The sequence below is a fragment of the Clostridium sp. L2-50 genome (assembly GCF_000154245.1).
In the GTDB taxonomy this organism is placed as follows: Bacteria; Bacillota; Clostridia; order Lachnospirales; family Lachnospiraceae; genus Coprococcus.
In genome coordinates, this window is record NZ_DS480318.1 from 57,672 (window position 1) to 115,342 (window position 57,671).

The following is a 57,671-nucleotide window of genomic DNA, read 5'->3' on the forward strand; positions in this document are numbered from 1 at the left end:
ACGTGGTGATTATAACCTGTTCAAGCAGTACACCGCATGTCTGGAAGATGAGACAAAACCATTCCATCTGAGAGGCCTGATGGAATTCAAATATGCGGAGAATCCGATTCCAATGGAAGAAGTAGAGCCGGTTGAATCAATCGTAAAACGATTCAAGACAGGAGCTATGAGTTATGGTTCTATCTCACAGGAAGCACATGAGTGCATGGCGATCGCAATGAATACGATCGGAGGCAAATCCAATTCCGGTGAGGGTGGAGAGTCCATTGAACGATTAACGATAGGAAAAGATGGCAAGAATCGTTGTTCAGCTATCAAACAGGTAGCTTCGGGACGATTCGGTGTTACATCCAGATATTTGGTCAGCGCAAAAGAGATCCAGATTAAGATGGCGCAGGGAGCAAAACCCGGTGAAGGTGGACATCTTCCGGGAGGCAAGGTATATCCTTGGATCGCAAAGACCAGATTGTCAACTCCGGGTGTCAGCCTGATCTCACCACCACCTCATCATGATATCTATTCGATCGAGGATCTGGCACAGTTGATCTATGATTGTAAGAATGCAAACCGAGATGCAAGAATTTCTGTAAAGCTGGTATCAGAAGCCGGTGTTGGTACAGTTGCAGCCGGTGTAGCAAAGGCAGGAGCACAGGTTATCCTGATCTCCGGTTATGATGGAGGTACCGGTGCGGCACCAAATAACTCTATTCATTATGCAGGACTTCCTTGGGAGCTTGGTTTGGCAGAGACACACCAGACATTGATCAAGAATGATCTTCGTAATAAAGTTATTCTGGAGACAGATGGTAAGCTGATGACCGGACGTGATGTTGCTATCGCGGCGATGCTTGGTGCAGAAGAATTCGGATTTGCGACAGCTCCACTGGTAACAATGGGCTGTGTAATGATGAGAGTGTGTAATCTGGATACCTGTCCGGTTGGTATTGCTACACAGAATCCGGAGCTTCGTAAGAGATTTAAGGGCAAACCGGAATATGTTATTAACTTTATGAAATTTATCGCAGAGGAGCTTCGTGAATATATGTCGAAGCTTGGTGTCAGAACTGTGGATGAGCTGGTAGGACGTTCCGATCTGTTATATGCAGGTAAGGGCGCAGAGGACAGAAATGTTGATCTGTCACTTATCATCAATAATCCATATATTGATGCACCTCAGAATAAGATAAAATATAACGAGAAGCATCCATATGACTTCCAGCTGGAGAAGACGATCGATATGCGTGTTCTGTTAAAGAAGCTTGGACCTGCCCTTGAAAAAGGACAGAAGAAGAGCATCGAGATCGATGTTACAAACACGGATCGTTCCGTTGGTACGATATTTGGATCAGAGATTACAAAACGTTATGGAGAGACTTTGGAGGATGATTCCTACCTTGTAAAATGCAATGGCGCGGGTGGACAGAGCTTTGGTGCATTTGTACCGAAGGGACTGACGCTGGAGCTTGTTGGTGACAGCAATGATTATTTCGGAAAAGGACTTTCCGGTGGTAAGCTGATCGTATATCCACCACGATCTGCCAGATTTGTCCATGAAGATAATATCATCATCGGTAACGTAGCACTTTATGGAGCAACCAGCGGTAAAGCATATATCAATGGTGTAGCCGGTGAAAGATTTGCTGTTCGTAACTCCGGTGCAACTGCAGTTGTAGAGGGCGTCGGTGACCATGGATGCGAGTATATGACAGGCGGTAAGGTAGTAGTTCTTGGACGCACCGGAAAGAATTTTGCCGCAGGTATGAGCGGTGGTATCGCATATGTATTGGATATAGAGAATGATCTGTATAAGCGTCTGAATAAGGGAATGATTCATGTCGAGGCCGTAACCGATAAATACGAGATCGGTGAATTAAAGCAGATGATCATGGATCATGTAAATTATACAAATTCAGAGGTAGGAAAACGGATTTTGGATAAGTTCGATGAATATCTTCCAAAATTCAAGAAGATCATTCCAAAGGATTACGAAAAGATGATGAACACGATTGTCGCACTGGAAGAAAAAGGTCTGAACAGTGAGCAGGCAACGATAGAAGCATTTTACAGGATTAAAAATGGAGGTAAATAGATATGGGAAAGCCAACGGGATTTTTAGAGTATGAAAGAGAAACCAGTATAGAGATCGCTCCGGAAGAAAGAATTAAGAATTTCAATGAGTTCCATATACCTTTAAGTCTTGAAGAGCAGAAGATCCAGGCTGCCAGATGTATGGACTGTGGTGTCCCGTTCTGTCAGGCAGGAATGATGATCGGCGGTATGGCATCCGGTTGTCCGTTGAATAATCTGATACCGGAATGGAACGATATGATCTATAACGATAACTGGGAGCATGCTTATGCGAGACTGAGTAAGACCAATAATTTCCCTGAATTTACCAGCCGTGTATGTCCAGCTCTCTGCGAGAAAGCCTGTACCTGTAACATTAACGGAGATCCGGTATCGGTAAGAGAGAATGAACGTGCGATTATTGAATATGCTTATGCAAATGGTCTGGTAAATGATCAGCCTCCAAAAGGAAAAACAGATAAAAAGGTTGCGGTGATAGGCTCCGGTCCGTCCGGACTTGCTGTGGCAGATATGTTGATCAGCCGCGGGCATGAGGTTACTGTATATGAGAGAAGTGACAGACCTGGTGGACTGTTAATGTACGGTATTCCGAATATGAAGCTTGAAAAAGAAGTGATCGACCGCAAGATTGCATATATGGAGAAACGAGGTATCCGTTTCGTATTAAATACGGAAGTAGCAACCGGAAAATCTTCGGCGAAGGCACCTTATCCAAAGGATGATCAGATAACAGGATACCTGAAGAATCCAAATCAGAAGTATGTAAAGGCGGAAGATCTGTTAAAGGAATATGACGCTATCGTACTTGCCTGTGGTGCTTCTAATCCGAGAGATATCAAGGCAGCAGGCAGAGATGCGAAGGGAATCTATTTTGCGGTAGATTTCTTGAAGACAACCACAATGAGCCTTCGAAATTCGAAGTTTGCAGATAAACAGTTCGTGAACTGCAAGGGAAAAAATGTTCTGGTCATTGGTGGTGGTGATACCGGTAATGATTGTGTAGGAACGGCTGTTAGAGAAGGGGCAAAGAGTGCCACACAGCTCGAGATGATGCCGAAGCTTCCGGATCAGAGGGCGGAAAATAATCCATGGCCGGAATGGCCTAGAGTCTGCAAGACAGATTATGGTCAGCAGGAAGCAATCACAGTATACGGACATGATCCTCGTATCTATGAGACAACAGTTAAAGAGTTTATAAAGGATAAGGATGGAAATGTCAAAGGAGCAAAATGCGTAAAGCTTGACTGGCAGAAAGATCCAAAAACCGGTCGTATGAATATGACAGAAGTACCTGACAGCGAATATGTGATTGACTGTGAAGTGGTTTTGATCGCGGCAGGATTCCTTGGAAGCCAGAAGTACGTAGCAGACAGCTTTGGTGTAGAATTAAATGAGCGTACTAATGTAAAGACTGCATGTCCGAAGTCTTATGCAACAAATGTTCCTAAGGTATTTGTTGCCGGTGACATGCACAGAGGACAGTCTCTGGTCGTATGGGCGATCCATGAGGGCAGAGAGGCAGCGGTTGCGGTTGATTCCATGCTGGTTGGATATACGAATCTTATGTAACATAAAATAAAGGGAAAAGCTCTCTTTTGAGAAGCAGGCTTGTTATAGTCTGTTATCCGAAGGAGAGCTTTTTGTTGTGTGCCCGGAGCAGGAGCCGGACTGACTGTTATTATAAATTTAAATAAGCCCTTCTCGAAAAGAAAAGGGCTTATCTAATATCTTCAACAACAAAGAAAAAAATTATGAATTAAGAACTGTCTATATAGTATCGGATAATTATGAACAAATTATGACCATAAAAACAACTATTTGAAAATATAAAGTAATTTTTTTTTGACATAAAGTGTGCATATGTGCGATATGAACAAAAAAGCTTTATTCGCTTTGTGTATATTGATATTTTACTGTTTCTTTGTTATTCATATATAAATTTAATGTAATAAATGGTCGACCGGGAGATAAACTGGAAGTCCGTCTTTATACTGGAGGGATATTTCACCGATGATCAAAGGACGGAGATAGTCGATCATCTCGTCTGTGACATCATTTCCATCCGGATGGATCCACTCTGATGGTACGGACTTTGCTTCATTTGCGATCTTTGATACATCAGCCGACTGGATCATCCATTGATATGGATCATTGGAGATACGATTGATCGTAACCATGATACCGGTCTTACCTTCAGCGGCATATTTGACTGCGGCCTGTCCGAGAGCAAAGGATTCTGTGATATCTGTTCTGGAAGCAATGTGACCTGCACAGCGCTGCAATACATTTAATTCGATTGAACGAACTTTTACACCGATTTCATCACGTACAAGATATTCTAGGGCTTTTCCGGCACCACTTAGCTGTGCATGACCGAATTTGTCAGCAACTGCAGAATCAGAACTGATATAATTACCATCAGCATCGTGGATTCCTTCTGAGACAGCTACGATAACCGTTTTTTGTTTGGTAAGCTTGTTTTTTACATCTTTTAAGAACTGCTCTTTTGAGAATGCAACTTCCGGCAGATAGATGAGATCCGGTGCCTGACTGTAAGTTGTTCTGGCAAGTGCAGAGGATGCTGTGAGCCATCCTGCATCGCGCCCCATTATTTCTACGATGATAACAGCCGGAATCTTATAGATATAAGCGTCGTGTGCAATCTCAAGCATGGTGGAAGCTACATATTTGGCAGCAGAGCCAAAGCCCGGGGTATGGTCGGTTGCATATAGATCGTTGTCAATCGTCTTTGGTATACCGACGATCCTGACATCAGAATGAATACTTTCTGCATATGCACTGAGTTTCATAACCGTATCCATAGAATCATTTCCACCAATATAGAAAAATGCTGCAATTCCGTATTCTTCAAAACGTTCAAAGATCTGTTCATAAGGAACAGGATCTTTATCGTAGTCCGGAAGCTTATATCGGCAAGAACCGAGATACATGGCAGGTGTCAGTTCGAGGGTATTTAACATCGGGAAATGAGAAAGAGCCATCAGAGACATATCCATCAGATTATTTTCAAGTACTCCGGTTATGCCGTGGAGAGAACCGTAGATACGGGTGAAGCTGCCGGATTTTTTTACTCCATCGATCACTCCGGCAAGAGAAGCGTTGATGGCAGCGGTTGGACCGCCGGATTGAGCTACGATGCAATTTTCTTTTTTCATTTTGATTCTCCATTCTTTTGTGTAATAAAATTAAAAACCGTTTTCTAATCATAGAGACCGGTTAGGGTAATGATTCCTTTTTTGTATAAAATGTCAGGAACATAAGACATTTTGGATTTGCGAAGCCCGGGAAGTCCCAGATCCTCTTCTCTGTTTACATATGTGTAATTTTGAAGTTCGTTTGCAACAAATGTTTTGTTGATCATAGGATAGATGCCGTCAATGCTGTCGTCCGCTTTCTCAAAATGTACATCAAAAGTATCATTGGTCAAGGGCTCGCCCAGTGTGAATGCAGAAGGAATGTGATTGACGTATATGATTCCGCCTGTCATCTGCATTTTTCTCCTGTTTGACAGGGCTTTTCGGATAATATTATATTCATAAGCATGTTCTTCGGCAAGCTCAGGCTGTAGGACATCGTGTTTTTCCACCCAATATCTGGCGATCGCAAGACATGCATCTATGTGTTCGTCCGTGATCGTGTAATATTCATAGTCCGGGTAATTACGCATGAAATTATTGATATGATTACGTTTGCCGTGCAGCTTTTTGCCACGGAGATATGTGAGCTTTTCTACCGTATAGATATAGTCAAAATCACCGGGATCCAGTGTGTAAGGGAATTCCTTTCCATACCAGCCTGTGATAATTTCATAGATTTCCGGTGTAGCACAGTGTACACATGGTGTAACACCCTGAGCATGAAAATAGGTACAGACTTCATCAAATACAGAACGCGCATTCAGCAGATAATCCGGGTTCTGTATATCTTTTATAAAATCTGTACCAATGCCGATCGGAAAGGTAAAAGAAGAAGGTTTGCCATCTTCTTCAGCTATAAAAACAAGCATTTCTGAAAGAATTACATAAGAGACATGGTATTCTTCTGCCCATAGAATTGCATTGCCGGTACAGAAGCCGCAATCTTTAATGCTGCTTCCTTTCAAATAGCGGTTTAAAATATCAAGTTGCGATAAATTTGGTTTAATAAGTTCCATTTTTATATATCTTTCTAATGATTTATAATTCTGATTAATTTTATTCCGGACTGTAAAGCAGTGTGCGGAGATTCTTTCTTCCGTAGGTCATCAGTCCGTCAATGATTGCTTTTTTGTTGTCATCGGAGGTCTCTATATCTACCGTTTCCAGAAGTTCATTTACATATCCGCTCCATTTTTCATATATTTTACGCTGAGCTTCATCAGAAACCGGTGGGAGAGAGAGGGATGCATGGACGTTGGCTTCGTCTTCGCCGGAATCATCCGAGATCCGGTAAACAACGGAATCGGGAGTCAGAGCATCCTGACCATAGGCGATGGAATATAGTTCCTCTGTTCGCACAAGACCGCAGTCGTACATCTCGATAACCAGATCACGAATACATTCATCTAATTTGTTGAAATAGTGTTGATACCGGATTTTCATGATCTCATCGGCATCGGCCATATCTTCTTTGTTGTACCAGTATCCCATGCTTTCGTCAATATCATCAATTTCGTCAAAAAGATCATTTTCAAGATTCCGTTTGGCGGCGGCAGATCGTTTGCTGCGTGTCGTTGATACCTTTTTCCCGGAAGAGCTGATTGTCCAGATAATCAGAAAAATAAAAACCAGAAGCAATAGGATGCCAAATATAATTGTCAATATTGTTTTACTCATATCGGTTTACCTGCCATATTTTATTAATCCCTGCCTTGTAAAAAACAGTAGAAATTTTCATACTTAGATGCATTATACTACAGGGATAAAGGTTTTTTCAATTCTTCTGACTGAAAAAAAGAAACCATTATTCAAATTTTAGGTATTGCATGTAAAAAAGGCCTATAGTATAATTACGTTAAAGCTGAGATGTACTAAGCTTCTTGCGATTTTGAACCTACATTTGAATAAAAGGGATTCCTATATTGCTGCTTGTGATGTCATGCCTCTTTAATACGTGGAAGACAGAGATTCAGTTGCGGTTGCCCACCTAGCATTGGCTAGGACTCAAAATGCAGGAACGCATTTCAGTTTTATACGAAAGATAAAGAGCAGCATCTAAGATGCTGCTTTTTCTGTGTTAAAGTATACCCGAAAAATGGAGAATATATGAAAAAATTAATCAAATTTATTACATTATGCATAACATGTCTGTTGGTTGTGGGTACCCTGTATGCGGCAAAGATGGCAGTAAGCGAGAAAACGGATGTGGATGATATTTTTTCACGGGCGGATATCAGTATATTTTCGAATATAAGAGAACGTACGCAGACGGCGGCAGAGCATGCGGATAAAAAAAGCAAAGAGACAGATACAAAAAAGAAGAACGGACAGGATGAGAAAAAAGAAGCAGAAATAAAACCTGTGGTGCCGGAACAGGTGAAGGTACTGTTGTCGAATCATGGAGTCTATCTACAGGATACGGTGAGCATCAGTTGTGCCGGAACATATAATGTAAATGTGGACGGAAAGAAGACCATCTCGTATAAGAGAAATGATGTATTTGATGTAGCGGCATTTGCTGAGGAGAATACATTTGATTATATCACGGTGGAGCCTGAGACCGCTTCTGACCGGATCGTACTTAAAAATTTTGAAAAATCAGACGGAACGCCATCCTATCACGGAACTATACACATACAGAAAAAGGAAGGGTATATCGTTACAAATGAGATTGATCTGGAAGAATACCTGTATGCGGTTGTATCCAGTGAGATGCCATCTTCCTATGAGAAGGAGGCATTAAAGGCACAGGCAATCTGTGCCAGAAGTTATGCGGTAAACAGAATCCGAGATCATGCATATGAAAAGTATGGTGCCGATCTTGATGATACGACAGCCTGTCAGGTATACAACAATATATTTGAAACACCGGAAACGATAGAGGCGGTACAGGAGACTGCAGGTGAAGTGCTCACTTGCGATGGAGATATGGTACAGGCATATTTTTTTTCTACTTCATGCGGAACCACATGCAGAAATGATGATGTATGGGGAGGAGATAAATTGTCATATCTGAACGATCAGTTGGAGACTTATGCAGAGACCGAAGCAAAGCTAAATAGTACACCTGTTATGCTTGATCATGGATATTTTCAGATCGGGGATGGAAGACTGTCTACAGAGGAGGTTTTTCGTGATTTTATAGATAAGAAGATATATGTGAATAGTATTGAAAAAGAAGAACCGATGTATCGCTGGTCGATAGACTATAGTAAAGAGCAGATGCAGTCGGCTGTGTCACAGGGGCTTTCGCAGGTGGCTGCCGGTTGTCTTACTTTTTATGATAAAGAGGGGAATGAATCGGATGCAATAACCGAATTTGCGGGGCAGGAAGCAGAAGAGATTCTTGGGACGATAAAAAATATCATAATAACAGAAAGAGGAAATAGCGGAATCGCACAAAGTATGGTAATATACGGAAAACAGGGTGCTGTAAAGGTTGATGGCCAGATGGCGATCCGGCAGGTATTATATCCGTTTGAAGTCGAAATTGTAAAACAGGATGAGAGCAGAGTGAGCGGATGGTCGTTGTTGCCAAGTGCATACTTTTATATCGAAAAGGACAAAGAAGGGGCGTATCATCTATATGGCGGCGGTTTTGGCCATGGTGTCGGAATGAGCCAGAACGGAGCAAACGATCTTGCGAAAAAGGGCTATAAATATGAGAAGATTCTGCTGCATTATTTTTATGGAGCAGAAATAAAAAAAATAAATGAGACAGGATTTGTAACAGATGAAAAAATACAGGAATAAGGTCACAGGGGTGATAGACAGAGTTCAGAATATTGCTATTGTCCGGATGGTTCAGGGAGTGATGGGAATTAACAAAGACAATCAGTTGTCTGCGTTTGCGGCACAGGCAGCTTTCTTTTTACTGCTTTCATTTTTCCCATTTGCCATGATGCTCCTGATCGGTATACGATTTTTGCCGGTGACTCAGGCAGAATTTGTGGCATTGATAGAAGAAATCATTCCCGGTGATATGGCGAATATGCTCAGCTATATGGTGGATGAGATCTATAGTGCTCAGGTTGGGATGACAATGATCATATCAGCGATTGTAGCAATCTGGTCGGCAGCAAAGGGAACGATGGCGATCGAACGGGGACTCAATTTTATGGATCGGACAAAGGATACTAAGAATTATATATTAAGAAGACTGACAAATGCATTATATACGTTAATTTTCTGCGTTATGCTGATCGCACTGGCAGGTGTATATGTTCTGGGAAATACGATCATGGAAGATATACTGGCAAAGACGAACTGGGTGGATTATTCAGAAAAGGTATTTTTCTATTCGAGACTGTTAACCGCACCGGTATTGGTATTTGCCGTTATTCTGCTGATATACTGTCGTTTGCCGGATAATCACCTGCGCCTTAAGACAGCAATACCGGGGGCGGTATTTACAACCGTATGCTGGGTTCTGTTATCAGCAGCGTTTTCTTCCTATCTTACTTATTTTGGAATCAATACTTATATGTATGGGAACCTTGGAAGTATGGTAATCGCTATGCTCTGGTTATATATATGTATGTATATCCTGCTGCTGGGTGCTGAATTAAATCTGTTCTTCAGGGATAGTATACGGGATATTTTTATTAAGCTCAGGGATCAGATTCAGAAAAAATTCTCGGGAAAAGAAAAAAAATAGCAGAAAAATATTGAAAAATATGGATGAGAGAAATATACTAAGCGTATAAATGAATGGGGAATTTGAATTCGATGAGAGGAGAAAAAATGAAAAAAAGATTCTTACAAAATGAAGGCTTTTCACTGGTTGAACTGATCATTGTAATTGCGATCATGGCTATTCTTGCAGGAGCACTTGCTCCGGCGCTTATTAAATATATCAAGAAATCCAGATTACAGGTATATCTGGATACGGCATCCGAGCTGCAAAAGGCAGTTGTAAATATGGCGATCGAAGCAAATGAAGCAGGGTATGCCGTTCGTGCTGTCACATATTCCGGTTCGACGGATGACGGCTCCGGTACAGGGACGATCATCTGTAAGGATAATGCCGGCAACTTCGTAGATATGCCTGCGGCAGATAAGGCGAAGTATTTTAAACAGATGTTTACATCGCTTGGAATGGGAAGTATTACACTCTATAATCAGGGAGTTCCGCTTCAGATCGCGCTTTCAGAAAACGGCGGTGCCGTTGCATCCGACCCGGATACAGGTGTACAGTCGGTTATCATGTTATCAGACGACAAAGGAAATCTGAGAGCGAAGCTTACATTTTCTGTAACAGATAATGAATGGGTCGTTGAAGAAAGTTATTGACACATATTAAAAATGTGCTATATTTAAGTATAGTTTTAACCATCCTGACTATAAGCGGATGGAAGAGAAGACGTTGAAGATGCAAAAGATGGGATATGTCTGACAGAGAGACCGGGTCATCGGCTGGAAGCCTGGTCGAGCACCATATTTCATTTAATTTCACATCCGAGTTTTATCTCTGAGGATTCCTTAAAAGGAAGCGTAGGAGATAACGGGTTATGACCGTTATAACATAGAATGAGTGCTGGCAGTTCCGGGAAGACCGGGTGTCAGAATCAGGGTGGTATCGCGGTTGCTCCGTCCCTTTGTGGACTGGGGCTTTTTTTATTTTTAATTTATTTTAATTTAAGGAGAATGAAAGATGAAAGACAGATTAGAGGCAATCAAAGCAGCAGCACTTGCCAAGATCAATGAAGCAGATGTACTGACATCCTTAAATGATGTAAAAGTATCTGTACTCGGAAAGAAAGGTGAACTGACCCAGGTATTAAAGGGTATGAAAGATGTAGCACCTGAAGATCGACCAAAGGTTGGACAGATGGTAAATGAAGCAAGACAGGCGATTGAGACAGCCTTAGAGGAAAAGTCAAAGAAGATCAATCAGTCACTTCGTGCAGAGAAGATGAAGCGCGAAACGATCGACGTTACCCTTCCGGGAATCAAGAAGATCGATGGACACAGACATCCGAATCAGATCGCTCTTGAAGATCTGGAACGTGTATTCATCGGTATGGGCTATGAGATCGTAGAAGGCCCTGAAGTTGAATATGATAGATATAATTTCGAATTATTAAATATCCCTGCAAATCATCCTGCAAAGGATGAACAGGATACCTTCTATATCACAAAGGATATCCTGCTCCGTACACAGACATCTCCGGTACAGGCAAGAATCATGGAGAAGGGCAACCTTCCGATCCGTATTCTTTCACCGGGACGAGTATTCAGAGCTGATGAAGTAGATGCAACACATTCACCATCCTTCCATCAGGTAGAAGGTCTGGTTATCGATAAGAACATTACGATGGCTGACTTAAAGGGAACCTTACAGCAGTGGGCAAAGGAATTCTTCGGTGAAAACACAAAGGTTAAGTTCCGTCCACATCATTTCCCATTCACAGAGCCATCAGCAGAGATGGATGTAACCTGTTTCAAATGTGGCGGAAAGGGCTGTCGTGTATGTAAGGGAAGCGGCTGGATCGAGATCCTTGGCTGTGGTATGGTTCATCCAAAGGTACTTCATGACTGTGGCATTGATCCGGAGGAATATTCAGGATTTGCATTTGGTATCGGTCTGGAGCGTGTAGCACTGTTAAAATACGAAATCGACGATATGCGTCTTCTTTACGAAAACGATGTACGTTTCTTACAGCAGTTCTAAAAAACAGGAAAAGGAGATAGAAAAATGAATACACCACTTTCATGGATAAAAGTATATGTGCCTGATCTTGATGTAGAGGCACAGGAATTTGTCGATGCAATGACACTTTCCGGTTCACATGTAGAAGGTTTTGAGAAAAAAGACAAGAATCTTGAAAAGATCGTAGTTGGTAAGATCGTTAAGATAGAAAAGCATCCGGATGCTGACAAGCTGGTTGTATGTCAGGTCGATATCGGAGCAGATGAGCTGCTTCAGATCGTAACCGGAGCACCAAATGTAAAAGAAGGAGATCTGGTTCCTACCGTACTTGACGGTGGTAAAGTAGCAGGCGGACACGATGGCGGGGAGCTTCCTGCTGATGGAATCAAGATCAAGAAGGGCAAGCTTCGTGGTGTGCCATCTTATGGTATGATGTGTGCGATCGAGGAGCTGGGATCATCCAGAGAGCTGTATCCGGAAGCACCGGAAAACGGTGTCTATGTATTTCCTGCGGAAGCAGATGTAAAGCCGGGTGACGATGCAGTAAAGGCACTGGGTCTGGATGATGTCGTTGTAGAATATGAGATCACATCAAACCGTGTAGACTGCTTCTCCATGATCGGTATGGCAAGAGAGGCTGCTGTTACATTTGACAAGCCGTTCTACCCACCGGTGATCAAGGAAACAGGAAATGACGAAGATGTAAATAACTATGTATCTGTAGAAGTACAGGACACAGATCTGTGTAAGCGTTACTGCGCAAGAGTTGTAAAGAACTTAAAGATTGGCCCATCACCAAAATGGATGAGAGAGAGACTTGCTTCACAGGGAATCCGTTCGATCAACAATCTGGTTGATATCACAAACTATGTAATGGAAGAATACGGACAGCCAATGCATGCGTATGATCTGTCTACGATCGCAGGAAATAAGATCATTGTCAGACGTGCAAAGGATGGCGATACATTTGTGACACTCGATGGTCAGGAGAGAAAGCTGGATAAGGATGTCCTGATGATCTGTGACGGAGAAAAAGAAGTTGGTATCGCAGGTATCATGGGTGGTGAGAACTCCATGGTAACAGATGATATCCGGACCTTATTATTTGAAGCAGCATGCTTCGACGGAACCAATATCCGTCTGTCATCCAGAAGACTCGGACTTGCAACGGATGCTGCATTCAAGTTCACAAAGGGACTGGATCCAAACCTTGCAGAAGAAGCAATCAACCGTGCATGCCAGTTGATCGAAGAAATGGGTGCAGGTGAAGTTGTTGGCGGTATGGTTGATGTATATCCGGATCCTGTACAGCCTAAAGTGCTTCCATTTGAGCCTGAAAAGATCAACAAGCTTCTTGGTACCGATATTGATGAAAAGACTATGCTTGATATATTCGGCAAGCTGGAATTAACATATGATGAAGCAGCAAAGACACTTACTGTTCCAACCTTCCGTCAGGATTTAAACTGCATGGCAGATCTGGCAGAAGAAGTTGCCCGTTTCTATGGATATGATAAGATTCCGATGTCACTTCCAAAGGGTGAAGCTACCGTAGGTAAGAAGCCATACAGCCACAGAATCTATGACATTGCAAGAAACATTCTGGAAGGGAACGGATTCTCCGGCGGTATGTGCTATTCATTTGAAAGCCCGAAGGTATTTGACAAATTACTGCTTCCTGCTGATTCTGTCTACAGAAAGGCGATCACGATCGCAAATCCGCTGGGAGAGGATTTCAGTATCATGAGAACGGTATCCTTAAATGGTATGCTGACTTCTCTTGCAACGAACTTCAATCGTAAGAATAAGGTTGCACGTCTGTACGAGTTCGGAAATGTATATCTTCCAAAGCAGCTTCCACTGACAGAGCTTCCGGAAGAACGTATGAAGCTCACGATCGGTATGTACGGCGAGGGTGATTTCTTCAACTTAAAGGGTGTGATCGAGGAGTTATTCGATAACCTTGGTATGAAGAATATCTGTACCTATGTTCCTACAACAGAGCATCCGTTCTTGCATCCGGGTCGTCAGGCAAATATCGTAAAGGACGATACCGTTGTTGGTTATCTCGGTCAGCTTCATCCGGAAACCTGTGATAACTATAACTTAAAGGGTGAGGTATATGTAGCAGTTCTCGATATGCCAAATGTCGTAGCACTGTCGTCCTTTGATATCAAGTATGAAGGTATTGCAAAGTTCCCTGGAAGTACCAGAGACTTGAGTATGGTTATGGATAAGAGCATCTTTGTCGGTCAGGTAGAAGAACTGATCAAGAAGTGTGGCGGCAAGCTGCTTGAAAGCTATAAGCTCTTTGATGTATATGAAGGCGAGCAGATCGCAGCCGGTAAGAAGTCTGTTGCTTACACGATGACTTTCCGTGCAAAAGACAGAACCTTAGAGGCCGGAGAAGTCGATAAGATCATTGAGAAGCTTGTAAAAGAATTAGGAAAGCTTGGTATTGAACTCAGAGCTTAATTTACAGGTTTAGATAATTCTGGTATTATGAACCGGAGGATATTTGTAATGCAGGTATTCTCCGGTTTGGTATATCAGATTGTTCAGACCCTTTTGGTTATAGGGATAAGAAGGAGAGAAGATAGGAAAAAGAAAGTTACAAATGATGGCAGTAGCTATGGTGCTTGTCATGGCAGCAGGGATGATCGGGGAATTATTTGAAAATCAGGGAACGATATCTACGGTATCTGAAGTGCATGCAGAAGAGACTGATACGATTTATACAACGGAGAATCGATATTATCAGTATCGCATACTGGATAAAGAAAAGAAGACCATAGAGATTGTAAAGGGTGTTGAAGGCGGTCTTATGTTGAAGATTGTGGAAGGAAAGGCAGTCTTGAATATTCCGTCAGAACTGGAAGGTTATACCGTAGTATCCCTTGGTGGAGAGGCATTTGCCAATATGATAAAGATAGCTTTAAAGAAACAGATGAAAAAGAAATCCATTGGATATGTAAAGACATGGAAGATAAAATAATTAGAAAATAAATTTATAAAACCCTTGCCTGTTATGGATATGAGAAATATATGAATCTATAGCAGACAGGGGTTTTGTTATATTTTATTTGATATGAGATGCTGTATCCGGATTTTTTATGGTTAAACTTGTTTTCCCCTTTGATATCCGTTACAATCAAATTTGGAGAGATGGCGGCAATATACTAAGCAAAAAAATACGCATGTTATTCTGTTCTGTCAGGAAAGAAGATGGAACATGGATAATGAATTAGTATATTCCGCTGATGCGACATATCAGAAAGCACAGTATGATGCCAGTGCCAAGCGCTTGCTTGGACAGAAGATCATATTGGCGCATATACTGATCAGGTTAGTAGAAGAATTTAAAGGTATGGATGCAGATATGGTTGCTTCGCTGATCGAGGGCGAACCGTATATCAGTCAGGTTCCGGTAGAACCCGGACTAACGAACAAAGAAATGGTAGATGCCGGAACCGGTGAACGGATTGTCGGGCTGAACACAGAAAGTTCCGAGATCGATGAGGGCAAGGTGTGTTTTGACATCATTTTCTATGTGCGGATGAGGGATGGACTGGCAAAAATGATCATCAATCTGGAAGCGTCGCAGACAATGACGGCAGAACAAAAATTGAAGCTTATGAAACAGGAGTATGATATACCGGTAGAGAGACGCGGTATAAGAGATGGGGTGAAGATCATGTGCAATCTGAGTGAAGGCGTAGAGGAAATGGGATATGCAAAGGGCGAAGCCGCTGGAATAGCGATAGGCGAAGCACGAGGCAAGGCTGTTGGAAGGTCGGAAGAAAGAGCTGGTATTATCCTGAAAATGCATAAGAAAGGCTATTCCTTGGAGCAGATCATGGATGTAACCGAAATGAGTGAAGCTGAAATCAAGGCAATCATAGGATAAAGACATAAGCAGAACAGATAACATGTATATTTTAGTAGAAGTCCGGATATGGCAGAATTGCTGTATCCGGATTTTTGCTATATAGGAAAGTTCGTTCTATAAAGTAAAAAGCACTCTCACTAAGGCTGGCTGCTTCATTTTCTTCCTTGCATTTAGACATAAAACGTGGCATTATCATAGTTGAGTTTTAAGGAGGATAAGAAAATGCAGTTATCAGATTTTTACTATGATCTGCCTCAGGAGTTGATCGCACAGGACCCACTCTTAAAGCGTGATAATTCGAGATTAATGGTTTTAGATAGAGAAGAAGGAACCATCGAACATAAACATTTTTATGATGTAATATCATATCTGAAAGAAGGCGACTGTCTGGTTATTAATGATACAAAGGTGATTCCTGCCAGACTGATCGGTGAAAAAGAAGGAACAGGAGCGGCTATTGAGGTGCTGTTATTGAAGCGTTTGGATGATTGTACATGGGAGACGCTTGTAAAGCCGGGAAAGAAAGCCAGAGTCGGTGCAAGGATCATCTTTGGTGGCGGCAAACTGGTTGGTGAAGTCATCGATATCGTGGAAGAGGGAAATCGTATTGTTCGTTTTGAATACGAGGGAATCTTTGAGGAGATCTTAGATGAACTCGGACAAATGCCACTCCCACCATATATCACACATAAATTGGAAGACAAGAACCGTTATCAGACTGTCTATGCAGAGCATGAAGGTTCTGCTGCAGCGCCAACAGCCGGACTTCATTTTACAAAGGAGCTTTTAGAGGAGATCAAGGCAAAAGGCATCAAGATCGCACATGTAACGCTTCATGTCGGACTTGGAACATTCCGTCCGGTAAAAGAGGACAACATTCTGGATCATCATATGCATTCGGAATTCTATGTGATCGATGAGAAAGCAGCAGAGACGATCAATGAGACAAAGAAAAATGGCGGTCGAATCATTGCAGTCGGAACGACCAGTACGAGAACGCTGGAAACAGTAGCCGATGAGAATGGTATGCTTCGTGCCTGTAGTGGCTGGACAGATATCTTCATCTATCCGGGCTATAAGTTCAAAGCCATCGATGGACTGATCACGAACTTCCATCTGCCGGAATCCACGTTGTTGATGCTGGTATCAGCACTTTACAGCCGTGAGAAGATTCTTGAAGCCTACAAGGTAGCAGTGGAAGAACGCTATCGTTTCTTCTCCTTCGGCGATGCCATGTTGATTCTGTAAAATACCTTGCGCTCATCTGGATGATATTAAGTTATGACCTGAGCTGCACATAAATACTACTGCCGGGATTGTTATATACAAAGACAAGTATATTTTCTATTCGGTTCGCACGCTGATTTGTCAGCAGTCGCCCAAACTCACCCTTACGGGTTCAGACATGGGCTTGATGTTGACAGCTAGTGCAAACCTCATAACGAAAATACAACTAATGTCTTGTGTATATAACAACCCGGCAATATTTTTATGCACAGCTTTAGGTCAAAATTAATTCGCCAATCAGATGAGCCACAATGTATTTTACAGAACTTCTGTATTGCAGCGATTTGAAACTGTCGGACGCTGGGATGAGTTATATCGAGATATTATATAAGGAAATTACAATAAAAATCCTGCTGCCCGGCTATGTACGAAAGACGTAAGCGAAGTTTTCGTTATGAGGTTTGCACGAATTGTCAGCACCAAGCCCATGTTTGAACCCGTAAGGGTGAGTTTGGGCGACTGCTGACTAATAAATGTGCGAACCGAATAGAAAACTTGCTTGTCTTTTGACATAGCAGGGCAGCAGGATTTTTTTGTAATTCCCTATCAGAAATGTTGATACATTCATCCCAGCGTCCGAGGATTATTTATCTCAGCCCGGCGAGATCCTGATAGAAGGTCGGGTAGGAGATATTTACGCAGTCGCTGCCAAGGATCTCTGTGTCGCCGTCGGCGTTAAGTCCGGCAATGGCAAAGCTCATGGCGATCCGGTGATCGAGATGGCTGTCGATGACAGCGCCGTGAAGCGGCTTGCCGCCATGGATGATCATGCCATCATCGGTAGCAGTAATATCTGCGCCCATAGCGGAAAGATTTCTCACCATAACATCGATCCGGTTTGATTCCTTCACCTTCAGTTCCTGTGCATCTTTGATAACGGTCTGGCCTTTTGCGAAGCATGCCATGATGGCAATGATCGGAATCTCGTCGATCAACTTCGGAATCAGAGAGCCTTGGATCACACAACCTTTTAAATCTGATGTTTGTACAGTGATATCGGCAGAAGGTTCACCAGGCTGATCCAGCCGGTCGTAGGTGATCGTACCTCCCATCATTTTTACAACCTCTAATATTCCGTCGCGGGTATTGTTGATACCCACATTCTTGATCGTGATACAGGAATCCGGTGTGATAAGTCCGGCTGCGATAAAGTAAGCCGCCGAGGAGATGTCTCCCGGGATCATGATCTTCTGACCGTATAATTTATCCGCAGGTTTTACAATTGCGGTTGTGCCGGAGGTCTTGATATCGACACCGAAAGCATCAAACATCAGCTCCGTATGATTTCTGGATACATATGGTTCGGTTACACTGGTTTCGCCGTCGGCATACAGACCGGCAAGAAGAATACAAGATTTGACTTGTGCCGAAGCAACCGGTGAATCGTAGTGGATGCCGTGTAATGGCTTTCCGGTGATCAGAAGCGGCGCACAGTCGTTTCCGTTTTCGCTCACGATATCAGCGCCCATCAGAGAGAGCGGGGTCATGATCCGTTTCATTGGGCGGCGGCAGATCGATGCATCACCGATCACGCGGCTCTTGAAATTCTGTGCCGCAAGAATTCCGGACATCAGTCTGGTAGTTGTTCCGCTGTTACCGACATCGAGTGTTTCTTTCGGAGCCTGCAAACCATGAAGCCCTTTACCGTGAATGATAACGGTATCCCCATTGTGGTCGATCGTTACACCCATTTCGCGGAAACAGTTCATAGAAGAAATGCAGTCTGCACCGTTTAAGAATCCATGTACTTCGGTTATACCATCTGCCAGTGATCCAAGCATGATCGAACGGTGGGAGATGGATTTATCTCCGGGGATCGTAAGGGTTCCTTTTAATCCTGTTCTTCTGGAAAATATCATAATGTATTACCTGTCTGGACGCTATATCGTCCATTTCCTTTTTATGTAGTCTCATCTGTTATATAAACGGTATCCGGCATCAGCAAGAAGGTCAAATGCTTTCCGGCATGCATCCGTATCGTAGAAGGATAAACGTAGAACGCCTTCCTCGTCTTCACGATTATGGGAGATACCGAAGTTCTTCAGATTGATGCCTGCATCAGCGAGCAGTACCGTAACCTTTGCCAGAGCGCCCGGTTCATCCGGGATATCGACAAAGAGTTCATACTGCATACGGATAACACCGCTTGTATTGTTCGGGATTGAATCCCGATATTCTCTGGATGACTCAAAGAAAGCATTGATGTCTTTTGCGTCATTTCTTTCAATATCATAAATCATTTTATTTAGAAGCTCAATATATTCCTTCAATCCATTCACGATGTTCTTCGGATTGCTGAGTAGAATGTGCTCCCAGACTACCGGGTTTGAGGATGCGATTCGTGTGATATCTTTAAAACCTCCGGCTGCCAGAGATTTAAAGATTCCGTCCGGGGAATCGGCATGCCGTACCAGATTGACCAGAGATGCGGCGATCACATGCGGTACATGACTGATATAGGAAGTGATCTTATCGTGTTCATCCGGGGAATATCGGATCGGGATAGCACCCAGGTCACCGATAAATGTCATGAATTCCTCCACGCGGTCTGCCGGAGCGTCCGGAGATGGGGTGATGAAATAATAAGCATTCTCGATCAGACGGTCGGTTGCTGCATCGTAGCCGGAGCGCTCGGATCCGACCATTGGATGACCGCCGATAAAATGAGAACCAAGTCCCAGTTCCTTTACAGCATCGTAGATGTCGGATTTGACACTGCCGACATCAGACAGGATACAGGAATCAGAGATCAGTGGTTTTAAAGTTTTCAGATATTCTATATTATAATGAACCGGCGCACACAGAAAGACATAATCACAGTCTGCGATGTCGCTGATATTTGTTGTATAATGATCTAAGGTGCCATCCGCCTGCGCTTCTTTTAAGGTTACAGTGTTGACATCATAGCCGATGATCGTATAGTTTGGGAAAATACGGTGAATAGATTTTGCCACCGATCCACCGATCAGCCCAAGACCGATAAAACCAATTTTAAATGCATTCATAGCTGTTTCTCCTTTTTGGGGTTTAACGCGTTAAAGCGTGTAACAACATTATATACACATAAAATCAAAATAGCAAGAAAAACTAAAAAGGTGTACAATAGAAAACAAAGTAAAAAGACAGGAGAATAGAGCATATGGAAGAAAGAAAAACAGAAGTTGATCTCATATCAGAAAAGCCGGAACAGACAGGCTTGTTAAAATATATGTTAGAAAAAGGAATTACCCAATTCCATGTTGTAAAGCACGTAGAGGAATATTTGAAAGAATACGGATTTTCCGAGCTTAAGTTAAAGGACAAATGGCAGCTTCAGGCAGGAGCAGATTATTATGTCAGACCATACAGTTCTGTTATGATCGCATTTCATCTGCCGAAGCAGCTGCAGCATATCCGGATAGCAACCAGTCATACGGATTTTCCAATGCTGAAGTTAAAGCCGTCAGCCGATATGGAAAAAGGCGGTTATCATATGTTAAATATAGAGACGTATGGCGGACTGTTAATGAAGACATGGTTTGACCGCCCGCTGGGACTTGCCGGCAAGGTAGTGGTAAAAGGCAGCGATGCATTTCATCCAGAGGTACGATTATATGATTCCGAGAAGCCGGTTGCGATCATACCGAGTCTTGCGCCGCATCTGAAACGTGGAGACGCAGAGACAAAATTAGACCCGCAGAAAGAATTGATCCCGGTATTTGGGCTTTGGAAGAAGGATGAGCCGCATAGCTTTTTAGATGAGGTTGCAGAAAAGCTTCAGATCGATAAGGCGGACATATTAGACTATGATCTGTATTTATATAATTGCGATTCCTGCCAAATGATCGGAGACAGTGGCGTATTTACATCACCGAGAATTGATAATGTATCTTCCGTTAGTGCGATTTTGGAATCTTTGGTGCGAACCGGAAACAAGTGGAAAGAAGAAAAAGGTAAGGGAACAGAAGCTGCATTGGCAGATGAAAAAATATCGGAAGCAAATGGATCTGATATGAATCTCGACATCGGAGTATTCTTCGATAACGAGGAGATCGGAAGTTTGTCCAAACAGGGAGCAGATTCCGGACTGCTTCGGATGATAACGGAACGTATCTTAAAAGACAGCGGAGAGAGCCGTACCATACAGGAGCTGCTTCCGGAGATATTTTTGATCTCTCTTGATGTGGCACATGGAACACATCCGAATTATCAGGAGAAATCCGATCCGGTCAACCGGGTACTGCTTGGAAATGGGGTTGTCTTAAAGAGCAGCGCGTCTCAGCGATATGTGACAGACAGCGAGGCTGCTGCAGTGATTCAGGTGCTCTGTGAGGATGAAGGGATTCCGTTTCAGCGTACGGTCAATAAGACAGGAATGCCGGGTGGAACCACGCTGGGTCCGATCGTTTCATCCTATCTTCCGGTAAAGGCAGTCGATATGGGAATGCCGGTACTCGCTATGCATTCAGCATGTGAAATGGCACATTTGTCAGATTATGAGTCGATGAAACGGCTGCTTATCGCTTTTTGGTTGAAATAGAGCCATATTTATGCGATAATAGACGTTAGGTATATAGAAATATAGACGGAGGTTACTTATGAAGAAGGTTTACAGAACAATACTTATATGTATGATGATCATTCTTTCAGCATTTGTACTTGTAGCCTGTGGGAAAAAGGATGCAGGGAAAAAGACGACCACCGAGAGTTCAACAGAAGCTTCTGAAGATGTAGCATCCACAGAGGATACAACAGAAGCGACGACGGAAGCACAGGTGGATGAAGAAGGATTCACGATCGTAAATGACAAGGTGACGACGACTGATTATGTAAATGTCAGAACAGCACCATCGACAGACGGAGATCCTGCGATGCAGCTTGCAGATGGTGTAGAGCTTGACCGGATCGGTTATAACGATGAGTGGAGCAAGGTATCGATCAAGGGTGAGACCTATTATGTTTATTCGGAATTTGTAAAGGCAGAAGGAGCAGCATCCAGTGGTGATGACAGCAGCACAGAAGAATCAACACAGGAGACAAGCAATGTTGGCGAAGGCAAGCTGATCTGTATTGATGCAGGTCATCAGGCAACGCCGAATACGGATACAGAGCCGGTAGGTCCCGGTGCGGAAGATGAGAAAGCAAAAGTCTCAGCCGGTAATACAGGAGTTACAACCGGTACAGAGGAATATGAACTGAATCTTGAGGTAGCGTTAAAGCTTCAGAGTGCATTAGAGGCAAGAGGCTATACTGTGAAGATGATCCGTACATCCAATGATGTCGATATCAGTAACGCTGCAAGAGCAGAACTTGCAAACAGTGATAAGGCAGATGCATTTATAAGAATCCATGCAAATGGTTCTACAGATACAAATGCGAGCGGTGTTATGACAGTATGCCAGACTAAGGATAATCCGTATAATGCAGATATCTATGATTCCTGTAAACGGTTGTCTGCCGATGTATTAAGCGGAATGGCAGCAGCAACAGGGGCAAACAGCGAAGGTGTCTGGGAGACAGATTCCATGAGTGGAATTAACTGGTGTAAGGTTCCGGTTACGATCGTTGAGATCGGTTATATGACAAATTCAGAAGAAGACCAGAAGCTTGTAACATCAGATTATCAGAATCTGCTTGCAAAAGGAATTGCAGATGGTATAGATGCATATTTTGCAGGTGAGTGATCTGTAACAGATAATGAGATGATTTTTCGAAGACATTGAGTGAGTTATACTTGCGATATATGTAAGAAGATACAAAAGATATTTATAAAAATACAGGAGGACAAGACATGGAAGCATTAGAATGTATTAAGACAAGAAGATCGGTAAGAAAATTCAAAGAGGATATCATTCCGGATGAAGTGATCCGTGAGTTAGTAGAACTCGCATCCTATTCACCATCCTGGAAGAATACACAGACAATTCGTTACATCAGTGTTTCTGATCCGGAGAAGATCAAGAAGATCGCAGAAGAGGGTGTAATGGGATTCGCATTAAATGAGAAGACAGTTTCCAGAGCACATCAGTTGATGGTTGTAACACAGAAGAACGGTATCTGTGGATATGAGAGAGATGGAAGCTTCAGTACAAGCAAGGGTGCCGGGTGGGAGATGTTCGATGCCGGTATCGCAGCCCAGACATTCTGTCTTGCAGCACATGAGAAGGGAATCGGAACGGTTATCCTTGGAGTATTTGATGATAAGAAAGTTGGAGAGATCGTAGGTGTGCCGGAAGGACAGACAGTTGCCACTGTTATCGCAATGGGATATCCGGTATTTGCACCGGAGATGCCGCCAAGAAAATCAGTTGACGATCTATTAACGATCCAATAAGAACAGTTTTATCCATTGTGTAATGAATATTGACAGAGGATGGATTTTGAAGAATTGAAGGTCTGACAGAACAGCCCACAAAATGAATAATGTCTCGAAAGAGAAAAATATACTGCACTTTAGTATAGATGATATGGTCTGCTAAGGTGCAGTTTTGTTGTAGAAGGTGATTTTTCATGGTTTTGACAAAAGCAGATACATTAGATTATTTGAAAAACAGAATAACAAAATCGAGAATAGAAGACCTTATGATCGTAACCGGGGAAATGTATGGTGAGAACCGGAAACAGATCCTTGCAGATATTCAGTCGCAATTTAAAGGACAGACAATCGTTGTTCGAAGCTCCTGTTCCAATGAAGATTCCTCCGAGACATCAAATGCGGGTCATTATGACAGTATATTGGATGTCGACGCTGATGATCGCGATGCTGTATGTCATGCGGTTGAGACAGTATTTGATTCTTATAAAAAAGATCTGCCAGATATCAGGAATGAACAGGTGTTGATCCAGACGCAGACGAAATCTATCATCAGCAGCGGAGTTATCTTCTCCAGAGAGATCAAATCAGGAAGATTGTATTATGCAATCTCATATGATGAAGATTCGACCGATGCGGTAACCAGTGGAAGCGGAGGAAAGACGATCTATATTGCAAGGACAGCAGAGAGTTCATCTCTCCCGGAGCGCTGGGGTGTTCTGATCACAGCTATGAGGGAATTAGAAGACATCTTTCCGGAGTATCCACTCGATGTGGAATTTGCAGTTGGAGCAGATCTGACAGTTACGATCTTTCAGGTGCGTCCGCTTGCGGCCTGTATTAAGAAACTGGAGAAGCCGTCTGACTACAAAGAAGGCAGAGCAAAGAATGATCGTATATTTGGAGAATTGATAAACAAGACAAAACAGCAGTATCAAAAACTCAGTGATCTGTTGTATGAGAAACAGGCAATTTTATCCGATATGGCATTCTGGAATCCGGCTGAGATCATAGGAGTGAATCCGCATCCGCTTGATTTCTCCCTTTACAGAGAGATCATAACGAAGGCTGCCTGGAATCAGGGACTTACCACGATCGGATATCGTGTGGTAGACGGAGATCTGATGTACAAGGTCGGAAATAAACCATATATATCATTGCGGAAGTCATTTCTGTGTCTGATGCCTGCGGATTTAGATGAGGACATGGTGAAAAAACTTTTGGCATTTTATGACCGGAAGATATTATCGGATATAACGGCACATGATAAAATAGAATTTGAAATCGTATTTTCCAATTATGATTTTTCAACGGAGGATCGGTTGCAGGAATTATTAGAATATGAATTCACGAAAGGCGAGATTCAGGATTTGTCAAATAGCCTGTTCCGTCTGACGGATCGTGCAATCTGTAATTTCAGGCAGAACCGGATGCAGGATATCCGTTCCTTAAACGGACTGAAGGTGCATCGGGAAAATATCAGGAATAACTGGCTGATGGCAGCAAAGGATGTGAATACTTCCATCCGTTATTTTATAGAATTGATCGAGAGTATCAAACAGTACGGAACACCGAAATTTGCAAGACAGGCAAGACTTGCATTTATCTCAAAGGCTCTTTGCAGGTCGCTTAGTGCAAAGGGATATTTTACGAGCCGTGAGATTGATGACTTTATGATGTCAATCTACACAGTAGCATCGGAGTACGATTCGGATTTTCAGGATTTTGCAGAAGAACGGATTACCAGAGCTGCATTTGATGAGAAATACGGGCATCTTCGTTCCGGCACTTACGATATCACTTGTGAGACATATGAGGAACGGGATTTTGACAGCTCCAAGGCAAGCGAGACAGCAAAGAAGCAGAGACAGAGAATTGAGCGGTTAAAGCATACGCCATTAGATCCGGAGAAAGTAGAACAGGCACTTTCCGATATCGGCTTTGGTGTTGATGCAAAGAAATTTGTGGAATTCTTAAAGGATTCCATGGAAGAACGGGAATATTTTAAATTTGAATTTACGAAATCCTTAAGTCTGGCGATCGATATTCTGATCAATATTGGAGAAATGTTGAATTTTTCAAAAGAAGATATGGCATATCTCACAGTAGATGATATAATTGCAGTGTATCATAAACCAGAAACGGAGATCCGAAGGATATGGGAACAGGTGATCGCAGAGAACCGAAAGGCATATACAGATGCTTCCGATATGATTCTGCCGGATGTGATCTGCAATAAGCAGCAGTTAGAATATATCGAGATGGTAGAGGCTAGACCGAATTTCATCACTTCGGAGATTGTTGCCGGAGCAGTTGTCGTATTGGAGGATGAGGAATCAAAGCGCGAGGATGCCGGAGCGGTTGATGTTGTAGATAAGATTGTAGTGATCCCGAAAGCAGATCCCGGATATGACTGGATATTTGCAAAAGGAATCCGGGGCTTTATTACGAAGTATGGTGGTGTCGCATCGCATATGGCAATCCGATGTGCGGAATTCAATATTCCGGCGGCTATTGGATGTGGCGACGTTATTTATAATTATGTAACAGGACTTGACAAACTGACACTTGATTGTAAAAATGGAAAGATACTGAAGGAGGAATAGGCGTATGCTTCACGCACTGATAACACAACGCGAAGGTCAGAATATGTATGGAAAATCCACGGATGTTCTGGAAGCTGCCTATACGGAATTTTATGAAAGCATGGGAATAAGACTTCATCCGGTGTCAAATTTCACCAGAGATTTTGAAGCCTTATTTGAAGATCCGATTGACGTACTGATCGTAACGGGTGGCGGTACGCTTCACCCGAAATATTATGTAGAACCGCATAAGGCAGAGCTGCAACCACATCGGGATGCGATGGAGGAACGGCTCATTATGTACTGTGTGGAGAATGAGATACCGATCATTGGAGTATGCAGAGGCATGCAGCATCTGAATGCATTATTTGGAGGAAAGATATCTTATTCTGCACCGTTTGTAGTGCCAAGACCGCGAGGTGTTGACCATATGGCAAAAATCTGTAATTCGGATCGATATATAAAGATAAATAATTTTCACAGTGATTGTGTATATCTGGAAAACCTTTCAACAATGTTTTATCCGTTGGTTGTAGATGAAGAAAATGGATCGGTTGAGGCATTTGTGTCACCAACCATGAGTATTCTTGCGTTTCAGTGGCACCCGGAGCGGTATTTTGAAAGTGAAGAAGGAAGGCTTTTCAGCAGACATCTGATCCAGGATTTCTTAGGTATTCCAAGAGATGATAAGAAACCGGATCTATAAATAAAATCCTATAAAGCCATAGTTGGAGGAAGTAATAGACATGGAAAAAGGAAAAGCAAAACAACTGCTTGATAAGATGCAGGTATTGATCGAGGACGGACAGAATGTTCCATTTGCAGCAGGGAAGGTTCTTGTAAATAAAGAAGAAATGCTGGAAATGATAGAAGATCTGAAAAAGACGATAGATATAGAATTAAAAGCGTATCATGAGATTACGGATAAGCGTGGCAAGATCATAAAGGATGCGAATAAAGAAGCCGAGGACATCATCGTAGAGGCAGAAGAATCCGCAAGCCGGATTCGTATGAGCAAGCCGAATCCACTCTATGTCCAGAGACAGGTAAAGGATCTGAATAAGAAAGATAAGATGGCACTTCGGACAGCAAATGAGATCTATGCGGCATCAATCATTTATACGAATGAGATGCTTATGGAGATCAATGAATCGGTACGACAGGCATATAATATGATCAGTGAGGAAACCGATCGTGTATTGGATTCTCTCAGACAGAAATCTGATGTCATCGAGCAGAATAAGCGTGAGCTGATGGATGGACTGCTGGATATGAAGAAGCAGGAACGTTATGCCGATATCTTAGAGATCAGCCAGCTTCTTGCAAATGAATTGTATTACGAGAAGAACCGGTTTGAGGAAGAAGAACAGAAGAAGCAGGCAGAAGAAAATGAGATGGTTCAGTGGGAATTTGACTTTGAAGATAAGAAGGAAGATCCGATCAAGGTAAAACCATCCAGACAGCCGGTGAAGCTTCATGATGATATTCTACACGATGAGGTTGTGGATTCAGCATTTGAGATTGCAGATGAATTAAAGGAAGAAAAGAAAAAGTCATTATTTGAGGATCGGACACCTGTGCCGTTAGAGGAATCAATTACGGATGCAGGGGTTGCGGGAAAGGCAGCAGAAGGGGCTCCTAAGAAGATTCCGGAGTTCAGGATCGGTGGAAACATCCATAAGAACCTTGACAATGAACTTTAAAACCGCTTAAGAACAGAAGCGTGATACTTTACATTTAATTCATGATTCAGGCGTTGCGAAGCGTACGCCTGTTATGATATTATGGGTTTGTGAGCACGAAAAACAAGAAACCATAAAGTGTAGATATATATAGGAGGTAATTATTTATGGGGATTTTAAAAAGATTCAAAGACATTATGTCAGCAAACATCAACGCTATGCTTGATAAGGCAGAGGATCCGGAGAAGATGATCGACCAGTATCTCAGAGACTTACAGGAAGATCTTAGAAACGTAAAATCAGAGACAGCAACCGTTATGGCAGATGAGACCAGATGCAAACGTGCATTGGATGACTGTGATGCAGATATTGCCAAGATGCAGAGCTATGCAGAGAAGGCACTTCTTGCAGGAAACGAAGCAGATGCCATGAAGTTCTTAGAGAAGAAGAATCAGTTATCGACCAAGAGAACTTCTTTACAGCAGTCTTATGATATGGCAGCAGGAAATGCAGCTAAGATGAAAGAGATGCATGATAAGCTGACAAAGGATATCATGGATCTGAATGCAAGAAAAGATGCGATCAAGGCTAAGGTTCAGGTTGCAAAGACTCAGGAGAAGATGAATAAGATGATGGGAAGCGTAACGGATACAGCCGGAACGATCTCAGCATTTGACAGAATGGAAGCAAAGGCTGATGCAATGCTTGACAAGGCAAATGCAATGGCAGAATTAAATGCCAGCGGCAAGGATGAGACAGATGATCTGATGAGTAAATACGATGCAGAACCATCATCGGCAGTTTCAGATGAACTTGCAGCATTAAAGGCAAAGATGGGACTTTCATAGGAGGAAACAGATGGGATTATTTTCAAATCAGTTTGCCAATGTAGTTGAGTGGGAAGAATACAGAGATGACCTGCTCTTCTGGAAATGGACAAATCGAGAGATAAAGAAAGATTCCAGACTTATCATTAAACCGGGACAGGATGCGATCTTCCTGTATAACGGTGCGGTAGAAGGTATCTTCACAGAATCAGGAAGTTATACGATTGATTCGGATATCATTCCATTCCTTTCTACATTAAAGGGATTTAAGTTTGGTTTCAACTCAGGACTTCGGGCAGAGGTTCTGTTCATCAATACGAAAGAGTTTACCTGTAACTGGGGAACCAGTTCCCCGATCCGTTTACAGGCACCGGGACTTCCGGGCGGACTTCCTGTACGGTCAAATGGTAAATTCTCATTCAAGATCGATGATTACAATGTATTGATCGAGAGAATCGCCGGAGTAAAGGCAATCTTTACAGTGGATGATGTCAGGGATCGTATTAAGGGAATCTTAGATGGACTGTTGATCAAATGGATTACAAAGACCGGCGGTGATGTATTCAATCTGATGGCAAATGCCACCGATATTGCAAAGGGTATTTTAGAAGATCTGGATATGGAACTGATCAAGATCGGTCTGACCATGACAGATTTCAGAATCAGCGAATTTACATATCCTGAGAATATATCAAAACGTGCAGATCAGGCTGCTGAGTATACGATGCTTGGTGATATGGGCCGGTTCCAGCAGGTGAAGATGGTAGATGCACTTGCAAATTCCAATGGAAAAGGCGGAACCAATATGGCAGATGTTGCCAGTGGTATGATGGGAATGCAGATGGGTATGATGATGGCAAATCAGATGACCGGTAATCTGCAGAACAACATGAACGGACAGATGAATCAGCAGGCAGCTCCAACCGGAAACGGTACGGCTCCTAAGTTCTGCCCGAACTGCGGAACCCCTACAAATGGAGCAAAGTTCTGTGGTAACTGTGGAACAAAGCTGATATAAAGGAGTACAAAAGCGATGGCTGGATTAAATGACATGCAGGATCTGGCATGCAGACATGTCGATGGACCGCTTCTGATACTGGCAGGTGCCGGATCAGGAAAGACCAGAGTGATCACCCACCGGGTAGCGTATCTGATGGATGAGATCGGAGTGAATCCATATAATATCCTTGCGATAACATTTACAAATAAAGCCGCAGCCGAAATGAGAGACAGAGTAAATAACATTGTTGGAGAGGGTGCTGAACGAGTATGGGTCAGCACCTTTCATTCGTTATGTGTACGGATTCTGCGACGATTTTCAGACAGGCTCGGTTATGCAACAAATTTTAATATCTATGATTCGGATGACCAGAAATCTGCGGTTAAGAACATTCTGAAGGAACTGAAGATCGATCCAAAGAAGTATCCGGAGAAGATGTTCATGGCAGAGATATCAAATGCAAAGGAACGGTATATTTCACCGGATCAGTATGCGAAGATGAATGCGACAGATTTTGTGAAGACACAGACGGCAACCGTATATTCCGAGTATATGAAGCGACTCCGTAAATTCAATGCATTTGACTTTGATGATTTGATCTATAAGGTGGTTGAGTTGTTTGAACATAACCCGGATGTACTGGAATTATACCAGGACAGATTCCGTTATATCATGGTGGACGAGTATCAGGATACGAACCACATACAGTTTCTGATGGTAAAGCAGCTTGCATCCAAATATAGAAACCTTTGCGTCGTTGGCGATGATGACCAGTCAATCTACAAATTCCGTGGTGCGAATATTACGAACATCCTGAATTTTGAAAAGGAATATCCGGATGCAAAGGTTGTGAAGCTGGAACAGAATTATCGTTCCTGTGGGAATATTCTGGCGGCTGCAAATGCGGTGATCAAGCATAACGAAGGAAGAAAGGATAAAGCCCTCTGGACAGATCAGGGAGATGGCGAGAAGCTTGTATTTAATCAGAGTGAGGATGAATACATGGAGGCTGATCGCGTCGTAAATGAGATCATCCGTCTGACAGCGAACGGTGCACAGTATAAAGACATTGCTTTGCTATATCGTACGAATGCACAGTCTCGTATCCTTGGTGAGAAACTGGTTATGCGAGGAATTCCGCATCGGGTCTACGGTGGTCAGAATTTCTATGAACGAAAAGAAATTAAAGATGTAATGGCATATCTGAAGGTTGTAAATAACTCTACAGACGATACCTATCTTAGACGAATCATCAATGTACCAAAGCGTGGAATCGGTGATGCTACCGTTGATAAAGTGGCAGCATTTGCTGCTGCAAATGATATGACACTGATGGAAGCCATGCAGATCATAGAGCAGATTCCGGGATTACAGCGTTCGGTTGCAAAAATTTCCGGCTTTGTGGAATTAATCGACGGATTCCGGGAGATAATAGAGGAGCAGGAACCACTCAGTACATTATTTGACCGTATTCTGGAGGACACCGGATATGAAGATGAACTGATCGCGGAGCACACGGATGAATCGATGGCGAGACTTGAGAATATCGATGAGTTAAGAAACCGTGTGGTTCAGTTTGAAACCGATTATGAGGAAGCAACACTGGCAGATTTTCTGGAGGATATCGCGCTGGTTTCGGAGACCGATAAAATGTCTGATGATGATAATATGGTCAAATTAATGACGATCCATGGTTCAAAGGGACTGGAGTTTCCATATGTATTCTTATGTGGTATGGAAGAGCGAATCTTCCCAAGTGCGATGGCGATCAATTCGGATGATGAAGATGCGCTGGAAGAAGAACGCAGACTTTGCTATGTAGGAATTACAAGAGCAATGAAGAAGCTATATCTGTCCTGTGCAAGAAACCGTATGCTGCATGGAAGTAGAAACTGCAATGACATCTCCAGATTTATTAAAGAGATTCCGCCGCTGCTGTTCCAGGATTCCGGTGATATTACAAGGCATGTAAAACGGATGGAAGAACGACAGTTTGCAGACACCGGATATACCGGAAATAGGTATGGTAGCAGCGGGCAGTCTGGATATGGAAAAGGTTCATATCATGGAGGATCGTCGCAGACGGGTTCCGGATATTCTTCATCGAATCCATACAGCAGTTACAGTAAGGCAAAGAAAGAGCCAATCAGTATAACACCATCGACCAAACCATCATTTGGCAAAGAATTTACCGTGAACCGGGAGCTGGTTCTTGACTATGGAGAAGGTGACCGGGTGCGTCATATGAAATTTGGAAACGGTACTGTAACGCAGCTTGTAAAGGGCGGCAGAGATTATGAAGTGACAGTAGACTTTGATCGTGGCGGTACAAGAAAAATGTTTGCTTCCTTTGCAAAATTAAAGCGCCTGGAAGAATAAAGAAATTATAATAATTCCAAGATAATATAGAAATAGAAAAAAGAGTATGCTATAATGACGGCATACAGAAACTAAATGAAAGGGTGGTAGTTTACAATGAAAAATAATGATGTAATCTTAGTAAAAAGTGAACCAACAGAAGAAAAGGCAAAAGGTGTTGTATTTGTAATCCTTGCGATCATCGGTGCTGTAGCAGCAATCGCAGGTATCGCATATGCAGTATATTCATACCTGACACCTGATTTTCTTGATGATTTTGATGATGATTTTGACGATGATTTTGATGATGACTTCTTCGATGATGACGATGACGACGAGGAAGAGACTCCGGCAGAGCAGCCTGCTGAGACAGCAGAAGCACCGGCAGCAGAGCCTGTAGCAGACGCTGAGTAAGATCACTCAGACAGAATCAACAAAAATTAACGAATTAAAAAGAACCATTTGAATTAGTATTTAAAATCTGATTCAGACGGTTCTTTTTTGTTAGGCATTAAATGTTTACAGCGAGAAATTTTGTGTAGTGAAAAAATGTAGTCACAGCATAGATTAGGATATCAATGTTTAAATCAAAAATGATAAAATAGAGTGCGAACGTCTTACGGAATAATAAGTAATGCTGTCTTTCATTTTATCTGCTGACAAGACACATGTAAAGCGGTGTAAAATACTATATTGTCATGTACGACAGAACGTGTTATACTAAGGCAACGCTTTTTTATACAAGAAGAAAAAACAAATAAATATAGTTGGAGAAACAATATGAAGACAGATATTTTAATTGTGGGAAGTGGATGCGCAGGTTTATATGCAGCATTGAATCTCCCCGGTGATAAACAGATAACGATCATAACAAAGGATATCGTAGAACACAGTGATTCCTTCCTTGCACAGGGGGGGATGTGTATGCTGAAATCAGAAGATGATTATGACAGTTATTTTGAAGATACCATGAAGGCAGGGCATTATGAGAATGATCCAAAGAGTGTAGAGGTGATGATACGTTCGTCAGTTGATATCGTAAATGACCTTGTAAAGTATGGGGCAGACTTTCATCGGGAGCCGGATGGCAGTCTTAGCTATACAAAGGAAGGAGCACATAGCCATCATCGTATCATTTTCCATGAGGATGTAACAGGAAAAGAGATCACGAGTACCCTGCTCCACAATGTAGAGAAGCTTCCGAATGTGACAATCTACGAGCATGTAACCATGGTGGATATCCTGTGTAAGGATAATTGCTGTTACGGTGTGGTGGCAAGAGATGCGGAGGATAAGATCTTCCCGATCATGGCAAACTATACCATGCTTGCCTGTGGAGGAATCGGTGGTATTTACAGACATTCGACTAATTTCAGACATCTAACCGGAGATGCCGTTGCAATCGCATTAAAGCATGGGATTGAGACAGAGCATGTGAACTATGTCCAGATCCATCCGACAACATTATACAGCAAAGAGCCGGAGGACAGGAGTTTTCTGATCTCGGAGTCAGTTCGTGGCGAGGGCGCGCTTCTCTATAACAAGAATCATGAGCGGTTTGTAAATGAACTTCTTCCGAGAGATCTGCTGACGATCGAGATTCGCAAACAAATGGAGAAGGACGGGACAGATTATGTCTGGGAAGATATGACTGTGATTGATAGAAAAGAATTAGAAGAACATTTCCCGAATATCGTTGAGCATTGTAAAGAAATGGGATATGATGTGTATACAGAATGCATACCGGTTGTGCCGGCACAGCATTATTTCATGGGTGGTATCAAGGTGGATTTGTCCAGTAAGACATCGATGGATCAGTTATATGCGATCGGAGAGACTGCATGTAACGGAGTTCATGGCAAGAATCGTCTGGCAAGCAATTCGCTTCTTGAGAGTCTGGTATTTGCCAAGCGGGCAGCAAAGGAAATGACTGAGCAGTTCGACCGGACAAAGATAGAAGAAATCTCTTACAGGGAAGACGATTATACAGATAAGAAGAAGCTGGCAGCAGAATATAAGGCGCTGCTTAAGGCTGAGATCGCAAGGGAAAACGAAGAAGCTCAGAAGCACAGTGCATAGAAACGAAACGTTTACAGAAAAAGCATGACCGACAAATGCCGGATCATTTGCAGAAAAAATACGGCCGGTAAGTACCGGATAGGAAATACAGAAGAATCATTCAGGAGGATATTATGTACGATCAGATTACTTTAAAATTAAATGTAGACCCTTTTATTCTTGGAGCATTAAAAGAAGATATTACAAGTGAGGATGTATCAACAAATTCCGTTATGCCGGAGGCATGTATGGGAAAGGTAGAGTTAATCTGCAAGCAGGATGGAATCATCTGTGGTTTACAGGTGTTTAAGAGAGTCTTTGAATTATTAGATGATACAACCTTGACAGAACTCTACTGCAAGGATGGCGATGAGGTAAAGGCAGGACAGTTGATGGGAGTTGTAACCGGGGATATCCGTGTATTGTTATCGGGAGAACGGACAGCACTGAATTATCTGCAGAGGATGAGCGGTATTGCTACGTACACATATAAGGTTGCAGGACTTCTTGCAGGAAGCAAGATCCAGTTGCTTGATACCAGAAAGACAACCCCGAATAATCGTATTTTTGAAAAATATGCAGTTCGTGTCGGCGGTGGGCATAATCACAGATATAATCTTTCGGACGGAGTCCTTCTGAAGGATAACCATATAGGCGCAGCAGGCGGAGTGAAAGAGGCAATCCGTATGGCAAAGGAATATGCACCGTTTGTCAGAAAGATCGAAGTCGAGGTTGAGAATCTGGATATGGTAAAGGAGGCTGTTGAAGCCGGAGCGGATATTATCATGCTGGATAATATGTCAGATGAAATGTTAAAAGAAGCGATCGGCATCATAGATGGCAAGGCAGAGATCGAGGTATCAGGTAATGTAACAGCAGAAAATATCGAGCGCTTGAAGAACCTTGGTGTTGATTATATATCAAGTGGAGCACTGACACATTCCGCTCCGATCATGGATATTTCTCTGAAAAATCTTCATAGAATCTAACTGAATATTGTAACAAAATTTCTGGTGCCTTTGGGTGCAGGGAAGGTTTACATGAGAAATAGAATGGGTTAATGGATGATAAGATTGGGAGGAAGAACATGACAGGAGTTGAAAGACGGGAAAAACTGTTGTCGATGCTTGCGAAGAGTAAAGAGCCGATCGCGGGGGCGGAGATGGCGAAGCGACTCAGTGTGAGCAGACAGGTGATCGTACAGGATATTGCCCTGCTTCGTGCGGCTGACAATAATATTGTTTCAACAAACCGGGGATATGTGTTATTAAAGCCGGGAAAATGCGAACGAATATTCAAGGTGCGTCATACTGCGGAAGAGATAGAGAAAGAATTACAGATCATCGTAGATAATGGTGGCAGGATTCTGGATGTATTTGTATACCATAAGATTTATGGAGTTGTAAAAGCTCCGATGAACATAAAAACCAGAAAAGATATTTATGAATATGTAAAGACCTTGAGCAGTGGAAAATCATCGCCGCTTCTTAAGATAACCGACAATTACCATTATCATACGGTGCAGGCCGATTCAGAAGATATCCTGGATAATATTCAGAAGGATCTGGAGGAATGTGGTTTTCTTGCGAAACTGTTGGATTTCGAACCGGTTGATTTTTGGGAAAAAAGTGAATAACACGGGATGGCAGGTGGTCTATAACGGATTACCTGCCATTCTATGTTATAAGATGACGAGGGGAAGAAATTAATGATACACAGGAGTAAAGCTGGGTGCATCGGATGTGATCTATGGTATCGCCAAATATGTGTATTATTGAATAAGTCAATATTGTGCAACAAATTTATAAAAATAATGTAAGAAAAACGGATGGACAGATAATATAATAACATTATCAGGTATAATAAATTATATACCAAATAAAATGGAAAAGAGGAAATGAGAATGATAAAAAAATACACATATGGTAATCCGTTTTTTACAGAATCGGTTGTTGCGTCATTTGAGGCATCGGAAGGTATGCCTGAAGTTGGAACAGTAAATCTGGATAATGGCTTTTCATTTCTTTATGATATGAAAGCAGAGGATGCAGTATATGGACTTGGTGAAGCAAATCGTGGAATTAACAAAAGAGGATATAAATATATAAGCAATAATACAGATATTCCGAATCATCATGAGGATGTTTATTCTTTATATGCATCTCATAATTTTGTTGTTATATCCGGCGAGAGAACATTTGGATTGTACATAGATTATCCGTCTTCGCTGGTATTTGATATCGGATATACTAAGATGGACGAACTTCATATTTTCTGCGATAAAGCAGATTTGGATCTCTATGTGATCACAGGTGAAAGTATATATGATATTGTAAAACAATTCAGACAAATGATAGGAAAAAGTTATATTGCTCCAAAGTTTGCTTTTGGTTTTGGACAGAGCCGTTGGGGCTATAAGACACCGGAAGATTTTGCTTATGTTGTGAAGAAATACAGGGAGAATCATATTCCGATCGATATGGTATACATGGATATCGATTATATGGATCATTATAAAGACTTTACGATAAATGAAGCATTTGGTGATTTTTCTGAATATGTAGAAGAGTTGAAAAAAGAAAATATACGCTTGATCCCGATTATTGATGCGGGAGTGAAGATCGAAGAAGGATATGATGTGTATGAAGAAGGCGTAGCAAACAATTATTTCTGTAAAAGAGAGGACGGAAGTGATTTTGTTGCAGCTGTATGGCCGGGATATACACATTTTCCGGATGTATTGAATCCGGAAGCGAGAAAATGGTTTGGCGGGAAATATAAGCTTCTTACAGATGCAGGGATTGAAGGTTTCTGGAATGATATGAACGAACCGGCAATTTTTTATACACCGGAAGGCGTTTGTGAAGTGAAAGAGGCAATGCGGGAATTTATTGATAAAGAAGAATCCGTGGATGATGTCTGGGGAATCCGGGATATGGTAGCAGATCTGGCTAATAATGCCAAAGACTATGCTTCGATGTATCATAATATGAACGGAAAGATGGTGCGTCATGATCAGGTACATAACCTTTTCGGTTATAATATGACACGGGCAGCAGGTGAAGCACTTCGAGAGATTTGCCCGGAGAAAAGATGCCTGTTGTTTTCCAGATCATCTTATATCGGAATGCATCGTTATGGCGGTATCTGGACCGGAGATAATAAATCCTGGTGGTCCCATATCCTATTGAATCTGAAAATGCTTCCATCATTAAATATGTGTGGTTTCTTATATACAGGAGCAGATCTGGGCGGATTTGGCTGTAATACGACCAGAGATCTTTTGCTCAGATGGCTTGCACTTGGTGTATTTACACCGCTGATGCGTAATCATGCATGCCTTGGCACAAGAGAGCAGGAGTGCTATCAGTTTGAGCAGATTGAAGATTTCAGACATATCATAGGTGTTCGTTATCGGTTGCTTCCATATATTTACAGTGAATATATGAAGGCTGCTTTAAATGATGAAATGATGTTCAAACCGCTTGCATTTGAATATCCGGAAGATCGTATGGCGGTAAATGTAGAAGACCAGCTTATGCTTGGTAATGAGATCATGATTGCACCGGTATATACACAGAATGCAATCGGAAGATATGTTTATCTGCCGGAGGATATGATGCTTGTCCGTTTCAAGGCTGAGGGTGATATTGAACAGACCGAGATGAAAAAAGGACATCATTTTGTAGAAGTACCATTGAATGAAGTGATTTTATTTATTCGGAAAGGAAAATGCATTCCTCTTGCTGACTTTGCCGAGTGTGTTGCGGATATTGATACGAAGAAGCTGCAGTTACTTGGGTATGCGGGAAGTAGTTATCAGTTGTATGATGATGATGGATTTACAAGAGAATGTAATTTGAAGATGTCCCGTGTAATTTTCAATAATTAGTAACAGGATATCAGATAAAAGAAAAAGGCAATCGATTATGATTGCCTTTTTTGATGCGGATAACAGGAGTTGAACCTGCACGTCTGTTGACACTAGAACCTAAATCTAGCGCGTCTGCCAATTCCGCCATATCCGCAGAGTTTCTTCTATATATAAAGAACAGAAGAGTAGATATAAAAAAATCAGATATAAAATTATATCTGAAATTTTAATGAGCCATCGGGGACTCGAACCCCGGACAACTTGATTAAAAGTCAAGTGCTCTACCGCCTGAGCTAATGGCCCATATAAATTAAGTTTTTGACTGGGCTAGCTGGATTCGAACCAGCGAATGCAGGAGTCAAAGTCCTGTGCCTTACCGCTTGGCGATAACCCAAAAGCATCGCTTAATATGCGATAAAGAAAAGGGTGGATAGAGGGACTCGAACCCTCGGCCTCCAGAGCCACAATCTGGCGCGCTAGCCAACTGCGCCATACCCACCATATAAGTGAAACATCCATATGGAACAGCAGTAGTGCCACAGAATGAAACAAATAAATGTGCCCGAAGGGATTCGAACCCCCGACCCACGGCTTAGAAGGCCGTTGCTCTATCCAGCTGAGCTACGGACACATTTTAAATTCCCGCTATAAATATTAGCGAAAATAAAGAGCGGGTGATGGGAATCGAACCCACGTATCTAGCTTGGAAGGCTAGTGTTCTACCATTGAACTACACCCGCATGATTGCTTAACAGTGTTTAGATTTATGATTATCTAAGTCGGGGTGACAGGATTCGAACCTGCGACCTCTTGATCCCAAATCAAGCGCTCTAGCCAAGCTGAGCCACACCCCGGAACAAAGTGTTTGTCGTTTTTTATGTTCGCCATATCTCTGACGCAAGACATATTATACATAAACACCCCCTTGATGTCAACAATAAATTTTATTTTTTTTATATTTTTTTTGACAGAGCGGATTTTATAAGGTTTTAAGCCGCTTCCCAGTATTCATTTTTTTGAATATTATATATGGATTGATGATAATCTCATATATTTTAGCATTAATTTAAAGTTTTCGAGGTCTGGCAGGTATGTATCTGTTGCATATAGATCTTTTAAAAAAATCGGATAAAAATTGAATCGGGTAACAAGCTGTGCTATAGTAAGGGCTGCGACAGTTTAATTAAGAAAAGAGAGAATGGAATGAGTGATTTTTTATTTAGTATAAATGCGACAGTGCCGATCTTTCTGGTGATCCTGTTGGGGTGGTTTCTGAAACGGATTGGGCTGATCAATGATGAATTTGCAAATATAGCAAATAAATATGTGTTTAAGGTATCCCTTCCGGTGCTTTTGTTCCGGGATATCGCAACAACCTCGGTATTAAAAGACGTAAATATGAAATTTGTGGCGTTTTGTTTCTTTGGAACTTTTATTATGTTTGCATGTGCATGGTGCTTTGCAAAGATATATTGCCGGGATAAGACGATGGTCGGAGCGTTTGCGCAGGCATCGGCAAGAGGCAGCGCGGCGGTGCTTGGAATTGCCTTTGTAGAAAATATCTGTGGAAGCTCAGGGATGGCTCCGCTTATGATCGTTGCGGCGGTACCATTGTTCAATATCCTGTCTGTTATTATGCTGACCTTTGGGGGCAGAGATAATATCCATGGTTCAGACGGAATTAAAACGGCATGCATTAATATTTTAAAGAATCCGATCATAATCGGTATCGTACTCGGAGTTCCGTTTTCATTATTTAATATTACGATTCCGGCGATCCCGATGAAGACGATCAATTATATAGCACAGACGGCGACTCCGATCGCATTGATCGCCATAGGAGCTGGTTTTAATACAAAAGCGGCACTGGAGAAAATGAAGCCTGCGGTTACAGCAGCTCTTATGAAGCTGATTGTATTTCCTTTGATCTATATGCCGATTGCGATCAAGCTTGGGTTTGCACCGAGTGAGTTGGCAGCAATATTGATCATGACAGGCTCACCATCCACGGTAACCTGTTATATTATGGCTAAGAATATGAATAATGATGAAGTCCTGTCGTCAAATGCAATCGTGCTGACAACTCTGTTTTCATCGATCACGATAACGGCATGGGTATATGTCCTTCGCGTTATGGGATGTATATGACAGAAGCAATAATAGAAATCCTTGAATATACAGAACTGGGACTAAATAAGAAGTAATGAATACAGAGAATAGATAATATAGAAAATTAAAATACAGAGAATGGAGAAAGAAGATGAAAAATATAGTTTTGATCGGAATGCCGGGATGTGGAAAGAGTACGATAGGTGTGGTACTCGCCAAGGTTCTTGGATTTGATTTTGTAGATGCAGATGTATTGATCCAGAAGAAGCATGGTAAGCTGCTTCGTGAGTTGATAGCGGAATACGGAGATGATGGGTTCCTTCAGATAGAAAATGATGTAAACAAAGAAATTGACTTAAAGAATACGGTTATTGCAACCGGAGGAAGTGTCGTATACTGTGATGAAGCCATGCAGCATTATGTAAAAAATGATATTGTAGTATATATCGAGCTTCCATATGAAGTGATCGCTTCCAGACTGGAAAATGTAAAACGACGTGGCGTAGTGTTAAAGGATGGTCAGACTTTAAAGGATCTTTATAAAGAGAGAATCTTATTGTATGAAAAATATGCACAGATCACGGTAAAAGCCGAGGGGCTTTCCGTAGAAGAACTAATGGATACGATTGCAGAAAAAGTGTTGGCATATGAGAACACACATTAATGTGAAGAACAAGCGCAAACAGCATAGATCCAAAGTAATGGTATGAATTTGGAAATGTGCAGCGGGCTTATGAGGTACTAAAAACAGATTGGAAAAACGACTTCTGAACAGCAGAATGAAATATTTGGCGAAAGCTGAAAAAATATCTGCACGGAAGTCGTTTTTTATATTGACGAAAATGGATGTATCCAATATAATCTATTTTGTGGTTTAAAACGTAGAACTTTAAAGTTACTTGACTTCAACGCAATAAAGCAAAATGAGCCGGATTATGTCAGAATTCGAAAATCAGAAATTATAAGATGCGCTATTGTTGGTGGAAAGTTGGCTGTAAAATTCTGCGAATACAAAAATGAGAAGTGACGGGAGGTCGACATGGTTATTAAAGTGATTATGCTTGTTGTATTCTTTGGCATAATGATCGGTGTAGGATTTTATGCAAGAAAACAGGCGACAGATGTGAACGGATTTGTACTGGGAGGAAGAAGCGTAGGCCCGTGGCTTACAGCATTTGCATATGGTACATCCTATTTTTCAGCAGTTATTTTTATTGGATATGCAGGACAGTTTGGATGGAAATACGGAATTGCATCCACATGGATCGGTATTGGAAATGCGATCCTTGGATCACTGCTTGCATGGGTAGTGCTTGGCAGAAGAACCAGACTGATCACGCAGAAGCTGGATTCCAGAACAATGCCGGAATTCTTTGAGAGAAGATATAACAGCAAATCCATGAAGATCATTTCTTCCTGGATCATATTCATATTCTTGATCCCATATACGGCTTCATTGTATAACGGTCTTTCCAGATTGTTTGGAATGGCATTCGACATTGATTACAAGATCTGTGTTGTTGCTATGGCAGTTCTTACCGGTATCTATGTAATCGTTGGCGGATATATGGCGACAGCGATCAATGACTTTATTCAGGGACTGATCATGCTGGTTGGCATAGTAGCAGTTATCTATGCAGTATTAAACGAGAGAGGCGGACTTACAGGTGCGTTAGACAAGCTGGCTCGTGTAAATGATCCGGCGGTTTCGGATACACCGGGTGTATTTGCATCCTTCCTTGGACCGGATATCTTCAATCTGATATGTGTTGTCATATTAACCTCACTTGGAACATGGGGACTTCCTCAGATGATCCAGAAATTCTATGCGATCAAAGATGAGAAGTCAATTAAGACAGGAACGATCGTATCTACTTTATTTGCTACGATCGTAGCCGGAGGATGTTATTTCCTTGGTGGTTTTGGACGACTGACTGAGACGGATGTAGCAACAGAAGGATTTGATGCGATCATTCCGCACCTGCTTGAGAATCTTCCGGAAGTATTGATGGGACTGGTGGTTATCCTTGTATTGTCTGCTTCGATGTCTACCTTATCTTCATTGGTTCTGACCTCAAGCTCCACACTTACGATCGACTTTATCAAAGCATCGATCGCACCGAAAATGTCAGAGAAGAAGCAGGTTCTTACAATGCGGATCATGTTGGTAGTATTTATCGCATTATCAGCGGTCATTGCAGTCATTCAGTATTCCAGCAAAGTGGCATTTATCGCACAGCTTATGGGTATCTCATGGGGTGCGATCGCAGGTGCCTGTCTGGCTCCGTTTTTATATGGTCTGTACTGGAAACGTACGACAGTGGCAGCCTGCCTTGTAAGTTTTATCTGGGGCGTTGGTATCATGACACTGAACTTTATCAGTAATACATGGCAGTTATTTAGTTTTCCACAGGCATTACAGTCACCTGTAAACTGTGGTGCAGCAGCGATGATCGGTGGATTGATCCTTGTTCCGGTCATCAGTCTGATCACAAAGAAACCGGATCAGGAGCGCGTAGAGGAGATCTTCTCCTGTTATGAAGCGACAGTAACCGTACCTCAGAAGGAAGCATTGGACTAATATTATTCAAAAAATATACATAATATGTATAAAGCCGGCAGACAGAAAAACATTCTGTCCTGCCGGCTTTAACATTTGTGTGAAATGCGTAAAAATGTGTTTGTACAAGAGCTTTTTGAATGTAAAATCAGTTTTCAAAACAGAAAGAAAGTATACGAACATATTAAAAATAGAATAAAAAAATAAATATCAAAATAATTTTTTGTATATTTATTAATTAATGCTTGAATATTATGCATAATAACTGTATAATCATGGAAGATTATACGAACTGTATTTTCCTATGAAAGCGGTTGACGGAAGAAAATGCAGAGAGTAAGATAAATGAATGTGTAGAAATACAAATAGGACGATGGCTGTAACGGAAAATGACCGGTCGCAGCAGATTGGAGTAAGATATGATAAAAGCAGGAATTATTGGTTCAACCGGATATGCCGGTCAGGAAATAGTAAGAATTCTTCTTGGACATAAGGATGTGGAAATAGTCTGGTATGGTTCCAGAAGTTTTATAGATAAGAAATATTACGAAGTATTTGGAAACATGTTTCAGATCGTGGATGCAACCTGTCTGGGCGAGAACATGGATGAACTGGCTGAGAAAGTGGATGTTATTTTCACTGCAACCCCACAGGGCTTATGTTCTTCTCTTGTAAATGAGGATATCTTATCAAAGGTTAAGATCATTGATCTGAGTGCGGATTTCAGAATTAAGGATGTTGCTACTTACGAGAAGTGGTACAAGATCGAGCATAAGAGTCCGGAATTTATTGACGAGGCCGTATATGGTCTGTGTGAGATCAACAGAGATAAGGTAAAGGGATGCAGACTTCTGGCAAATCCGGGCTGTTATACAACCTGCTCCATTCTTTCCTTATATCCGCTGGTAAAAGAGAAGCTGATCGATCCGAATACGATCATTGTAGATGCTAAGTCCGGTACATCAGGAGCAGGACGAGGAGCAAAGATCCCGAACCTGTTCTGTGAGGTAAATGAAAGCATTAAGGCATATGGAGTAACGACTCATCGCCATACACCGGAGATCGAAGAACAGCTTGGATATGCATACGGCAGTCCGATCATGATTAATTTCACACCACATCTGGTTCCGATGAATCGTGGTATTCTGGTTACGGCATATGCTTCATTAAAAGAAAAGGTAGATTACGATACTGTTCGTGCTGCATATGACAAATATTATGCAAACGAGAGATTTGTCCGTGTTCTTGACAAGGATGTATGTCCGGAGACACGTTGGGTAGAGGGCAGTAATTATGTAGATGTCAACTTTAAGATTGATGAAAGAACCGGACGTATCATTGCAATGGGAGCACTTGATAATCTGGTAAAGGGAGCAGCCGGTCAGGCAGTTCAGAATATGAATATTATGTTTGGACTTCCGGAAGAAGAAGGACTGCTGATGGCTCCGGTATTCCCATAAAGAGTAACGGCATCGGATATCGTGGAAGAACAGATGATATAAGGCGGTGATCGGTATGGAGATCATTTCCGGCGGAGTGACAGCTCCAATCGGATTTCTGGCAGCAGGTATGCACGCCGGAGTAAGAAAAAATAAAAAGAAAAAAGACATGGCATTGCTAGTCAGCAAGTGTCCGGCGAAGACAGCTGGAGTATTTACACAGAATGTAGTCAAGGCTGCACCTGTTATGTGGGACAAAGCATTATGTGACGATATCGGCTTATGTCAGGCACTGGTTGTAAACAGTGGAGTGGCAAATGCATGTACCGGAGAAGCAGGAGATGTTGATGTGGCGCATATGGCAGAGCTTGCGGCAGCAGAACTTCAGGTACCGGCTGATCAGGTTGCGGTTGCTTCGACCGGAGTAATAGGTATAAGGCTTCCGATGGAGACGATCGCGCATGGAATCCGCGAACTTTCAGGGATGCTTTCCGATGATTTGGAAAGTGGAAGTCATGCGGCGGAAGCCATTATGACGACCGATGTATATAAGAAAGAGATTGCGGTAAAGCTGCAGATCAAAGGGAAGACAATTACCATTGGAGGTATGTGCAAAGGTTCCGGTATGATCAACCCGAATCTTGGAACGGTGCTTGGATTCCTGACAACGGATCTGAATATCAGTCAGGAGTTATTGCAGAAAACACTGAGAAATGATGTCATAGACACTTATAATATGTTATCTGTCGATGGGGATACTTCAACGAATGACACCGTTATGATATTTGCAAATGGCATGGCAGGAAATGATGAGCTGCTTGAAACGGATGCGGATTATCCGGCATTTGCGGAGGCACTTCGATATATCAATACCTACTTCGTGAAGCTGATCGCAGCGGACGGAGAGGGAACGACGAGGATGTTTCAGGTACAGGTAGCAGGGGCGGAATCCAAGGAGGGCGCAAGAAAGCTTGCAAAATCCGTGGTGACATCAAACCTTGTAAAATGCGCCGTATACGGTTCGGATGCGAACTGGGGACGTCTGGTGTGCGCGATGGGACAGAGCGGGATCGCTTTTGATCCATATAAGGTAGATATTATAATATCCAGTGAGGCCGGTTCCTTAAAAATAGTTGAAAACGGGGTCTGTACCGATTATGATGAAGAAAGAGCGACGGAGATCCTGTCGCCGGATCAGGTATGTTTTCATGCGGATATGCATGCCGGTACAGAGACAGCTTCCGCGTGGGGCTGTGACCTTACATATGAATATATCAAGATAAATGCAGAGTATAGAAAGTGAGGAAGTAAATAAGATGGTAAAGGGAGATTATACAGTAGATCAGGTAATATCAAAAGCACAGACACTGATCGAGGCTTTGCCTTATATCAAGAAATTTCAGGGGAAAACAATTGTTGTAAAATATGGCGGAAGTGCTATGTTGGATGAGAATCTGAAATATAATGTGATTGAAGATGTTGCATTATTAAAGCTGGTTGGACTGAAACCGGTTATCGTGCATGGTGGCGGTAAGGAGATCAGCAAATGGGTAGAGAAGATTGGAAAAGAACCTGAATTTATTAATGGACTTCGTGTAACAGACGGGGAGACAATGGAGATTGCCGAGATGGTATTATCCAAGGTAAATAAGAGTCTTGTCAGCATGATGCAGAAGGTTGGTTTAAAGGCTGTGGGTATCAGTGGAAAGGATGGTGGACTGTTTACCGTTAAGAAGCGTCTGCCAGGTGGAAAAGATATCGGTTATGTAGGCGAGATCACAAAGGTTGATACAGAGGTGATCGATGCACTGGTCGATCAGGATTTTATACCTGTTATCGCCCCTATCGGTGTCAGTGAAGAATATGAGGATTATAATATTAATGCTGATGATGCTGCATGTGCTGTTGCAACAGCATTAAAGGCAGAAAAGCTGGTATTCTTAACAGATATTGAAGGTGTATTTATCGATCCGACAGATAAGTCTACTCTGATCTCAGAAATGGATATCCATGAGGCAAAGGATATCATTGAGAAAGGTGTTGTCGGCGGTGGTATGCTTCCAAAGCTTAATAACTGTATCACAGCCATGGAAAATGGTGTATCAAGAGTTCATATTTTGGATGGTCGCCTGAAGCATTGCCTGCTTCTTGAGTTCTTTACTCAGAAGGGTATCGGTACTGCAATCTTAAAAGAGCCTCTATTCTAAATGATAATTTTAGTAATACAAAAAAATAAAACAGAAAAAGATCGGAACTGTGTGGTAATAATGAGAAAAACCAGGAACTACAGTTCCGGTCTTTTTTCTATTTTACTATTGTAAAAGGAAAAGAAGTTCGTTAAAATGGAAATGTGTATGGTCATATCGGCATATACAGGAGGTTATGCAGATATGATGAAGAAAAAAAGAAGAAATGCCGGCTGTGTTTTATTCAGGGTAGTAGCCGGATTTATGATTATTTTCATGCTGTCGGGCTGTGGAAATGATCACGTTTCCTATGAACCTGCAGATGTGACAGATGATGCAGATGCACAGGTGACAGAGCAGCAGACAGATGAAAGTTCGGAAACATCGGAAAATACAGGATATGTATATGTCTATGTGTGCGGTGCTGTTAGGCAGGAAGGGGTATACCGGCTGCCGGAAGGCTCCAGGATCAATGATGCACTGATTCTTGCGGGTGGACTGACTGAGGATGCTGCTTCAGGTGTTTTGAATCTGGCAGAGTCGGTTCAGGATGGACAGAAGCTTTATTTCCCAACGAAGGATGAAATGGAGAATCAGCAAGGTGTTCCGGTAGACGGAACATATACGGATGGTCAGGCGAACAATAGTGAACAGTCACAGAAAATAGATATCAATACGGCTGATAAAGAACAGTTGATGACACTTTCCGGTATCGGAGAGGCGAAGGCAGAATCCATCATTCGATATAGGGCGGAGCATGGAAATTTTGCACAGATCGAAGATATTACAAATGTAGACGGGATTGGCGAGAGCCTTTTTCAGAAGATAAAAGAATATATATATGTTAAATAAAGATATAGGGGTGTAATCGTATGAAAAAAGTACTGGTTGTAGATGACGAAAAATTGATTGTCAAGGGATTGAAATTCAGTCTGGAACAGGATGATATGGAAGTCGATGTCGCCTACGATGGTGGAGAGGCATTTGAAAAAATAAAGAACAATTCATATGATATCGTTCTTCTTGACATTATGATACCGGTATATACAGGAATAGAAGTCTGCCAGATGGTGCGTGAGTTTTCCAATGTCCCGATCATAATGCTGACAGCAAAGGGAGAGGACATGGATAAGATCATGGGGTTGGAATATGGAGCAGATGATTATATCACAAAGCCGTTTAATATCCTTGAGGTTAAAGCAAGAATAAAAGCAATTCTCAGACGAAGCGGTAAGAAGGCAGAACCTGTAAAACCTGTGAATATCATGGAAATTAATGGTATGAAGGTAGAGCTTGACAGCAGACGGGTATTTGTTCATGGAAAAGAACTGAATCTGACAGCAAAAGAATTCGATCTTTTGGAATTATTAATGGCACATCCGAATAAAGTATATTCAAGAAACGAACTTCTTGATACTATATGGGGAAGTACATATCCGGGAGATGCCCGTACTGTGGATGTCCATGTTCGAAGACTCAGAGAAAAGATCGAAGATAACCCGGGAGAACCGGTATATATCCATACGAAATGGGGCGTCGGCTATTATTTTAAAGGCTGATATTTGCGATGAAAAAAGACAGAAATGATGATTTGAAAAAGACAAATATCATGATACATGGAAAACAGCATATTCGTCTTCAGACAGTGCTCTTTCTGATTATTGTTCTATTGGTGTTCCTTGTCGCGATAGGTATGCGAACTGTTTTTTTCAATTTGCTTGTAAAAAATGAATATCGTGATGTTGAAAAGCTTCTGAGAAATAATTCAAAAAATCTGGAATATCTGATCAATGATATTAATTCAGAAGCCGAGGGCACAAGTCAGACTTATCAGGGAGTAGATACACTTGCGTACAGTATGTCGGCCAGGATCATTATCGTTAATACAGATTATAATGTGATCTATGATAGTTTTCGTTTAATGAGGGATACTTATATCATGGATAATGATATTCACAGAATCATGAGCGGTGATGAGGCGGAAAAGATGGTGGCAGATGCTGCTTCGATCGAGTATATGTTTCCTGTGGTAAATCGGGAAGGCTATACCGATGATGTAGCAGTAGTGGCAGTCAGTCTTAAGGATTTCAATGATAATAAGACATATCTGGAGTATCGTGCGAATATTTTGATTTGTATATTTTTGGTACTTGGAGTGATTGCTGCTGTAGTGATTTCTTATACAGCGATCCGTGACACCAGAGAGATACGCAGACAGCTTTTGAACATGAAGGATGGATTCCTTGGGCAGCTTCAAAAGACCGGTTTATGGAAAGAAACCGGTATGGTCGTGGATAATATGAATGGGATATTTGCAAAAGCTCAGCTTCTGGAGGAATCACGACAGGAATTCGTATCAAATGTATCCCATGAATTGAAGACGCCAATCACATCTATGAAGGTTTTATCCGAGTCCATATTGATGCAGGAGAATGTTCCTGTTGAGACATATCGGGAATTTATGAATGATATTGTGCTTGAGATCGATCGCGAAGCCCAGATCATCAGTGATCTTCTGACTCTTGTAAAAACAGATAAGGGATCAGACAGTCTGAATATTGAACGCGTAGATATTAATGAGTTGATGGAGGTTATTCTGAAAAGATTGACTCCGTTGGCAGAAAAAAGAAATATTGAGATTACATTTGAGAGTTTCCGTGAAGTATCAGCGGATATAGATAAAGTGAAATTCACACTTGCAATATCAAATCTCATCGAGAATGGGATAAAGTATAATGTGGATGGTGGATGGATCAGGGTATCGTTGAATGCAGATCATAAAAATCTGTATATAAAAGTCGCTGATTCAGGTGTTGGTATACCGGAAGATTGTGTAGAGCATATCTTTGAACGTTTTTACAGAGTAGACAAAGCACGAAGCCGAGATACCGGAGGAACAGGATTGGGTCTGGCGATATCCAAGAATATTATCGTTATGCATAAGGGAATTATCAATGTATATAGTGAACCGGGTAAGGGAACTACATTTACGGTTCGTGTTCCGATGAATTATGTCAATTAGACGGAAGGATGAAGGAGTAAGATATGAAGACTAGAATCTTCGGTTATCGAATCGTTATTCGTATGGTCATGGTTTTTGCTTTATTATTTACACTGACAGGGTGTGGAGATAATAAAGTTAAGGATACGACGGGTTCGGGTCTGGATGCCAGTGAAGGCATGGATATATATACTATTTATTATATGAATGGTGACTGGACTGATTTTGTTGTTAAGCGTACGAATATTGACCAGCTTGAAGCAACAGAGAATACGATAGATAAATTAATGAATCTGTTGATAACATCAACAGATGACAAAAATTGCCAGATACCGGTACCAATGGGCATGGCTTATCAGCGCTACGCATATGATGGACAGGGTGTTGTGACGATTATGTTTAATCTGGATTATGAAACTGCTGAGAATTATCAGATCTTGCTGTGCAAGATGGCATTTACAAATACTCTTTGTCAGGTTGAGGGTGTTGATAAAGTATCCTTTGAGTTGTCTGATCTGATCGGAGAGAGGGAACTTGATACGAGTGTCTATTCAGAACAGTCTTTTTCAACCATAGACGGTAATTTTTTGAAGTCTGATTATTCGGTTGATATCTATGTGCCTGATACAACCGGAAAACGCTTGGATAAGAAAACAATTGTGATCGATGCAATGTCCTACAAGACATCGGAAGAGCAGGTGATGGAAAATCTGCGAAACTCAAAGGAGTGGAAAAGTCCGTTAGGAGATGATATAGATATTTTGGACATTTATGTTCAGGATCGTGTCTGCTATGTGAATTACAGCAGTTCTTTTCTGACAAATGTAGAACAGTATGATGACAGGATACTTTTGTATTCTATCGTAGATTCACTGGTTCAGCTTTCGGATGTAGATAAGGTTGTATTCAAGGTAGATGGTAAACAGGATTTGATCTATGGTGAAAATCTTGATTTTACTAAAGCTTATACGGCAGATTATTCAATTTGTAATTAAAGACACAGCTGTAAAATGCAGCTTCGCAGAGGCCGGCATTTGGAAGTTATATAGCTGTGCGTCAGGAGGAAAATAAAATAAAAAGACCACTGTTCTGGGTAGCGTGTGCCTTTCTGTTTGGAGAGACGGGGGCAATAGCTGGCAGCAGATGGTGTATTTGGGCTGCAATCATATTTGCAGCTCTTTTTGTTATGCACAGATATGAGATGATCGTGCATACGAATGATCGTGTGAAGAAGTTCAGTCCTAAGAGCTTTTGTATAAAGTTGAAACAGGAACCTGAGAAAGCTTGTATGAGGGTAAAACCTGAGGCTGATGAGGATAATGTTATGATAAAGTCCGGACAAGAAAACGATCATATGCAAGGAAATGGTGAGATTGAGAACGATCATATTAAGCTGAACACAGGATATAAGTATAGACGGAGAAGAATCGATTGTGTACATAAGTGGCGTAATACAGTGTTTGTATGGCTGATCTTTGTTTTTGTGGGAATTGCAGGGTATTGCAATATGTCCTCGCTCCGGACACAGGAGAATTTTGCAAAGGTTGCAGCGGGGGCTTCCTGTAAAGTGAGAGGAATTATATATGACAGGCAGGAGACGACTACCGGCTGGGTGATACAGATTCGTGCAAAGAAAGTGGTTATCAATGTAGCCGAAGAGACAAAAGTAGCTGAAGAGGCAAAAGTAGCCGAAGAGACAAAAGTAGCTGAAAAGACAAAAGAAATTGAAGAAGTAGGTAACCAGCTTGCTTATTCGGGACAGATGAAGATAGTCGCATATATGTCAACATCGGAAAAACCGATACTTGGACAAGATGTAGTGCTGTCCGGGGTTGCAGCTTTACCGGAGCATGCGACGAATCCGGGGGGATTTGATGCAGCGGATTATTATAAGGCAAAGAAGATATTTATGTTCTTAAAAGATACTTCTTATGTGGAAACAGGAGTGAAAAAATCTGAACTGTTGAATACCCTGCAGGGGATAAAGGAACGGGTTGCTTCCGTATATGATCAGACATTTGAGCCGAAGGCTGCTTCGGTTCTTTCTGCAATGGTACTAGGTGATAAGCGAGGGCTGGACAGGGATACAAGAAATATGTATCAGCTAAATGGAATTGCACATATTCTTGCGATATCGGGGCTTCATATAGCGATACTTGGTATGACACTTTTTGAATGGCTTCGTAAAAGAACAGGGTCTTATCGTATTTCCGGATGTGTGGCGATGATTGTGGTTGTATTTTATGGAATTATGACAGGACTGTCCGGATCTACCAGCCGGGCGGTGATTATGATGGGACTTGTAATGATCGGAAAAGCAAAAGGACGATCTGCGGATCTTCTGACATCGGCAGGAATTGCAAGTATAGGCATGGCTGTATGGAATCCGTATGTGATCCGGGATGCAGGTTTTCAATTATCCTTTGCTGCTGTTGCAGGATTAGCGGTGATTCATCCGGTATATGTTCAGACGTTCGGGAAAAAGGGGAAGCTGAGGCAGGCATTTGGGGTCAGTCTGTCATCTTCTCTGGCTACCCTTCCAATCTGTGTATTCTATTATTATCAGTTCCCGTTATATGGAATACTTTTAAATCTTCTGGTTGTGCCGTTAGTTTCCTGCTTGTTGATGTCGGCACTTGTAACAGCAGGATGTGGCATTATTTCTATAAAGGCGGCAGAGCTTGCCGGGATACCGGCACATTTCATTCTGATATTGTATGAAAGACTGTGCGGTCTGTCCGAGAAGATTCCATTTAGCAGTATAAATGTAGGGCATATTTCTGTTCGAATGGTTCTCGTTTATTATTTGGGACTTGGAGTGGTTCTTTTTATCTTGAGGTGTTATGCGGGAGAGAAGAATTCCTCTCAGAGTACGGATGAGAACAATTCGGCGGGCGAAGAAGTTAATAAGTCGATGAGAAAATCATTAGGTAGAGACTTGACTAAGCCGGTGAGGAAAAAGTCAGGCAGATGTGGCAGATATTTATATGGAATTATACTTGTTATACTGCTGACAGCGTTATATGAATACGCCAATCTTGATCGTTCATTTGTCACTGTATTTCTGGATGTTGGTCAGGGTGATGGAATTCTGATACGGACGGAGCAGGGAACTTCGATATTGATCGATGGAGGATCTACCAGTAACCAGAGAGTTGGGGAATATGTTCTGCTTCCGGCAATCAGGTATTATGGGATGTCGGAGCTTGATTATGTATTTGTGACGCATGGGGATGCCGATCATATATCAGGCATAGAGTATTTGCTGAATGCCGAACATATCGGTGTACGGATACGGAATCTGGTTCTTGCAAAGTATGGAGATAGACAAGGACTTGCAAATATAGAGACATTGGCAAAAGAGAAGAATATCAATGTTGTATACATGGAAGCAGGGGATAAGATTCAGGAAAAGCAGAATCCGGATATGGCAGGTTTGACTTTGGAATGTCTTTATCCCTCCGGGAGCACTTTGGAAGCTAAACAGGTGGTTGAGCGAGAAGCTGATAGTATAGCGGAAGCAAAACAGGTGGCTGAACGAGAAGCTTCTGGTATAACGGATGATAAGAAGATAGCAATTGGGTTGGATAATGCAATTATAGCGAATGTTCCGGGAGAAGAGGCTACAGGATCCGGTCTGAATGCGAATGATCTGTCAATGGTTCTTCTTGCGAAATATGATGGAAGAAAAATCTTGTTTACAGGAGATGCCGGAAGTATGGTAGAGAAAAGATTGATTTTAGAAAAAAGTATCCTGTTGTCAGAGACAGATGCATTAAAGGTGGGGCATCACGGTTCGCATTCCGCATCTTCCAAAGGTTTCCTTCAGATGACAAAACCGCAATATGCCATTATTAGCTGCGGCAAAAAGAACCATTATGGACATCCACATGAAGAAACTCTGATGCAGCTTCAGACAATTGGCGCAAGGGTTTACCGCACCGATCAATGTGGTGCAATAATTTTACACATACAATCAGGAAAAATTATGCTTCATGGGTATGGGGGATAAAATTTATGATTTCTACCAAGCCTAAAATGAAATAATGGGTATATGAGAGAAAAGATTTGAATAATACCCTTGGTGAAACGGGATTTGGGGTATTGTTCAAGAAAATAGGCTGTCATACCAATGTCAATGTCGGGGTGCAGGGTATGGAAGAAAGTAAGCTAAGATAATACCCGCCCAAGCGGAGTGCACCGGGTATGAAAGAAAGCAAGCTAAGATAATACCCGCCCCAGCGGAGTACACCGGGTATGAAAGAAAGCAAGCTAAGATAATACCCGCCCCAGAAGAGTGAGCCGGGTATTGGAGAAGGAAAACGAAAATAATACCCGCCCCACCGGATTGAACAAGGGTATGGATAAAGAAAATTAGACAATATACCCCAAACAGGATGAGCAGAAGGGTATGCAAAGTGGGAAAATAGCCTGATACCATGGGAGAAGTGCTCTCAAGGGGTATTAATAAATGGAAATGAGAGTTATACCAATAAAAAATATTGCAGAATAACAGCATATAAAGAAACGAGGAGAATGCGTATGATCAAAGATATGATAATAAAAAGAATTGCTGAATTGAAAAATGAAATACATGAGATTGAGATGTTAGAGAAAACACTTCCGAAAGAAGAATTAATATGTGCCAAAAACGGAAAAGGACACAAGTGGTATTTGAAGAATGCAGGAAAATCAATATATCTGCCAAAGAAAGAGAGACACTTGGCTGAAAAACTTGCTATGAAAAAGTATTATATGTTAAGAAAAAAAAGATTTAATGTGCGAGCTTGAAGCATGCAAGGCGTATATCAGAAAAATGCCAAATGAAAATGATACATCTGGTATGCTATTAAAAAATGAAGGCTATGTTGAATTGCTGGGAAAGGCATTTGGACCACATTCAGAGAATTTAGAAGCATGGATGGCAGAAGAATATGAAACAAATAAGAAATATCCGGAGAAGTTGAATATAAAAGGGACACAGGGCAAGTATCTTCGTTCTAAATCAGAAGCAATGATCGATAATGTTTTATTTCGGGAAAGAATACCATTTCGATATGAAAATCAATTGGTGCTGGATGGGATAGTAATGTATCCGGATTTTACGATTCGACATCCAAAAACAGGAGAGTATTATTATTGGGAACATTTCGGTATGATGGATAATTCGGAATATGCGAGTCATGCCTGCAGGGAAATAAAAACATATTGTGATAATGGAATAATACCATCTATTAATTTAATTATGACGTATGAAACCAGTGCTTGTCCTATCGGAATGGAAAGAATAGAACAAGTGGCAGAATATTATTTCGGATAAATGACACATTTGATATAATGAACGCAAAATTATTTGCTCGCAAGGATGCTGATTTTGCGGAATGCATAGAATGTGCGAAGCACATGATATAATTAGTATAAAGAAATGGCAAACTACACTCTACAGTGCGTAGAATCCGCAGAAATTCACCATTTTCTACGCTTTATGGGTATGATGCCGGATGCAGGTATGTAATAATCTGGTCAGAAAGGAGGCAGATATGGATCAGATCAGTATAGGCAGGTTTATTGCAGCAGAAAGAAAAAGAAAAGGTTGTACACAGAAGCAACTTGCAGAAAAACTGAATATCAGTGATAAAACAGTTTCCAAATGGGAATGTGGAAAGGGATTTCCGGAAGTGTCCCTGTTATTACCTTTATGTAAGGAACTGGACATTACGGTAAATGAACTGTTGTCCGGTGCAAGAGTGTCTGAGGAAGAATATCAAAAGAAAGCGGAGGAAAATATGGTGAATATGATTAAAGAAAGAGAAGAAAACAAGAAGAAATTAATTCCTACAATTATAACGGGTTTAATTGCAACGATATCATTTATTACATTGATCATGGTTGTTGCAGTGTATACAGAGGTGATCGCAGTACCGGTTAAGATATTACTGGTAGTGATCGCATGTGTTATATTTGGTTGTGGACTTATGGTTGCGATGGAAGGTGAGCGCACCATCGGTTATTACAAATGCCGTCATTGCAATGAGTTGTTTGTTCCGACCTTTGGTGCATATACAATGGGAATGCATATGATTTCAACCAGATATTTGAAATGCCCAAAATGTGGAACAAAAACCTGGTGTAAAAAAGTTCTGGCAAAAGAAAATAGAAACATGATGTAAAAAAGTTCCGGTAAAAGAATTCATCCAGAATATCCAGAGCATCATCTGCATCCATATCGGATATGACTCTTGCGGCTTTATCAAGTGACAGTTCATTCAGATATGGTTTGGCATCATCCAGATAGGAGAAAATCTCTGCAAGCCGTGGAATATCGATCATAGTGTACAGGCGCATTCGTTCTGTTTCGCTCAGTTTTGTGATTGCTTCAGCGATATCCTTGTCATGATAGTTAGACAAATGCCTTTGCAGCGTCTGTGCATTCTTTGCATTACGAATGATCTTTACAAGTTCCGTTACATAATATCTTTTAAATACTGTGATTTTCTTCATTGTGACCTCCTTCCTGCCTGTTTTTAGGCATAAAAATACATCGTCTCAGTGTGAAGACCGGATGGTCAGGATCGTCTGATGCGATGTATGAAAAGGCACACAACAATATAAGATGGGGTTATCGGATCTCCATAGACAGCCACATCCATTGATGCTTCGTTATCACAGCACCGCATATTTTACTTCGTCCAATACGATCGCAACTATCCATGAAAATTCACCTCCATTTGAAAATAGAATTTTGAAATTTGATATTTATCAAAACCTCTGAAGCTATAACAAAATAAACTCAGATTGGCAACCTCTAAAAACATATATGGGAAAATTTTAATATTTGTGTTATATTTTTCAGGGAAATATAAAATACAGGAGGAAATCGGAAATGCAGATAGAACATGTTGCTATGTATGTAGAAGATCTGGAAAAGACAAAAGATTTTTTTATAAAATATTTCGATGCAAAAGCCGGTGAGCGTTATTATAATCCACAAACAGAGTTTCAGTCTTATTTCTTAAGCTTTGATGGTGGAGCAAGACTTGAGATCATGCAAAAGCCAAGGGTGTCAAATCTGAGAAAGGAACTGGCAAGGATCGGTCTTATTCATGTGGCTTTTTCGGTTGGAAGCAGAGAGAAAGTCGATGAACTTACCAAGAGACTTCAGGAGGACGGATATAAAGTCATCAGTGGACCGCGGGTGACGGGGGACGGATATTATGAGAGCTGCATTTTTGATGTAGAGGATAACCAGATCGAGATTACGATCTAAGTGACAAGAGAAAGATGAGAGAAATTGAAGCGGAAGGATCGATTGGGAATCCGACTGGTGGCATATCTGGTGGGCTTTGTACCGGGATCGGTAACAAAGGCATTTGGAATATGGCGTGATCATCTGTATTACGGAAGAATATCATAGACAGGTGTTGAAAATAAAAACGGTATTTGGCATAATGTACTGGAGCAGGAAAGAAAGGAGACATAGCTATGGCAGCAGGAAAAAAGCAGAACGATAAGGATGCAATGGCGGTTATAAATGAGCATATAAAAAACGAAAGCTATGCTCCGGTATATCTGTTATATGGGGACGAAACATATCTCGTGAACCAGTACAGAGATAAATTGCTTTCGGCGGTAACAGACCGTGACGACAATATGAACTTTGCAAAGTTTGCAGGCGAGAAGACAGATCCGATGGAGATCATAGGCTTCTGTGAAACAATGCCATTCTTCGCTGATCGGCGTGTGGTGCTGGCAGAAGGGACCGGATTGTTTAAAAAGAGCTGTGAGGAATTTGCGGAGCGGATCAAAGAGCTGCCGGATACTTCGCTGATCCTGTTTGTTGAGTCAGAAGTTGATAAGAGAAATAAATTATATAAAACCGTTGATAAGCTGGGAGAAGCCCTGTGCTTTGAAACTCCAAATGAGAAGACTCTGGCTGTATGGGTTAAAGGAATGTTCAAAGGCGAAGGAAAACAGATAACCGATGATGCAATCCGTTCGCTGATCGAGCATACCGGATCGGATATGAATTCGATCAAGAATGAGATTGATAAACTGATAAGCTATACAGTGGACAGAGAGGCTGTAACGGCATCCGATGTCGAGAATCTCTGCGTGGGGAATTCGGAAGGACATATCTTTGAGATGATTGATGCAATCTCCAGAAAACAGCAGGATCGAGCAATCCATCTGTACCATGAGTTGCTTGAAAACCGGGAACCGGCGATGCGGATTTTGTTTTTGATAGCGAGACAGTACGATCTGTTGTTAAAGACTAAGATGTGTCTTGCAGAGAATAAGAATTATGCAGATACGGCATCTGTACTTGGGGTTCCGTCCTGGTCGGTGAAGAAATATGCGGAACAGTGCCGGAATTATTCGGAACAGGAATTAAAGAAGATCATGGAAGCCTGTCAGGATACTGACTATAAATTAAAGACGAGTCAGGCATCGGATGTAGTGGCAGTGGAAGTGCTGTTAATATCATTGAGTCGGTAGCTGGTATGTGACGCGCAGGAATGCAGTGAGTCAAAACATATCGTAGGTATTGCGATTTGGATGCCGGAATTATTACACAAAAAACAGAACCTCAAAGGTTCTGTTTTTTTTGACGGTTTTGATTATATAT

46 protein-coding genes, 7 tRNA genes and 1 pseudogene (1 of these 54 only partly in view) are annotated in these 57,671 nt (G+C 41.8%); 41 read left to right on the forward strand and 13 right to left on the reverse strand.

What is annotated here, in order from left to right:
• Both gltB and CLOL250_RS05650 read left to right on the forward strand, forming a co-directional pair.
• On the forward strand, positions 1-2,089 hold the final stretch of the coding sequence (gene gltB, locus CLOL250_RS05645) for a glutamate synthase large subunit (protein WP_008401271.1). Its footprint begins 2,459 nt before the window's first position; 2,089 of the gene's 4,548 nt are visible here — the last part of the coding sequence; its start codon lies beyond the left edge, outside the window; its stop codon occupies positions 2,087-2,089.
• A gap of 2 nt (positions 2,090-2,091) precedes the next feature.
• Complete coding sequence (locus CLOL250_RS05650; protein WP_008401272.1) at positions 2,092-3,657, forward strand: glutamate synthase subunit beta; 1,566 nt, start codon at positions 2,092-2,094, stop codon at positions 3,655-3,657.
• Between the two features lie 371 nt (positions 3,658-4,028).
• Here CLOL250_RS05650 and CLOL250_RS05655 read toward each other — a convergent pair whose 3' ends face one another.
• The 3 genes from CLOL250_RS05655 to CLOL250_RS05665 are packed head-to-tail and all read right to left on the reverse strand — an operon-like array spanning position 4,029 to position 6,923.
• Complete coding sequence (locus CLOL250_RS05655; protein ID WP_008401273.1) at positions 4,029-5,264, reverse strand: 6-phosphofructokinase; 1,236 nt, start codon at positions 5,262-5,264, stop codon at positions 4,029-4,031.
• A gap of 44 nt (positions 5,265-5,308) precedes the next feature.
• On the reverse strand, positions 5,309-6,262 hold the full coding sequence (locus CLOL250_RS05660) for a DUF2156 domain-containing protein (protein ID WP_008401274.1): 954 nt from the start codon (positions 6,260-6,262) through the stop codon (positions 5,309-5,311).
• A gap of 40 nt (positions 6,263-6,302) precedes the next feature.
• Positions 6,303-6,923 (reverse strand): hypothetical protein, encoded by a 621-nt coding sequence (locus CLOL250_RS05665; RefSeq protein ID WP_008401276.1) that lies wholly within the window; start codon positions 6,921-6,923, stop codon positions 6,303-6,305.
• A 429-nt stretch (positions 6,924-7,352) separates the two neighbouring features.
• On the opposite strand from CLOL250_RS05665, the gene CLOL250_RS05670 reads away from it, so the two are divergent.
• The 8 genes from CLOL250_RS05670 to queA all read left to right on the forward strand — a co-directional run bounded on the left by CLOL250_RS05670 (position 7,353) and on the right by queA (position 17,035).
• Positions 7,353-8,999 (forward strand): SpoIID/LytB domain-containing protein, encoded by a 1,647-nt coding sequence (locus CLOL250_RS05670; protein ID WP_008401277.1) that lies wholly within the window; start codon positions 7,353-7,355, stop codon positions 8,997-8,999.
• Positions 8,980-9,903 carry a YihY/virulence factor BrkB family protein gene (locus tag CLOL250_RS05675; protein ID WP_008401278.1) on the forward strand — a complete coding sequence of 308 codons (924 nt, stop codon included), beginning with the start codon at positions 8,980-8,982 and terminating at the stop codon, positions 9,901-9,903. Before CLOL250_RS05670 ends, CLOL250_RS05675 begins: the two co-directional genes overlap by 20 nt.
• 86 nt (positions 9,904-9,989) lie before the next feature.
• Positions 9,990-10,538, forward strand: a complete 549-nt coding sequence (locus CLOL250_RS13295) for a pilus assembly FimT family protein (RefSeq protein WP_049941089.1) — start codon at positions 9,990-9,992, stop codon at positions 10,536-10,538.
• A 361-nt stretch (positions 10,539-10,899) separates the two neighbouring features.
• Entirely contained in the window at positions 10,900-11,919 is a 1,020-nt protein-coding gene (gene pheS / locus CLOL250_RS05685; RefSeq protein ID WP_008401280.1) for a phenylalanine--tRNA ligase subunit alpha, read from the forward strand.
• A 24-nt stretch (positions 11,920-11,943) separates the two neighbouring features.
• Entirely contained in the window at positions 11,944-14,373 is a 2,430-nt protein-coding gene (gene pheT, locus CLOL250_RS05690) for a phenylalanine--tRNA ligase subunit beta (protein ID WP_008401281.1), read from the forward strand.
• Between the two features lie 142 nt (positions 14,374-14,515).
• On the forward strand, positions 14,516-14,893 hold the full coding sequence (locus CLOL250_RS05695) for a hypothetical protein (RefSeq protein ID WP_008401283.1): 378 nt from the start codon (positions 14,516-14,518) through the stop codon (positions 14,891-14,893).
• 237 nt (positions 14,894-15,130) lie between these two features.
• Complete coding sequence (locus CLOL250_RS05700; protein ID WP_008401284.1) at positions 15,131-15,805, forward strand: hypothetical protein; 675 nt, start codon at positions 15,131-15,133, stop codon at positions 15,803-15,805.
• A gap of 204 nt (positions 15,806-16,009) precedes the next feature.
• Positions 16,010-17,035, forward strand: a complete 1,026-nt coding sequence (gene queA / locus CLOL250_RS05705) for a tRNA preQ1(34) S-adenosylmethionine ribosyltransferase-isomerase QueA (protein WP_044945243.1) — start codon at positions 16,010-16,012, stop codon at positions 17,033-17,035.
• Positions 17,036-17,661: 626 nt separating this feature from the next.
• On the opposite strand, the gene aroA is transcribed toward queA, so the two are convergent.
• Both aroA and CLOL250_RS05715 read right to left on the reverse strand, forming a co-directional pair.
• Positions 17,662-18,933 carry a 3-phosphoshikimate 1-carboxyvinyltransferase gene (gene aroA, locus CLOL250_RS05710; RefSeq protein ID WP_044945245.1) on the reverse strand — a complete coding sequence of 424 codons (1,272 nt, stop codon included), beginning with the start codon at positions 18,931-18,933 and terminating at the stop codon, positions 17,662-17,664.
• A 51-nt stretch (positions 18,934-18,984) separates the two neighbouring features.
• Positions 18,985-20,079: a prephenate dehydrogenase gene (locus tag CLOL250_RS05715; RefSeq protein WP_008401289.1), complete on the reverse strand. Its 1,095-nt coding sequence runs from the start codon at positions 20,077-20,079 to the stop codon at positions 18,985-18,987.
• Between the two features lie 134 nt (positions 20,080-20,213).
• On the opposite strand from CLOL250_RS05715, the gene CLOL250_RS05720 reads away from it, so the two are divergent.
• The 14 genes from CLOL250_RS05720 (at position 20,214) to CLOL250_RS05785 (ending at position 37,768) form a co-directional block, all read left to right on the forward strand.
• A complete protein-coding gene (locus CLOL250_RS05720; RefSeq protein WP_008401290.1) occupies positions 20,214-21,593 on the forward strand; it encodes a M18 family aminopeptidase in 1,380 nt (459 codons plus the stop codon).
• 58 nt (positions 21,594-21,651) lie between these two features.
• Positions 21,652-22,737 carry an N-acetylmuramoyl-L-alanine amidase gene (locus CLOL250_RS05725; RefSeq protein WP_008401291.1) on the forward strand — a complete coding sequence of 362 codons (1,086 nt, stop codon included), beginning with the start codon at positions 21,652-21,654 and terminating at the stop codon, positions 22,735-22,737.
• Between the two features lie 107 nt (positions 22,738-22,844).
• Positions 22,845-23,387 (forward strand): nitroreductase family protein, encoded by a 543-nt coding sequence (locus CLOL250_RS05730; RefSeq protein WP_008401292.1) that lies wholly within the window; start codon positions 22,845-22,847, stop codon positions 23,385-23,387.
• A 176-nt stretch (positions 23,388-23,563) separates the two neighbouring features.
• Positions 23,564-25,972 carry a PEP-utilizing enzyme gene (locus CLOL250_RS05735; protein WP_008401293.1) on the forward strand — a complete coding sequence of 803 codons (2,409 nt, stop codon included), beginning with the start codon at positions 23,564-23,566 and terminating at the stop codon, positions 25,970-25,972.
• Between the two features lie 4 nt (positions 25,973-25,976).
• Positions 25,977-26,657, forward strand: coding sequence for a gamma-glutamyl-gamma-aminobutyrate hydrolase family protein (locus CLOL250_RS05740; protein ID WP_008401294.1), 681 nt, complete (start codon positions 25,977-25,979; stop codon positions 26,655-26,657).
• A 40-nt stretch (positions 26,658-26,697) separates the two neighbouring features.
• On the forward strand, positions 26,698-27,654 hold the full coding sequence (locus CLOL250_RS05745) for a hypothetical protein (protein ID WP_008401295.1): 957 nt from the start codon (positions 26,698-26,700) through the stop codon (positions 27,652-27,654).
• Between the two features lie 146 nt (positions 27,655-27,800).
• A complete protein-coding gene (locus CLOL250_RS05750; RefSeq protein WP_008401296.1) occupies positions 27,801-28,481 on the forward strand; it encodes a PspA/IM30 family protein in 681 nt (226 codons plus the stop codon).
• Positions 28,482-28,491: 10 nt separating this feature from the next.
• A complete protein-coding gene (locus tag CLOL250_RS05755) occupies positions 28,492-29,478 on the forward strand; it encodes an SPFH domain-containing protein (protein ID WP_008401297.1) in 987 nt (328 codons plus the stop codon).
• A gap of 15 nt (positions 29,479-29,493) precedes the next feature.
• A complete protein-coding gene (locus tag CLOL250_RS05760) occupies positions 29,494-31,839 on the forward strand; it encodes an ATP-dependent helicase (protein WP_008401298.1) in 2,346 nt (781 codons plus the stop codon).
• Between the two features lie 96 nt (positions 31,840-31,935).
• The gene (locus CLOL250_RS05765; protein ID WP_008401299.1) at positions 31,936-32,232 is read left to right on the forward strand and encodes a hypothetical protein; all 297 of its coding nucleotides are present in this window, start codon (positions 31,936-31,938) and stop codon (positions 32,230-32,232) included.
• Positions 32,233-32,598: 366 nt separating this feature from the next.
• Complete coding sequence (locus CLOL250_RS05770; RefSeq protein ID WP_008401300.1) at positions 32,599-33,897, forward strand: L-aspartate oxidase; 1,299 nt, start codon at positions 32,599-32,601, stop codon at positions 33,895-33,897.
• Between the two features lie 113 nt (positions 33,898-34,010).
• The gene (gene nadC / locus CLOL250_RS05775; RefSeq protein ID WP_008401302.1) at positions 34,011-34,865 is read left to right on the forward strand and encodes a carboxylating nicotinate-nucleotide diphosphorylase; all 855 of its coding nucleotides are present in this window, start codon (positions 34,011-34,013) and stop codon (positions 34,863-34,865) included.
• A 98-nt stretch (positions 34,866-34,963) separates the two neighbouring features.
• Positions 34,964-35,512, forward strand: coding sequence for a transcription repressor NadR (locus tag CLOL250_RS05780; RefSeq protein ID WP_044945249.1), 549 nt, complete (start codon positions 34,964-34,966; stop codon positions 35,510-35,512).
• A 267-nt stretch (positions 35,513-35,779) separates the two neighbouring features.
• Complete coding sequence (locus CLOL250_RS05785; protein ID WP_008401304.1) at positions 35,780-37,768, forward strand: glycoside hydrolase family 31 protein; 1,989 nt, start codon at positions 35,780-35,782, stop codon at positions 37,766-37,768.
• A gap of 54 nt (positions 37,769-37,822) precedes the next feature.
• Here the strand turns inward: CLOL250_RS05785 and CLOL250_RS05790 are convergent.
• The 7 genes from CLOL250_RS05790 to CLOL250_RS05820 all read right to left on the reverse strand — a co-directional run bounded on the left by CLOL250_RS05790 (position 37,823) and on the right by CLOL250_RS05820 (position 38,604).
• A tRNA-Leu gene (locus CLOL250_RS05790) sits at positions 37,823-37,904 on the reverse strand.
• A 76-nt stretch (positions 37,905-37,980) separates the two neighbouring features.
• A tRNA-Lys gene (locus tag CLOL250_RS05795) sits at positions 37,981-38,053 on the reverse strand.
• 19 nt (positions 38,054-38,072) lie between these two features.
• Positions 38,073-38,144, reverse strand: a tRNA-Gln gene (locus CLOL250_RS05800).
• A 31-nt stretch (positions 38,145-38,175) separates the two neighbouring features.
• A tRNA-His gene (locus tag CLOL250_RS05805) sits at positions 38,176-38,249 on the reverse strand.
• Between the two features lie 58 nt (positions 38,250-38,307).
• A tRNA-Arg gene (locus CLOL250_RS05810) sits at positions 38,308-38,381 on the reverse strand.
• A 38-nt stretch (positions 38,382-38,419) separates the two neighbouring features.
• Positions 38,420-38,490: transfer RNA gene (locus CLOL250_RS05815), tRNA-Gly, on the reverse strand.
• A gap of 39 nt (positions 38,491-38,529) precedes the next feature.
• A tRNA-Pro gene (locus tag CLOL250_RS05820) sits at positions 38,530-38,604 on the reverse strand.
• Positions 38,605-38,953: 349 nt separating this feature from the next.
• Between CLOL250_RS05820 and CLOL250_RS05825 the strand changes: the two genes are divergently transcribed.
• From CLOL250_RS05825 to CLOL250_RS05890, 14 genes are all read left to right on the forward strand, one after another.
• The gene (locus CLOL250_RS05825; RefSeq protein ID WP_008401306.1) at positions 38,954-39,898 is read left to right on the forward strand and encodes an AEC family transporter; all 945 of its coding nucleotides are present in this window, start codon (positions 38,954-38,956) and stop codon (positions 39,896-39,898) included.
• Positions 39,899-40,010: 112 nt separating this feature from the next.
• Positions 40,011-40,523: a shikimate kinase gene (locus CLOL250_RS05830; RefSeq protein ID WP_008401307.1), complete on the forward strand. Its 513-nt coding sequence runs from the start codon at positions 40,011-40,013 to the stop codon at positions 40,521-40,523.
• A gap of 375 nt (positions 40,524-40,898) precedes the next feature.
• Complete coding sequence (locus tag CLOL250_RS05835; RefSeq protein WP_008401311.1) at positions 40,899-42,440, forward strand: sodium:solute symporter family protein; 1,542 nt, start codon at positions 40,899-40,901, stop codon at positions 42,438-42,440.
• Between the two features lie 398 nt (positions 42,441-42,838).
• Entirely contained in the window at positions 42,839-43,879 is a 1,041-nt protein-coding gene (gene argC / locus CLOL250_RS05840) for an N-acetyl-gamma-glutamyl-phosphate reductase (protein WP_008401314.1), read from the forward strand.
• Positions 43,880-43,934: 55 nt separating this feature from the next.
• Positions 43,935-45,161, forward strand: coding sequence for a bifunctional glutamate N-acetyltransferase/amino-acid acetyltransferase ArgJ (argJ, locus tag CLOL250_RS05845; protein WP_008401315.1), 1,227 nt, complete (start codon positions 43,935-43,937; stop codon positions 45,159-45,161).
• A 13-nt stretch (positions 45,162-45,174) separates the two neighbouring features.
• A complete protein-coding gene (argB, locus tag CLOL250_RS05850; RefSeq protein WP_044945251.1) occupies positions 45,175-46,065 on the forward strand; it encodes an acetylglutamate kinase in 891 nt (296 codons plus the stop codon).
• A 183-nt stretch (positions 46,066-46,248) separates the two neighbouring features.
• Positions 46,249-46,896, forward strand: a complete 648-nt coding sequence (locus CLOL250_RS05855) for a helix-hairpin-helix domain-containing protein (protein ID WP_274922246.1) — start codon at positions 46,249-46,251, stop codon at positions 46,894-46,896.
• Positions 46,897-46,916: 20 nt separating this feature from the next.
• Positions 46,917-47,603, forward strand: a complete 687-nt coding sequence (locus CLOL250_RS05860; protein ID WP_008401318.1) for a response regulator transcription factor — start codon at positions 46,917-46,919, stop codon at positions 47,601-47,603.
• 8 nt (positions 47,604-47,611) lie between these two features.
• A complete protein-coding gene (locus tag CLOL250_RS05865) occupies positions 47,612-49,066 on the forward strand; it encodes a sensor histidine kinase (RefSeq protein WP_008401319.1) in 1,455 nt (484 codons plus the stop codon).
• Positions 49,067-49,089: 23 nt separating this feature from the next.
• Positions 49,090-50,040 carry a GerMN domain-containing protein gene (locus CLOL250_RS05870; protein ID WP_008401320.1) on the forward strand — a complete coding sequence of 317 codons (951 nt, stop codon included), beginning with the start codon at positions 49,090-49,092 and terminating at the stop codon, positions 50,038-50,040.
• Between the two features lie 293 nt (positions 50,041-50,333).
• On the forward strand, positions 50,334-53,057 hold the full coding sequence (locus tag CLOL250_RS05875; RefSeq protein ID WP_274922247.1) for a ComEC/Rec2 family competence protein: 2,724 nt from the start codon (positions 50,334-50,336) through the stop codon (positions 53,055-53,057).
• Positions 53,058-53,587: 530 nt separating this feature from the next.
• Positions 53,588-53,836 (forward strand): hypothetical protein, encoded by a 249-nt coding sequence (locus tag CLOL250_RS05880; RefSeq protein WP_044945254.1) that lies wholly within the window; start codon positions 53,588-53,590, stop codon positions 53,834-53,836.
• Positions 53,823-54,365 carry a hypothetical protein gene (locus tag CLOL250_RS05885; protein WP_008401324.1) on the forward strand — a complete coding sequence of 181 codons (543 nt, stop codon included), beginning with the start codon at positions 53,823-53,825 and terminating at the stop codon, positions 54,363-54,365. The genes CLOL250_RS05880 and CLOL250_RS05885 overlap by 14 nt, the downstream gene beginning before the upstream one ends.
• Before the next feature lie 220 nt (positions 54,366-54,585).
• Entirely contained in the window at positions 54,586-55,215 is a 630-nt protein-coding gene (locus tag CLOL250_RS05890) for a helix-turn-helix domain-containing protein (RefSeq protein WP_044945257.1), read from the forward strand.
• A 31-nt stretch (positions 55,216-55,246) separates the two neighbouring features.
• On the opposite strand, the pseudogene CLOL250_RS14395 reads toward CLOL250_RS05890, so the two are convergent.
• A pseudogene (locus CLOL250_RS14395) lies at positions 55,247-55,546 on the reverse strand (magnesium transporter MgtE N-terminal domain-containing protein); the annotation flags it as partial.
• A 382-nt stretch (positions 55,547-55,928) separates the two neighbouring features.
• Here CLOL250_RS14395 and CLOL250_RS05895 point away from each other — a divergent pair.
• The 3 genes from CLOL250_RS05895 to holA all read left to right on the forward strand — a co-directional run bounded on the left by CLOL250_RS05895 (position 55,929) and on the right by holA (position 57,541).
• Positions 55,929-56,312, forward strand: coding sequence for a VOC family protein (locus CLOL250_RS05895; protein WP_008401327.1), 384 nt, complete (start codon positions 55,929-55,931; stop codon positions 56,310-56,312).
• Between the two features lie 24 nt (positions 56,313-56,336).
• Positions 56,337-56,459 (forward strand): hypothetical protein, encoded by a 123-nt coding sequence (locus CLOL250_RS14140; protein ID WP_274922248.1) that lies wholly within the window; start codon positions 56,337-56,339, stop codon positions 56,457-56,459.
• 68 nt (positions 56,460-56,527) lie between these two features.
• Complete coding sequence (gene holA, locus CLOL250_RS05900; protein WP_008401331.1) at positions 56,528-57,541, forward strand: DNA polymerase III subunit delta; 1,014 nt, start codon at positions 56,528-56,530, stop codon at positions 57,539-57,541.
• The last annotated feature ends 130 nt before the right edge of the window (positions 57,542-57,671 follow it).

What these genes read in the sequence shown, in the direction of transcription:
- CLOL250_RS05650 (WP_008401272.1), top strand. Translation starts at nt 2,092, where the DNA reads ATGGGAAAGCCAACGGGATTTTTAGAGTATGAAAGAGAAACCAGTATA.
- CLOL250_RS05655 (WP_008401273.1), bottom strand. Translation starts at nt 5,264, where the DNA reads ATGAAAAAAGAAAATTGCATCGTAGCTCAATCCGGCGGTCCAACCGCT.
- CLOL250_RS05660 (WP_008401274.1), bottom strand. Translation starts at nt 6,262, where the DNA reads ATGGAACTTATTAAACCAAATTTATCGCAACTTGATATTTTAAACCGC.
- CLOL250_RS05665 (WP_008401276.1), bottom strand. Translation starts at nt 6,923, where the DNA reads ATGAGTAAAACAATATTGACAATTATATTTGGCATCCTATTGCTTCTG.
- CLOL250_RS05670 (WP_008401277.1), top strand. Translation starts at nt 7,353, where the DNA reads ATGAAAAAATTAATCAAATTTATTACATTATGCATAACATGTCTGTTG.
- CLOL250_RS05675 (WP_008401278.1), top strand. Translation starts at nt 8,980, where the DNA reads ATGAAAAAATACAGGAATAAGGTCACAGGGGTGATAGACAGAGTTCAG.
- CLOL250_RS13295 (WP_049941089.1), top strand. Translation starts at nt 9,990, where the DNA reads ATGAAAAAAAGATTCTTACAAAATGAAGGCTTTTCACTGGTTGAACTG.
- pheS (WP_008401280.1), top strand. Translation starts at nt 10,900, where the DNA reads ATGAAAGACAGATTAGAGGCAATCAAAGCAGCAGCACTTGCCAAGATC.
- pheT (WP_008401281.1), top strand. Translation starts at nt 11,944, where the DNA reads ATGAATACACCACTTTCATGGATAAAAGTATATGTGCCTGATCTTGAT.
- CLOL250_RS05695 (WP_008401283.1), top strand. Translation starts at nt 14,516, where the DNA reads ATGATGGCAGTAGCTATGGTGCTTGTCATGGCAGCAGGGATGATCGGG.
- CLOL250_RS05700 (WP_008401284.1), top strand. Translation starts at nt 15,131, where the DNA reads ATGGATAATGAATTAGTATATTCCGCTGATGCGACATATCAGAAAGCA.
- queA (WP_044945243.1), top strand. Translation starts at nt 16,010, where the DNA reads ATGCAGTTATCAGATTTTTACTATGATCTGCCTCAGGAGTTGATCGCA.
- aroA (WP_044945245.1), bottom strand. Translation starts at nt 18,933, where the DNA reads ATGATATTTTCCAGAAGAACAGGATTAAAAGGAACCCTTACGATCCCC.
- CLOL250_RS05715 (WP_008401289.1), bottom strand. Translation starts at nt 20,079, where the DNA reads ATGAATGCATTTAAAATTGGTTTTATCGGTCTTGGGCTGATCGGTGGA.
- CLOL250_RS05720 (WP_008401290.1), top strand. Translation starts at nt 20,214, where the DNA reads ATGGAAGAAAGAAAAACAGAAGTTGATCTCATATCAGAAAAGCCGGAA.
- CLOL250_RS05725 (WP_008401291.1), top strand. Translation starts at nt 21,652, where the DNA reads ATGAAGAAGGTTTACAGAACAATACTTATATGTATGATGATCATTCTT.
- CLOL250_RS05730 (WP_008401292.1), top strand. Translation starts at nt 22,845, where the DNA reads ATGGAAGCATTAGAATGTATTAAGACAAGAAGATCGGTAAGAAAATTC.
- CLOL250_RS05735 (WP_008401293.1), top strand. Translation starts at nt 23,564, where the DNA reads ATGGTTTTGACAAAAGCAGATACATTAGATTATTTGAAAAACAGAATA.
- CLOL250_RS05740 (WP_008401294.1), top strand. Translation starts at nt 25,977, where the DNA reads ATGCTTCACGCACTGATAACACAACGCGAAGGTCAGAATATGTATGGA.
- CLOL250_RS05745 (WP_008401295.1), top strand. Translation starts at nt 26,698, where the DNA reads ATGGAAAAAGGAAAAGCAAAACAACTGCTTGATAAGATGCAGGTATTG.
- CLOL250_RS05750 (WP_008401296.1), top strand. Translation starts at nt 27,801, where the DNA reads ATGGGGATTTTAAAAAGATTCAAAGACATTATGTCAGCAAACATCAAC.
- CLOL250_RS05755 (WP_008401297.1), top strand. Translation starts at nt 28,492, where the DNA reads ATGGGATTATTTTCAAATCAGTTTGCCAATGTAGTTGAGTGGGAAGAA.
- CLOL250_RS05760 (WP_008401298.1), top strand. Translation starts at nt 29,494, where the DNA reads ATGGCTGGATTAAATGACATGCAGGATCTGGCATGCAGACATGTCGAT.
- CLOL250_RS05765 (WP_008401299.1), top strand. Translation starts at nt 31,936, where the DNA reads ATGAAAAATAATGATGTAATCTTAGTAAAAAGTGAACCAACAGAAGAA.
- CLOL250_RS05770 (WP_008401300.1), top strand. Translation starts at nt 32,599, where the DNA reads ATGAAGACAGATATTTTAATTGTGGGAAGTGGATGCGCAGGTTTATAT.
- nadC (WP_008401302.1), top strand. Translation starts at nt 34,011, where the DNA reads ATGTACGATCAGATTACTTTAAAATTAAATGTAGACCCTTTTATTCTT.
- CLOL250_RS05780 (WP_044945249.1), top strand. Translation starts at nt 34,964, where the DNA reads ATGACAGGAGTTGAAAGACGGGAAAAACTGTTGTCGATGCTTGCGAAG.
- CLOL250_RS05785 (WP_008401304.1), top strand. Translation starts at nt 35,780, where the DNA reads ATGATAAAAAAATACACATATGGTAATCCGTTTTTTACAGAATCGGTT.
- CLOL250_RS05825 (WP_008401306.1), top strand. Translation starts at nt 38,954, where the DNA reads ATGAGTGATTTTTTATTTAGTATAAATGCGACAGTGCCGATCTTTCTG.
- CLOL250_RS05830 (WP_008401307.1), top strand. Translation starts at nt 40,011, where the DNA reads ATGAAAAATATAGTTTTGATCGGAATGCCGGGATGTGGAAAGAGTACG.
- CLOL250_RS05835 (WP_008401311.1), top strand. Translation starts at nt 40,899, where the DNA reads ATGGTTATTAAAGTGATTATGCTTGTTGTATTCTTTGGCATAATGATC.
- argC (WP_008401314.1), top strand. Translation starts at nt 42,839, where the DNA reads ATGATAAAAGCAGGAATTATTGGTTCAACCGGATATGCCGGTCAGGAA.
- argJ (WP_008401315.1), top strand. Translation starts at nt 43,935, where the DNA reads ATGGAGATCATTTCCGGCGGAGTGACAGCTCCAATCGGATTTCTGGCA.
- argB (WP_044945251.1), top strand. Translation starts at nt 45,175, where the DNA reads ATGGTAAAGGGAGATTATACAGTAGATCAGGTAATATCAAAAGCACAG.
- CLOL250_RS05855 (WP_274922246.1), top strand. Translation starts at nt 46,249, where the DNA reads ATGATGAAGAAAAAAAGAAGAAATGCCGGCTGTGTTTTATTCAGGGTA.
- CLOL250_RS05860 (WP_008401318.1), top strand. Translation starts at nt 46,917, where the DNA reads ATGAAAAAAGTACTGGTTGTAGATGACGAAAAATTGATTGTCAAGGGA.
- CLOL250_RS05865 (WP_008401319.1), top strand. Translation starts at nt 47,612, where the DNA reads ATGAAAAAAGACAGAAATGATGATTTGAAAAAGACAAATATCATGATA.
- CLOL250_RS05870 (WP_008401320.1), top strand. Translation starts at nt 49,090, where the DNA reads ATGAAGACTAGAATCTTCGGTTATCGAATCGTTATTCGTATGGTCATG.
- CLOL250_RS05875 (WP_274922247.1), top strand. Translation starts at nt 50,334, where the DNA reads ATGAGGGTAAAACCTGAGGCTGATGAGGATAATGTTATGATAAAGTCC.
- CLOL250_RS05880 (WP_044945254.1), top strand. Translation starts at nt 53,588, where the DNA reads ATGATCAAAGATATGATAATAAAAAGAATTGCTGAATTGAAAAATGAA.
- CLOL250_RS05885 (WP_008401324.1), top strand. Translation starts at nt 53,823, where the DNA reads ATGTGCGAGCTTGAAGCATGCAAGGCGTATATCAGAAAAATGCCAAAT.
- CLOL250_RS05890 (WP_044945257.1), top strand. Translation starts at nt 54,586, where the DNA reads ATGGATCAGATCAGTATAGGCAGGTTTATTGCAGCAGAAAGAAAAAGA.
- CLOL250_RS05895 (WP_008401327.1), top strand. Translation starts at nt 55,929, where the DNA reads ATGCAGATAGAACATGTTGCTATGTATGTAGAAGATCTGGAAAAGACA.
- holA (WP_008401331.1), top strand. Translation starts at nt 56,528, where the DNA reads ATGGCAGCAGGAAAAAAGCAGAACGATAAGGATGCAATGGCGGTTATA.